General features: G+C 57.4%; 39 protein-coding genes and 1 tRNA gene (1 of these 40 only partly in view). 20 read left to right on the top strand and 20 right to left on the bottom strand.

Going from position 1 to position 57,671, the window contains the following annotated elements; translation table 11 throughout:
• Nucleotides 1–1,154, top strand: the 3' portion of a protein-coding gene (locus Mal65_RS12195) for a 2-oxo acid dehydrogenase subunit E2 (RefSeq protein ID WP_145297815.1). It extends 313 nt beyond the left edge of the window; the window shows 1,154 of its 1,467 coding nt (coding positions 314–1,467); the start codon falls outside the window, past its left edge; its stop codon occupies nucleotides 1,152–1,154.
• Between the two features lie 76 nt (nucleotides 1,155–1,230).
• Here the strand turns inward: Mal65_RS12195 and Mal65_RS12190 are convergent, their stop codons facing one another.
• Both Mal65_RS12190 and Mal65_RS26465 read right to left on the bottom strand, forming a co-directional pair.
• Nucleotides 1,231–2,001, bottom strand: a complete 771-nt coding sequence (locus tag Mal65_RS12190) for a metallophosphoesterase (RefSeq protein ID WP_145297812.1) — start codon at nucleotides 1,999–2,001, stop codon at nucleotides 1,231–1,233.
• Entirely contained in the window at nucleotides 1,994–2,185 is a 192-nt protein-coding gene (locus tag Mal65_RS26465) for a hypothetical protein (protein ID WP_165701224.1), read from the bottom strand. Before Mal65_RS26465 ends, Mal65_RS12190 begins: the two co-directional genes overlap by 8 nt.
• 62 nt (nucleotides 2,186–2,247) lie before the next feature.
• Between Mal65_RS26465 and Mal65_RS12185 the strand changes: the two genes are divergently transcribed.
• The 3 genes from Mal65_RS12185 (at nucleotide 2,248) to Mal65_RS12175 (ending at nucleotide 6,603) form a co-directional block, all read left to right on the top strand.
• Nucleotides 2,248–4,095, top strand: coding sequence for a hypothetical protein (locus Mal65_RS12185; protein WP_145297809.1), 1,848 nt, complete (start codon nucleotides 2,248–2,250; stop codon nucleotides 4,093–4,095).
• A gap of 45 nt (nucleotides 4,096–4,140) precedes the next feature.
• Entirely contained in the window at nucleotides 4,141–5,877 is a 1,737-nt protein-coding gene (locus tag Mal65_RS12180; RefSeq protein ID WP_196784786.1) for a BamB-related PQQ repeat family beta-propellar protein, read from the top strand.
• 87 nt (nucleotides 5,878–5,964) lie between these two features.
• Entirely contained in the window at nucleotides 5,965–6,603 is a 639-nt protein-coding gene (locus Mal65_RS12175; RefSeq protein ID WP_390621837.1) for a PIG-L family deacetylase, read from the top strand.
• A gap of 186 nt (nucleotides 6,604–6,789) precedes the next feature.
• Here the strand turns inward: Mal65_RS12175 and Mal65_RS12170 are convergent, their stop codons facing one another.
• Together Mal65_RS12170 and Mal65_RS12165 are read right to left on the bottom strand one after the other, a co-directional pair.
• Entirely contained in the window at nucleotides 6,790–7,779 is a 990-nt protein-coding gene (locus Mal65_RS12170; protein WP_145297803.1) for a DUF1573 domain-containing protein, read from the bottom strand.
• A gap of 365 nt (nucleotides 7,780–8,144) precedes the next feature.
• Nucleotides 8,145–9,935 carry a hypothetical protein gene (locus Mal65_RS12165; protein ID WP_145297800.1) on the bottom strand — a complete coding sequence of 597 codons (1,791 nt, stop codon included), beginning with the start codon at nucleotides 9,933–9,935 and terminating at the stop codon, nucleotides 8,145–8,147.
• Between the two features lie 490 nt (nucleotides 9,936–10,425).
• Between Mal65_RS12165 and Mal65_RS12160 the strand changes: the two genes are divergently transcribed.
• Together Mal65_RS12160 and Mal65_RS12155 are read left to right on the top strand one after the other, a co-directional pair.
• Nucleotides 10,426–11,112, top strand: coding sequence for a redox-sensing transcriptional repressor Rex (locus tag Mal65_RS12160; RefSeq protein WP_145297797.1), 687 nt, complete (start codon nucleotides 10,426–10,428; stop codon nucleotides 11,110–11,112).
• Nucleotides 11,113–11,221: 109 nt separating this feature from the next.
• Nucleotides 11,222–11,293: transfer RNA gene (locus Mal65_RS12155), tRNA-Gln, on the top strand.
• A 391-nt stretch (nucleotides 11,294–11,684) separates the two neighbouring features.
• On the opposite strand, the gene Mal65_RS12145 is transcribed toward Mal65_RS12155, so the two are convergent.
• The 6 genes from Mal65_RS12145 to Mal65_RS12120 form a co-directional block, all read right to left on the bottom strand.
• Complete coding sequence (locus Mal65_RS12145; protein WP_145297794.1) at nucleotides 11,685–13,655, bottom strand: restriction endonuclease subunit S; 1,971 nt, start codon at nucleotides 13,653–13,655, stop codon at nucleotides 11,685–11,687.
• A complete protein-coding gene (locus tag Mal65_RS12140; protein WP_145297791.1) occupies nucleotides 13,652–14,815 on the bottom strand; it encodes a PDDEXK nuclease domain-containing protein in 1,164 nt (387 codons plus the stop codon). Before Mal65_RS12140 ends, Mal65_RS12145 begins: the two co-directional genes overlap by 4 nt.
• A gap of 2 nt (nucleotides 14,816–14,817) precedes the next feature.
• Complete coding sequence (locus Mal65_RS12135) at nucleotides 14,818–16,305, bottom strand: type I restriction-modification system subunit M (protein ID WP_145297788.1); 1,488 nt, start codon at nucleotides 16,303–16,305, stop codon at nucleotides 14,818–14,820.
• Between the two features lie 37 nt (nucleotides 16,306–16,342).
• Entirely contained in the window at nucleotides 16,343–18,685 is a 2,343-nt protein-coding gene (gene hsdR, locus Mal65_RS12130) for an EcoAI/FtnUII family type I restriction enzme subunit R (protein WP_196784785.1), read from the bottom strand.
• Nucleotides 18,686–19,094: 409 nt separating this feature from the next.
• A complete protein-coding gene (locus Mal65_RS12125) occupies nucleotides 19,095–19,337 on the bottom strand; it encodes a hypothetical protein (protein WP_165700968.1) in 243 nt (80 codons plus the stop codon).
• Between the two features lie 99 nt (nucleotides 19,338–19,436).
• A complete protein-coding gene (locus Mal65_RS12120) occupies nucleotides 19,437–21,260 on the bottom strand; it encodes a DUF7619 domain-containing protein (protein ID WP_145297782.1) in 1,824 nt (607 codons plus the stop codon).
• Between the two features lie 444 nt (nucleotides 21,261–21,704).
• Here Mal65_RS12120 and Mal65_RS26460 point away from each other — a divergent pair, with 444 nt between their 5' ends.
• The gene (locus Mal65_RS26460; RefSeq protein WP_165701223.1) at nucleotides 21,705–22,574 is read left to right on the top strand and encodes an NHL repeat-containing protein; all 870 of its coding nucleotides are present in this window, start codon (nucleotides 21,705–21,707) and stop codon (nucleotides 22,572–22,574) included.
• On the opposite strand, the gene Mal65_RS12105 is transcribed toward Mal65_RS26460, so the two are convergent.
• A complete protein-coding gene (locus Mal65_RS12105; protein ID WP_145297774.1) occupies nucleotides 22,571–24,142 on the bottom strand; it encodes a hypothetical protein in 1,572 nt (523 codons plus the stop codon). The two genes, Mal65_RS26460 and Mal65_RS12105, sit on opposite strands and share 4 nt — an antisense overlap.
• A gap of 624 nt (nucleotides 24,143–24,766) precedes the next feature.
• Here Mal65_RS12105 and Mal65_RS12100 point away from each other — a divergent pair.
• Entirely contained in the window at nucleotides 24,767–27,817 is a 3,051-nt protein-coding gene (locus Mal65_RS12100) for a carbohydrate-binding domain-containing protein (protein ID WP_165701222.1), read from the top strand.
• A gap of 26 nt (nucleotides 27,818–27,843) precedes the next feature.
• Here Mal65_RS12100 and Mal65_RS12095 read toward each other — a convergent pair whose 3' ends face one another.
• The 8 genes from Mal65_RS12095 to Mal65_RS12060 form a co-directional block, all read right to left on the bottom strand.
• On the bottom strand, nucleotides 27,844–28,764 hold the full coding sequence (locus Mal65_RS12095; RefSeq protein ID WP_145297769.1) for an SMP-30/gluconolactonase/LRE family protein: 921 nt from the start codon (nucleotides 28,762–28,764) through the stop codon (nucleotides 27,844–27,846).
• 237 nt (nucleotides 28,765–29,001) lie between these two features.
• Nucleotides 29,002–30,081, bottom strand: a complete 1,080-nt coding sequence (locus tag Mal65_RS12090; RefSeq protein ID WP_145304862.1) for a Gfo/Idh/MocA family protein — start codon at nucleotides 30,079–30,081, stop codon at nucleotides 29,002–29,004.
• A gap of 2 nt (nucleotides 30,082–30,083) precedes the next feature.
• Nucleotides 30,084–31,331: an extracellular solute-binding protein gene (locus Mal65_RS12085; protein WP_145297766.1), complete on the bottom strand. Its 1,248-nt coding sequence runs from the start codon at nucleotides 31,329–31,331 to the stop codon at nucleotides 30,084–30,086.
• 52 nt (nucleotides 31,332–31,383) lie between these two features.
• Nucleotides 31,384–32,532, bottom strand: coding sequence for a CaiB/BaiF CoA transferase family protein (locus Mal65_RS12080; RefSeq protein WP_145297763.1), 1,149 nt, complete (start codon nucleotides 32,530–32,532; stop codon nucleotides 31,384–31,386).
• Nucleotides 32,529–34,064, bottom strand: a complete 1,536-nt coding sequence (locus Mal65_RS12075) for an alpha-L-fucosidase (protein WP_145297761.1) — start codon at nucleotides 34,062–34,064, stop codon at nucleotides 32,529–32,531. The genes Mal65_RS12080 and Mal65_RS12075 overlap by 4 nt, the downstream gene beginning before the upstream one ends.
• 4 nt (nucleotides 34,065–34,068) lie before the next feature.
• Nucleotides 34,069–34,599 carry a MaoC family dehydratase gene (locus Mal65_RS12070; RefSeq protein WP_145297757.1) on the bottom strand — a complete coding sequence of 177 codons (531 nt, stop codon included), beginning with the start codon at nucleotides 34,597–34,599 and terminating at the stop codon, nucleotides 34,069–34,071.
• On the bottom strand, nucleotides 34,592–35,737 hold the full coding sequence (locus Mal65_RS12065) for a CaiB/BaiF CoA transferase family protein (protein WP_145297754.1): 1,146 nt from the start codon (nucleotides 35,735–35,737) through the stop codon (nucleotides 34,592–34,594). The genes Mal65_RS12070 and Mal65_RS12065 overlap by 8 nt, the downstream gene beginning before the upstream one ends.
• Entirely contained in the window at nucleotides 35,734–36,900 is a 1,167-nt protein-coding gene (locus Mal65_RS12060; RefSeq protein ID WP_145297751.1) for an ABC transporter substrate-binding protein, read from the bottom strand. Before Mal65_RS12060 ends, Mal65_RS12065 begins: the two co-directional genes overlap by 4 nt.
• Nucleotides 36,901–37,073: 173 nt before the next feature.
• Between Mal65_RS12060 and Mal65_RS12055 the strand changes: the two genes are divergently transcribed.
• The 4 genes from Mal65_RS12055 to Mal65_RS12040 all read left to right on the top strand — a co-directional run bounded on the left by Mal65_RS12055 (nucleotide 37,074) and on the right by Mal65_RS12040 (nucleotide 40,485).
• Complete coding sequence (locus Mal65_RS12055) at nucleotides 37,074–37,868, top strand: IclR family transcriptional regulator (RefSeq protein ID WP_145297748.1); 795 nt, start codon at nucleotides 37,074–37,076, stop codon at nucleotides 37,866–37,868.
• 1 nt (nucleotide 37,869) lies between these two features.
• Complete coding sequence (locus tag Mal65_RS12050; RefSeq protein ID WP_145297745.1) at nucleotides 37,870–38,325, top strand: MaoC family dehydratase; 456 nt, start codon at nucleotides 37,870–37,872, stop codon at nucleotides 38,323–38,325.
• Nucleotides 38,318–39,391 carry an L-rhamnose/proton symporter RhaT gene (locus Mal65_RS12045; protein WP_145297742.1) on the top strand — a complete coding sequence of 358 codons (1,074 nt, stop codon included), beginning with the start codon at nucleotides 38,318–38,320 and terminating at the stop codon, nucleotides 39,389–39,391. Before Mal65_RS12050 ends, Mal65_RS12045 begins: the two co-directional genes overlap by 8 nt.
• Before the next feature lie 200 nt (nucleotides 39,392–39,591).
• On the top strand, nucleotides 39,592–40,485 hold the full coding sequence (locus Mal65_RS12040) for a family 43 glycosylhydrolase (protein WP_196784783.1): 894 nt from the start codon (nucleotides 39,592–39,594) through the stop codon (nucleotides 40,483–40,485).
• Nucleotides 40,486–40,781: 296 nt separating this feature from the next.
• Here Mal65_RS12040 and Mal65_RS12035 read toward each other — a convergent pair whose 3' ends face one another.
• Nucleotides 40,782–41,942, bottom strand: a complete 1,161-nt coding sequence (locus Mal65_RS12035; RefSeq protein ID WP_165701221.1) for an AraC family transcriptional regulator — start codon at nucleotides 41,940–41,942, stop codon at nucleotides 40,782–40,784.
• A gap of 261 nt (nucleotides 41,943–42,203) precedes the next feature.
• On the opposite strand from Mal65_RS12035, the gene Mal65_RS12030 reads away from it, so the two are divergent.
• The 8 genes from Mal65_RS12030 to Mal65_RS11995 are packed head-to-tail and all read left to right on the top strand — an operon-like array spanning nucleotide 42,204 to nucleotide 57,452.
• Nucleotides 42,204–43,919, top strand: a complete 1,716-nt coding sequence (locus Mal65_RS12030; protein ID WP_145297733.1) for a sodium:solute symporter family protein — start codon at nucleotides 42,204–42,206, stop codon at nucleotides 43,917–43,919.
• Nucleotides 43,916–46,195 carry an FAD-dependent oxidoreductase gene (locus tag Mal65_RS12025; protein ID WP_145297730.1) on the top strand — a complete coding sequence of 760 codons (2,280 nt, stop codon included), beginning with the start codon at nucleotides 43,916–43,918 and terminating at the stop codon, nucleotides 46,193–46,195. Before Mal65_RS12030 ends, Mal65_RS12025 begins: the two co-directional genes overlap by 4 nt.
• Nucleotides 46,196–46,254: 59 nt before the next feature.
• Nucleotides 46,255–49,335 carry a glycoside hydrolase family 2 TIM barrel-domain containing protein gene (locus Mal65_RS12020; RefSeq protein WP_165701220.1) on the top strand — a complete coding sequence of 1,027 codons (3,081 nt, stop codon included), beginning with the start codon at nucleotides 46,255–46,257 and terminating at the stop codon, nucleotides 49,333–49,335.
• Between the two features lie 52 nt (nucleotides 49,336–49,387).
• Complete coding sequence (locus Mal65_RS12015) at nucleotides 49,388–50,506, top strand: glycoside hydrolase family protein (RefSeq protein ID WP_145297725.1); 1,119 nt, start codon at nucleotides 49,388–49,390, stop codon at nucleotides 50,504–50,506.
• 55 nt (nucleotides 50,507–50,561) lie between these two features.
• A complete protein-coding gene (locus tag Mal65_RS12010; protein WP_145297722.1) occupies nucleotides 50,562–51,863 on the top strand; it encodes a family 16 glycosylhydrolase in 1,302 nt (433 codons plus the stop codon).
• Nucleotides 51,860–53,116, top strand: a complete 1,257-nt coding sequence (locus tag Mal65_RS12005) for a glycoside hydrolase family 117 protein (RefSeq protein WP_145297719.1) — start codon at nucleotides 51,860–51,862, stop codon at nucleotides 53,114–53,116. Before Mal65_RS12010 ends, Mal65_RS12005 begins: the two co-directional genes overlap by 4 nt.
• A 43-nt stretch (nucleotides 53,117–53,159) precedes the next feature.
• Nucleotides 53,160–55,946, top strand: coding sequence for a glycoside hydrolase (locus Mal65_RS12000; protein ID WP_145297716.1), 2,787 nt, complete (start codon nucleotides 53,160–53,162; stop codon nucleotides 55,944–55,946).
• Between the two features lie 18 nt (nucleotides 55,947–55,964).
• Entirely contained in the window at nucleotides 55,965–57,452 is a 1,488-nt protein-coding gene (locus Mal65_RS11995) for a sulfatase family protein (RefSeq protein ID WP_145297712.1), read from the top strand.
• Nucleotides 57,453–57,671: the final 219 nt, after the last annotated feature.

Genomic DNA, 57,671 nt, shown 5'->3' with positions numbered 1-57,671 from the left:
CCGCGCCGGCGACGCCGGAACCCGCGGCAACGCCCGAACCGGAACCCGCACCACAGCCGCCGGCCGCGGCGACGCCGCCTGCTGCGGCACAACCCGCTGCTCCAGCCCAACAACCCCCGGCTCAACAGCCGCCAGCGGCCGCTCCCGCACCAGCGGCTCCGGTGCAACCACCTGTCGCTGCACCGGTCGCACCGCCCTCGGGTGCCGTGATTGCTGCGGGCCCGGCGATCCGACGCTTCGCACGCGAAGTCGGCGTGGATCTGTCGCGTGTCCAAGGATCCGGCGAAAGCGGACGCATCACCCGCGAAGACGTCTTGGCCGTCGTGCGTGCGACCAGCGGTGCGGCACGCCAACAAGCCGCCGCTCCCAATGCTGCGGCGGCCCCCGCGGCAGCGTCGGCAACCCCCGCATCGCCCACCTCGGCAGGCACCGCCGACGTGGACGACTTTGGGCCGATCCGTGTGGAACGGATGAGCAAGATCCGTAAAACGATCGCGGCTCAGATGCACAACTCTTGGACCACCGCGCCTCGCGTGACCAACTTCGACGACGCCGACGTCACCGATTTGGAACGGTTGCGATCCAGCAGCAAAGAAGATTACGCGGCCCAGGGTCTGAAGCTGACCACGATGCCGTTCTTGATCAAGGCCGTCGCGACCGCACTGCGTCACCACCCGATCATCAACGCCGTGGTCGATGAAGAAAACGGCCAAGTCATCTACAAGGATTACGTCAACGTCGGCATCGCGGTGGACACCGATCGCGGATTGGTCGTGCCGGTGATGCACAACGCCGATCAAATGGGCGTGCCAGAAATCACACGCAGTCTGGCTGAAATGGCCGGCCAGGTCCGCAGCGGCCAATTCGCCGTCAACGATTTGCGTGGCGGCACGTTCACGATCAGCAACTTGGGCGCGATCGGCGGTCAATTCAGCACGCCGATCATCAATGTTCCCGAAGTCGCGATTCTGCTGGTCGGCCGCAGCCGCAAGCTGCCCGTCGTCATGCCCGATGAAACGATCCAGCCGCGTTTGATGATGCCGCTTAGCCTGTCGTACGACCACCGCCTGGTCGACGGTGCCGCGGCGGCACGATTCTTGAACGACGTGATCGCGTATTTGGAAGCCCCCAGCCGTTTGCTGTTGGCTCTGTAACCACGAATCACTGGCCACAGATCGCTCGTCGGTCAGGGCTTGGCGGCCCGGACCGACGTTGGTCCCCGGACAGGTTTCATTTCGGTTGCGGATCCATCACGATCCGCACCGGCAAGAATCCGACGTGTCGAATGGCGGCACCGCCGTTGTAAAAACGCACGCCGCCGACCTCGCGACCATCGATCCGTTGGTGCGTGTGGCCGAATACGATTCGGTCGACTCCGCGTCCGTCGGTCGGATGTTGGTGCCGCATCCAATGCAGCAATCGCCGGCACGTTCGGTCGATCGGATGCACCATCTTGGCGGTCGCCCAGTGCAATCGAAACGCGATCGCCGCATCATAGGCTCGATTGTGCAAATTCCCGGCCGGCCGCTTGCGGCTCCACTTGTGCCGGTACTTTTCAAACGATTCTTGGGTGCCCTGTTTTTCGATCACGTCACCGTGAACAAACAGGGTGTCGGCGATCCGCATCGCGTCCAGCCCGTTGGCCAAATTCGAACGTGAATCGGACCACGTGGCGATGCGATCTTCAAACGGTTGGTGGGCGTCGTGGTTTCCCCGCAGATACACAAACATGTGATCGGGAAATTCAACGCACCACTGGTCCAGCCACTCGATGGCCGCATCAATGGTTTGGTGCGTCGAACCGACGCGGCTCCAGCGAAAATCAAACAAGTCTCCGCCCCACACACACACCTGGCTCCACCGGACCGCTTGTCGGATGGCATGGGCATGTTGATCGGCGACGCAGCGGGAACTGAACAAATGCAGATCCGAAATAAAGCTGACGCGTGCCGGCAACGGCCGATTCTGGGTCAGCGGATGCTGTGTCCAGTGGCTAATCATGGTCAAACTTCAATGCGTCAAACTTCAAGACGACGAACCAGGGGACGTCAAAGTGGCGGCAACCGGAATCTTCCGCGTCGGGATACCGCGACTTCCGTGCCAATGGCGTGCCGGTCACCCGGCGTCGCCCCATCACAAGGATCGAATCATTAGAATCGTTCCAGCCGGCCACCACATCCGCCATCACAGATGATGACCGATCGGCCTTTGGCGGCTCCACCCCCAGTGACCGTATAGTACGACACGATGCGATCGAAACAGCAGCTTTCTCCGGCGGAAGAAGCCCAGCTTCGGCGACAGAAACGCGACAAGAAACATCATCGCAAACGCTGGATCAAAGAAAATCTGTACTGGCTGGTCTTTGCCGGCGTTTCCGGTGTCGCCGCAATCGGATGGCTCAGCTACATCGCGGTCGAACACTTTGCCGGCACGCGGATCGCCGAGGCTCCCGACACGTCATTGCAATCGATGGATGCTGCCCTAGCCGTCTATCGCAGCGGTGACGTGGAAAAATCAATCCAAGACGTCTATCAGCTGACGCGTTGGGAAGAAGGCGAACCGATCACCAAAGCGATGGACTACGCCAACCACTGGCTGGCGGAGTTTCTGGTCGACAAGGGATACCACATCCAAAGCCGCGAAGGCATGTCTCGGCTGCGTCATCATTTGCGTAACGCAGCCGCCGGCGATCCCGAAAACAACCAGCGTGACATCGATGCCATAGTTGCCATGTCTGTATTGGAATCGTCGACCGGCAAGTTGGAAGGGGCGGTGTACCTGCAGGAAACCATCATCGACGACCGCGGTGACGTGCGATTGCCGATGATTTGGTCGCTGATCGAACTGGGCCGCATCGACGATGCCGACCAAGCACTTCAAAAGGCCGAAGAAGCGTTCGCCGCCTCATGGCTGCAATCCAAAGAATCGTTCGCCGCCGGCATGCGGATGGCCGAGTGCCTGATGCTGCAAAGCCGATTCGACGAAGCGATCGATGCCGTCGATGATGTGGTCGCCATAAACGAAACCCAACGTCGCTGTCTGGATCAGATGCGGCAACGCGTTTTCCTGGCCGACTTTGCCGAACGCCACGCGAATCAACGTCCGGAATCCTCGCAGGTCGAACCACTGACCAGCCTGCTGGATCGTTATCCGGACTGTTTGCTGGCTTGGCGTCTGTTACTGCGTCTGGGAACCGGGCTGACGGCGGATGAAGCCGCCAATTTGCAACGCGACATCATGCGGATGGTGCAAGAACCGGTCGCCGCTGCATCACTGTCGATCGCCCGCGCACAAGTTGCCGTTGAAAACGAATCACTGGAGAAGGCGGAATTGTTGGCGCGGCGGGGACTGGAACAGGCCCAAGCCGTCGCGGCCGGCCAGATCGATGCGGTCGTACGGGACGAAATGACCACGGATACAGACACGGCTGATTCAAGCGACGTTTCCGATCGCACCATCCAGCCGCTGCCCGATCTCTCGCTGCGTGATGCCGCTAATTTGGTGCTGGCCCAAACCCTGCTGCTGCGTTATCGCAAAGAATCGCTGGCCGTTGATTCGGATGAAACCGACTGGTCGACATGGTTGGACGAAGCGTCACAAGTCATTGCACCGGTGGCCCAGCGAAACCCCGACCACCTGATCGTTAAATCCACCGAGATCGCGATTGACTGGCCCAAGTTGTCCCAAGAAAAACGCAACGGTGCCGTCGCGACGTTGTATGCCGCCTGCAGCGACTATCCCCGCGACCGCTGGTTACGCAGCGAATTGTCCATCGCGCTGTTGGCACAGAATCGGATTAAGGAATCGTCCCGCGCCAGTATCGAGGCAACGGAGATATCGCTTTCCGGAAGTGATGCCGACCTGGACCGTTTGCCGCGAACGATCAACACCGCCGTCATCGCGGTCGAAGGCGGAAACGATCAAGATTCGGTCATGGAAGTTTCATCCATGCAGCGATGGTCGCAAATTGCCGTGCGTCACTGGAATGTTCGACTTGCCACCACGATGGACGAATTGACCGACGTTGACCGGCAAGGGCGTTTGGGCAATGCTCCGCTGGATGAAACGATCTGGGGCCTTCGCATCGGTCGCTGACCGACGTGCCCGACGACGCGGTCGAACAACGGAATTTCCAGCTTGATGAACGATGTATCCAATGCCCCCAGGGCGACGTCCGACCCGGACGCGACGGCCGGTCGCCTGATCGTGATCGGTCTGGCCGTCTTGGCGGTCACGGCGGGGTTGATCTACTGGTTCTACACGCGTGCCCACGAAACCGATTTTCAACAATCGTTGATCCATTCTCTGATCGCCGGCGGCATCGGTGGATTGGCCGGATTGGTGATGATCCAGATTGGCCTGCGACGCCGTGGATACCGACCGGTGTTGCCCGCGGCTCTGGGGGTCGGCCTGTTGCTGGCGATCGCCTGTCTGCGTTTCGAGGGCTTCAGCGGCGAAATGGTCCCCACCTTTGCCTGGCGATGGTCGGGAACCGGCCGCATCCAGCCAATGCAATCCGATCCCAAAGGCACCTCGGCCGTGGATGCGTCGATCCAGCCGACGGCGGAAGACGAAGCGATCGATTCGTTGCCCGACCATTTGACCGCTCGATTCCCACAATTTCTTGGCCCCAACCGAAACGGCGTTCTGCCCCAACGTCAATTCGCGATCCCCACCTCGGTCGACGAAGTGGAACAGCTTTGGAAGATCGGTGTGGGCAGCGGCTGGGCCTCCTTTGCCGTTGCCGACGGGCTCGCCGTGACGCTGGAACAACGCGACCGGAATGAATGGGTCACCGCGTACGAATTGATTTCCGGTGATCTGATTTGGAAAGTCACCACCGACGCGTATCACTTCAACGCACTGGGCGGCGAAGGCCCACGCAGCACCCCAACGATCGTCGGCGACAAAGTTTACACCCAAGGTGCAAGCGGACGTGTCCACTGCATCCACCTGCGCAGTGGTGATGTCCTGTGGTCGGTCGACTTGTTGGAAATGGCCGGCTGGGATCAATCCGCATCAGAATCTGAAATCGAATGGGGACGATCCGGTTCGCCTTTGATCGTCGACAACCTTTGCGTGCTGCCCTACGGTGCCGATGAATCGTCCGACGATGCAAACCAGCGCAGCCTGATCGCACTGAATGCCGACACCGGCGACGTCGTTTGGAAATCGGGCGACGCCCAAATCAGCTACGCGTCCGCCCAACTGATCCAGTTTGACGGCGATGGTGCCCCTAATTCGCGACAGATTGTGATCGTCAACGAAGTCTCCATCACCGGTCATGCGGTCGACGACGGCACGGTCCTGTGGTCATTCCCGTGGGACGGCGATTCATCGGGCGGTGCCAACTGTGCCTCCGTCATTCCCGTCGGTCAGGATCGCTTCTTGATCGGCAAAGGCTACGGCGGCGGCAGCGCGCTGGTGCAGATGTCGTACACCGGCGATGCATGGGCGGCGGATGAAATCTGGGCCAGCTCTCGGCTGGTGAAAACCAAGTTCAATCATGCGGCGGTCGATGGCAACATCGCCTATGGCATCAGCAATGGCATGTTGGAATGTGTCGACTTGACCGAGCCTGATCGACGCTGGGTCCAACCGCGTCGCGATCGATGCGGCCAGGGTCAACTGTTGCTGTGCCAGGATGTCCTGGTCGTGCAAACCGAACCCGGTGCCATCAGTCTGTGCGAGGCCAACCCACGAGAATTTGTCGAACTCTTGCGTTTGCCAGCCCTGGAATCCAAGACATGGAACATCCCCACCGTCGCCGGACGATACGTGCTCGTTCGCAACGACCGTCACGCCATCTGTTTTCGGTTCCCAGAACTTGCACCCGAGTCCATCGACGACGCCACCACCGATCCAAGGGATCCATGACCCGTGATCACTGACCCACGCAGCATTGACATTGAACCGCTGGACTTTCTGGTCATCGCGCCGCATCCCGACGATGCCGAACTTGGCATGGGCGGGACCATCGCCAAAATGATCGATGTCGGCATGCGTGTCGGTGTGCTGGATTTGACCTCCGGCGAACCCACCCCGCACGGCAGCGAATCGATCCGCCAGGCGGAAACCGCGTCGGCCACCGAAGCCCTTCGTTTGACCTGGCGCGGCAATGCCGGCCTGACCAATCGCAAGCTACAAGCCACCTTGGAAGCCCGCGAATTACTGGCCAGTTTCTTTCGGATGCTGCGGCCGCGATGGCTATTCGCTCCGTACTGGATGGACGCGCACCCCGACCATGTGGCGGCAACGGAACTGGTCGAAGCGGCTCGGTTTTGGGCCAAGCTTAGCAAGACGGACATGCCCGGCGATCGATTCCATCCCGAACGAATCTATTACTACTTTTGTATCCACCTGCGATTGGCTGTTCAGCCCGGCTGGATCGTTGATATCAGCGACCACTGGGACCAAAAAATCGCTTCGGTGATGGCGTACGAGAGTCAATTCATCACCGGGCGGCCGACCGAACCACCGACGATGATCGATCGTGTCCGTGACGATGCGGCGTACTGGGGAAAGCTGATCAATCGTCGCTTTGGCGAACCGTTCGCGACCAAGGAACCACTGGCGATCGATTCGCTGCGCGATTTGATTTGAAATTTGGCGTCGGCTTGATACATGGTGGCAGTGTCAGCGCATGAAAAAAGCCAAGTCGATCCCGTGGGACCGACTTGGCCGTTGATCGATAATCGTCAGACGCTTCCTTGGCGGTTGGATCGTCGGGCGACGTTTGGCTGACCGAACGTCTTGATCACTGTGTGCGTCTTTCCCGCTGACGAGTCTTTATTGAACGTCGGCGGTCAACATCGCCTTGGCGGTCACCGGTTTGTCACCACCCGTTTTGATCACCACCGTCTGTTTTTGAGACGTCGCGGATTCGGTGGGGGTGAACTTGACCGTGAAGATGTGCATCTTTTTGGCTTGCGTGATGGGTTCGAAAGCGATGTCCCATCCTTCACATTCGATCGCGTCGATCGTGAACGGTTCCTGGCCGCGGATCACCAAGCGTTCCTCAACGGCTTGGCCGATCTTCAGTTGCCCAAGCGCCAGCGATTGCGGGGCGATCGTCAACGCGGCGTCGACACGTCCGCTGACGATCAGCGGGACTCGCGGCATGGATCGGTCGTTCGTCGTCACGACGACTTCGTTTTGAAAGAACCCGATCGGTGCGTCTTCGCGAATCGCGACGTTGATTTTGTATTCGACCGATCCGCCGCTGCGTTTGACTTCTTCTTTGCTGGCTTGTATCCACGGCTGGCTGCTGCGGACATCGACAATTTGCCAGTCGCCGCGGCCGGCGTACAGAACGCGAGTCGACTGGTCCACCGAATCACCACGGTTGATCATGCCGAAATCGATTTCGCCCGGATGAAAGACCATGTCGCTGCGGATGTAACCGTCCACACGCAAACGGACTTCGGTGTAATACGGCTTGTCAATCACGACCGTCAGCGTGGCACCTTTCTTTCCACGGAAGGTCGGCGTATTGAACCGAGCCAAGATGGATCCCGATTGACCGGGTTCGATGTACGGCGTTTCGACGATCGGCGTGGTGCAACCACAGCTGGCGCGAACCGTTTGAATATGGATCGGCTGGTTCAGCGGGTTGTAGATCGGAAACCGAAATTCGGTCTTCGCCCCGACGGCGACGGTCCCAAAGTTGTGCGATTTCACCTGAAATGCTTGGTCCGTCCAATTGGCGGCGGCTTGGCTGGTGAAAACGACGGCCGCCGCGGCGACGGAAAGTAGACAGGTGAAAGGCCCGCAATTCATGGTGATTCCCCGAGCGAATGGATCTTGTTGACACCCAACTGTAGGGCGGCGGAAGTGTGAAATTGGGAAAGCGAGCAAAAAAAGGGCCGAAAGTGGCAAAATGAAACCACCACCAGCATCACAGACCGCACCAACAGGGGCCCCTCCTTGCACCACTCCAAGGGTAAGGTTAACGCTCTGGCCGGGTGGGTCAAGTTTTTTGCTGCTTCACGCATCGCCACCGCGTGTCACGGCTGGGCTGGATCGCCGGGTGAACCAACGAAAAAAGGCGGATCGAATCTTCTCTCGAAGACTCGACCCGCCGTCGTAGCTAACGTCCTAATTTTGGTTGCTTCGCCGCGAAGGCGAGGCTTCCAACTTCCGGATTAGCATCCGCAAGCCGGAGCGACGTCGCAGCAGCTGTTGCAGCTACGGCCACCGAACAGCTTGTTCAGCAGGCCTTCGATGCAGCTCTTCTTGGCCGGGCAGCAAGCCGGAGCCGGAGCGGCACAACCGCAACCGGCGTCGCAGCCGCAGTCGGCAGCGGCGCCACAGCCGCCACCGCAGCTGCTGTCGCCACATCCGCATGCACCCATGTCGCTGGCGCTGCTGACGGACGAACCGCAGCAGGTCGGAGCGGGGCAGCAAACGGTGACCGGAACTTGCTTGCACACGACTCGCGGCACGCACTTGGTGACGGTGTAAGGTTCGCAAACCTTACGGCACTTGGCGACCTTGACGATCTTCGTGTAGCACTCAGGACGGCAAACGGTGTAGCAAACTTGCTTGGTGCGGCACTCGGGGACCATCTTGCAAACCTTGTAGGTGCAGGTCTTGGTGCGGCACTCGGGGACCATCTTGCAGGTCGTGTAGTTGCAAACCTTTTGACGTTGTTCGCAAACGTAGTTGCAAACGGTGTAGTTGCAGGTCTTGGTTCGGCACTCGGGGACCATCTTGCAGGTCGTGTAGTTGCAAACCTTTTGACGTTGCTCGCAAACGTAGCTGCAAACGGTGTAGTTGCAGGTCTTCGTGCGGCACTCGGGGACCATCTTGCAAACGGTGTAGTTGCAGGTCTTGGTGCGGCACTCGGGAACCATCTTGCAAACTTTGTATTCGCAAACCTTGGTACGGCATTCCGGAACCTTACGGCACACGGTGTAAGGAATTTCGCGGGTGCGGCATTCCTTGACGTACTTCGTGCAGGTCACTTCACGCTGCTCGCAGCTCGGGACCCAGACCTTCTTGCAGATCGTCTTCGGCGGGCATTGCACGCACTCGACGCGGCATTCACCGGGGGTGTAGACGCACTTGCAGCTGCAAGGATCGTACGACCAAGTGCCGGCTTCGCGAACGACGCGGCGTTGGACCGGACCCGGGATGGTTTCGGTTTGGGTTTCCCACGATCCCGTGTTCACGGTGATCGTCTTGGTGTAGGTTTGCGGAACCATGACGCTGTACGTCTCGGTGCGAACCTTGTTTTCCTTCACGGTGTTGTAAACCGTGTAGTTGATCGTACGAGTTTTGGTTTCGTACGTCGGGACCATCACGGTGTAGTTGATGGTCTTCGTGCGAGTCTCGTGCACGGGCTTCATGACCGTGTAGTTGATCGTACGAGTCTTGGTTTCGTACACGGGCTTTTTGACCGTGTAGTTGATCACCTTTTGATGTTGCTCGTAAACGGGCTTCATCACGGTGTAATTGATCGTGCGAGTCTTGGTCTCGTACACGGGCTTTTTGACCGTGTAGTTGATGACGCGCTGGTGTTGTTCGTACACCGGCTTGTTGACCGTGTAGTTGATCGTACGAGTTTTGGTTTCGTACGTCGGCACCATCACGGTGTAATTGACGTCTTTGGTCCGTTGTTCTTGGACCATCCGAGTCGCTTGAACTTCCTTGTCTTCGTAGTACGTTTCGGTCCGCGTGCGATAGCGAGTCTCTTGGACTTGCTCGTAAACGGTTTCTTGAACCGATCGCATCACGGTGTACGAACCACCGGCAGCCGCGCCGCCGTCAGCAACCACGGCGCCATCGGCAACCGCACCACCTTCGACAACCGATCCACCACATCCGCTACAGCCTTCATAGCTGATCGCACCACAATATGCGGCGCTTGCGGAATTTGCGCCCGAGACGATGCTGATCATCGTCAAGGCAGGCAACAACCACAGCCTTTTCATCTTTAACTTCTCCACAGGAAACAACGCGAGTGTCGCTAGGACGTAGCGTGAGCGCCGCCGAGCAACTCGCTCGGATCGCGGCGTCTGAATCGGAATTTCGCGGCGCCGACGCTCGATTGACTCGAGTCGCCTCGCCGGCTCCCCCGTGCTTTGGTCCGCTGGTACGAAGTGCGGCCTGGGAGAACTTTTGGGCTGAGGGAAAATCCATGCCCTAACGAAACTGGTTCCGATGCAGTGACTACATCGACCACGTTGAAAACGTTGCCCACGCAAACCGCACCACCGAGGCAATTTGGGACGTTTGGGTTGGCCTTTGCTGACAAACCTTCGGGTTGTACCGGTTGTGCCGGTGAGCGGATAAGCCAAGGGGTTTCCCGAGGGGATTTATCCCACCTGCCCAGGATATTTGGACATTGGCGTCCCCCAAAAGGGCGGCGGATTTGCCGACTTGACTCGTGCGGAATCGCCCCATTCGTGACACAATGGCGGCATGAACGACGCGGCCAACGATTCATGCGACGACGATCCGTCACCCGAAGACCTCCGTCAGATCGCCGCCGATCTGCCCCGTGCCGCCGTCGGCCGACTGTCCCTGTACCACCGTGAATTGCATCGCGTCCTGGCCGGTGGAACGACGTCGATCAACAGCCGCGAAATGGGCAAACTGGTCGACGTTTCCCCCGCCGTCGTCCGCCGTGACCTCAGTTCACTGGGCAGCGTGGGCCGCCGCGGGGTGGGTTACGACGTTGCCGATTTGGCCGATCGCATCGGCATGTTGCTGGGCAGCGGCGTCCGGTGGAAAGTCATCCTGGTGGGCGTCGGATCGCTGGGCGACGCCCTGCTGCGATACCGCGGCTTTGACCAATTGGGGTTTCACCTGGCGGTCGCCTTCGACATCGATCCGGCAAAAATCGGCCGCAAGCTGGGCGGGATCCGGGTCGCCGACTTCAACATGCTCGAAGGCGTGTGCGCGTCGATCCAGCCCGATCTGGGAATCCTGGCCGTCCCCGTCGATGCCGCCCCGGAGGTCGCGTCGAAACTGGTGGGCGTCGGCGTCACCGGCATCTTGAATTTCACGCCGATGACGATCAAATTGCCGTCATCGGTGGCGGTGATCAACGTCGATCTGGCTCGCGAACTGCAACGACTGGCCTTCGCCGTTCACGCCAACCGATGACCCAGAATCTCAGACGCAAAGCGACGGCCGGCGAGGGCAAAAATCTGGGTCGCAATGCCGCAGGTGCTCTTTAGCAAATCCACATCGACTGCTACACTCTGCTCCGTCCTACCCCGTGGTGTAATCGGCAACACTACTGATTTTGGTTCAGTCATTCTAGGTTCGAGTCCTAGCGGGGTAGCTTAGCGATAAGTCAGCTAAAGCCGATGCGAGACATCTCCAGTCATTCACGGGATTTTTCGCATCGGCTTTTTTCGTGTCTTCATTTACAGGCGGCTTTTCTTGCATGGCCTGGGGGACTTTTCTAGGCACCTCGCAAGTCACCCCCTGTGATGCCAGCGCCTGCTGCCACGGCACGGTCAAACGATGCTTGCATCGTCATGGCGTCGTGCTTGTTTGCCACATCTGGGCTGTTGCCCAGCCAACTGCAAACGTCTTTCGCTGGGTAGTGGGCCAGCAGTTCGGCTTCCCGGGTTGCCCGCAGGTTCCGCATCAGCTTCGGCTCCCTTGGCGTTGGTAACAGGCGTAGTACATGCCGACGTTGCCTGTGATTTGGTTGTTTCGCTTTGTCGTCACTTGCTGCCCTCCAGGATTTGATGGATGAGGGCGGTGAGGAGGACGTCGGTGGTGGACTGGCGGGAACGCAATCGCGCGGACAACTCGTCGAGCTGCGACAAAAGGACCGACACCTTCGACACGATCCGCTTTTGTTCGGCTAACGGGGGCAACGGCACTTGGAAGAATGCTTGCTTCTGAATACTTACTTGGTTCCGCGTTGTCTGTGCCATGATCGCACCCATCTGCCCTTGCCAAACCGGCGCTTGAAAGACGAGGTACAAGAACTCAGGGATGATCGCATCAGCGTTCAGTCGATAGAAAGTGACCGATGTTCCGAGTAAGAATCGACTAGCCTCAGGTTCCACTAACGCCACGCGACCGACGGTGGCATTGTGCGTTAGTAGAACGTCACCGCCCTCTGCCCATCCTTTGGTTAATTGCGAGGCCTTTTCCTTGTTGAGTTTGCTGCATGAATCCCAAACTACTCGCCCACCAGCGAGGTCTTTTGCCGAGACAAAAGTTTCGCCTGTCTTACCGAATTCATGTTTGCGAGGGTAGAGCGCCCCGTGATTCCCGTCAGCGTAGTCAACGATGATATTCTTGTCGTACAAGTCTTGAATGACTACGTATTCCCAAGACTGGGGCAACTCAATCAGTAGGTCTTCTGGTGTGTTGACTGGCGTTTTCTTAACGATCTTCCGTTTCCGTTTGTATTCCGCTGGTAGTTCGTAGTCTTTCGCAAGCAGTGAACTCGCCGGTTCGTCGTTTGGGTCTTGGGGGACGAGTTTGCCTTGGACGGCGAGCTGGAGGATGGACTGGCGGAGGTGGGCGAGGGTTTCGGGCCGGTCGAGCAGGACCTCGAAGTGATCGCTCAGACGCTGCCACGCACTGGCGAGCGTTTCCACTCCACTGGCTCGACGCTGCGCCTTCGGGGCAGCTTCTGTGAGCGACAAGGCGCTAGCCGTCGGTGAATCAGGGGAAACGTCACCATCGGAAAACCGGCGGCTAGCGCCTTGCCGCTCACCATTCGGTTCCGCGGCTTTGGGCCGCTGAGGCGTGCAGGCTGTGCGGGGCGCGCTGGTCAGGCTCGCAAGCACGCTGCGGCTGGCTCGCTCTCGCACACTCTCGCGCGCCAGCCGATGCGATTCCAACGTATCGCACAACGACATCATCCCCTCCACCTTCGACACGATCCGACGCTGTTCGGCGAGAGGTGGAAAAGGGATCAACAATTGTGGCATGTCACCAAGATTTAGTTTGTCCGTGTGCGAACCACCAGCCTTAACTTCTTGGTATTGTCGATGCAGCGGTGGTGAGTTCATCAGATAACTGAGAAACCGCGAATCAATTTCATGCTGCGGATACTTGATGAGTCCCACGCTTACGAAAATGCTGAACTCGACATCGCAATCAACAACTACGTTAGTGCCCAGCGTTCCAATTCGGGTGAATAGTAGATCACCGCGCTTTGGGTGGCATCGCTCAATCATCTTCTCATGGGCTTCTCGCGTTACGTATCGCGTCGATGAGAAATCGAGCTTGCCACTGCTAATGTCCTTAATTGATAGGAATGGAACGCCTTCGCTGACATAGGTGGGAGTCTTGTGAACACCATCTGTGATGACAAAACATACGTCGCCGAGTCGCGTCCACGCCCAACCGTTTGGGACTGCAAATGGCACTTCATCAATCGGAAGGGTTTTCTTGGGTTTTCGGATGTCTTTCGATTCAACGAGCGCAGTCTGTTCAGACTTAATTCGTTCAAGCGCGCTGTTCGCTGGTTCATCGTCGTGATTTTGAGCTACTGTCTTTCCGCGAACAGCCAGTTCCAAAACCAAATCGCGCAGCTTTTCAACTCCCTCCGGCAACTCCACAAACGACTCAAGGTTGTCGAAGAACGGCTTTAAGCCGGTATTCTGGCGGACCGCTTCCTGCCACTCCGGCGACTCCCACACAGATGATTCCATCGGTTCGGCCAAACTCATGGCTCACCTCCTTCGCTGGCCGACTCCAACCGCCTGCGTTCCGCTTCGATCTGTGCTCGCAGCGTTTCTTTGCTGGGCAGTTGCAGTTGATACCGCGAGACAAATAGCGAGTTGTCCATTCCGGCCAGTGCGTATTCAACCAGCGACTTGTCGCGTTCGGTACACAGGAGGATGCCAACGGGCGGATTGTCGCCTTCGCCGCGCACGTTGCGGTCGAACCAACTGACGTAGGTGTTCAGTTGCCCGATGTTTTCGTAACTGAACTGCTCTAACTTCAATTCGACCAGCACGTGGCACTTGAGAATGCGGTGGTAGAAGACCAGATCGATGAAGTTGTGCGTTTCCCCGATGAGGATGCGTTTCTGCCGTGCCTCAAAGCAAAAACCCTCGCCCAGCTCCAATAGAAACTCCTGCAGCTTGTCGAGGAGCTGGTCTTCCAGGTGCGATTCGCTCATCACCTCAGTGGGCTTCAGCCCCAGAAATTCGAAGATGTACGGGTCGCGAATGGTCAGTGAGGAGGGCTGGATTTCAGCGTCAGCGTTGGTGAGTTCGTTGAGCTTCGCCTTGTCGGTGGAAAGTTCGCTGCGTTCGAAAAGCTGGCTAGCGATCTGGCGTTTGAGTTCGCGAACGGACCAGCCGCCAGAGATGCACTGGGCAGCATAAAAGTCGCGTTTTTCCGCCGTGTCGGTGCGCAGAATCTCTACGATGTGAGTGAACGAGAGTCTTGTCAGGAGATCGGCGGTTGAAACGGGACTCGCTGAGTCCCGAATTGGTTCAGAAATGGGGGCCAGCGCCTCCCATTTTTCTAAATCACCGGCTGGCAGCAACTTATGGAATTCGGGGGTCAGTGACCCCCGAATCTCCGGATACGTCATGTAGAAGGTGCGATAACGCCGGAGTTCGCGTTGGCTGACCCCACGCAGACCGCGCCCCTTCAGCTCGGCACCCAGTTTCGAAATCAGCTTGTCGCCGTATTCGGCTCGATCTTCACCATGCTGCTCAAATTCGACGATGTAGAATCCGATCAGCCAATTCCGCACGGTCAGGCTGGTGTTGACAGCTCGGGAGGCGTGGCTGGCAAGTCGCTGGTCCACGAACTGGATGGTGCCAAGCAGTTCGGTGAACTGCGATGGTGTATTTGGCTGGGTGATGTCAGGCATAACTACGTCTTTGACTCCGACGAAGCCAAAGCGGCGGCGAGTTCACTCTTGAGCTGGTCGAGCGTCTGGCGGCTGGCGGCGCGGATCGACTCCAGTTCGGCCAGCAGTTCATCGGGATCGCCGCGGCCGGTGTCGACAGTGTGCGGGTTCTTGATGTCGAGGTTATAGCCGTTCTCTTTGATCTCGGCGGCGCTGACTTTCCATGCCAGCTCGCTCGCTTTGCGGCCATTGAATCCGCCCCGCGTATCCGGCTTGCCCCACCACTTCTTCTCCGCGTCAAACTCGCTGATAGCGATGGGCTTGGTTTTGTTGTAGCTCTTTGCGCCGGGTGGGTACGGATGCTCGTAAAACCAGATGTCTTTCGTCGGTTTCCCTTTGGTGAAGAACAGTAGGTTGGTCTTGATGCCGGTGTAGGGATTGAAGACTCCGTTGGGCAGGCGGACGATGGTGTGCAGGTTGCACTCGTCGAGTAGCCGCTCCTTGATCCGCGTTTTCACGCCTTCGCCGAACAGCGTGCCGTCGGGCAAGACGATCGCGCCGCGACCGCCGTCCTTGAGCAGGTGCATGATGAGGACGAGGAACAGATCGGCCGTTTCGCGGGTTTGAAACGCTTTGGGGAAGTTCAGCTCGATGCCGTCTTCTTCCATGCCGCCGAACGGTGGGTTGGTGACGATCACGTCCACACGATCTTTCGGGCCGTAGTCTCGCAGCGGACGGCTGAGCGTGTTGTCGTGGCGGATTTGCGAGGGGACGTCGATGCCGTGCAGCAGCAGGTTGGTGGTGCAGAGGATGTGCGGCAGGTGCTTTTTCTCGACGCCGTGGATACTGGCTTGCAGGGTCTCTTCGTGGGCGGGCTTTTTGACTTGACCGGTTTCATCGCGGATGTAGTCGATGACGGCGGTCAAGAAGCCGCCGGTGCCGCATGCGGGGTCGAGGATTTGCTCGCCAAGTTGCGGGGCGACTTGCTGGACCATGAATTGGGTGACGGCTCGCGGGGTATAGAACTCGCCCGCATTGCCCGCCGATTGCAAGTCTTTGAGAATTTGCTCGTAAACGTCGCCGAAGAGGTGCCGGTCTTTGCTGTTGTTGAAGTCGATCTCGTTGATCTTGTTGATGACTTGGCGCATCAACGTGCCGTTCTTCATGTATTGGTTGGCGTCGTCGAAGGCGGATCGGATCACAGCGGCCCGCGGATTGGCCGCTGAGACCGTCAAAGTTTTCAGTGCGGGAAGCAGCCCATTGTCGACGAAGTCGAGCAACGTGTCCCCCGTCATGCCTTCATCATCGGTTGCCCAGTTCCGCCATCGATACTTGTCGGGAATCGGCGATTTGAAGTCGTCTTCGAGCAGTTCTTCTTCGGTCTCGCGATCATCGAGGATTTTCAGGAAGAACATCCATGCGATCTGCTCGATCCGCTGGGCGTCCCCGTAGGTGCCCGCGTCCCTGCGCATGATGTCTTGGATGGACTTGATCGTGGTGCTGATTGACATGCTGAATCACGTCCGTGTGGTTAAATGGTCATCGTTTCTAGGTAGCACTTGCGTAGAGTTGGGTCTCTAGGTCTTTGAGCGCTGCGAGGTAGGCATCTTTTCCACCGAAAAGTTTGATGATTTCGACGGGCGTCCCCATGTCATCGAGTGGGTCGACCTTGAGCACGTCCATGCTCTCGATGGCGAGGATGCCCTGATTGGCGTACTTTTCCAACAACGCTTCTAGGACGGCTCGTGCTTGAGTTCCGTACTTGGTGAAGTAGTCACGCTTCCTGACGTTCTCGGCTCTCTCTTGCCTTGTCAGAGGTGGTTGCCCGTACACGACGTGGCACAACATGTCGAAGGGGTCGAGATCTTTACCGATGTCGTCCGCGAGTGCCTCAAACAAGACGCCCTGTTCCTCGAACTCGGACATGATCGCGGCTTTCTTATCGGCAGCATTCCAGGTTTGAAGGAATTCGTCCATGGAGGCGAATCGCGACATGACTTTCTTCTTGGTGTAGTCGCGAAGGGATTCGGTGATAAGCTTGCCGTCCGGGCCGTAGTACTGGATGCGCTCGGCGACAACGCTCACCTCGGTATCCAAGACATAGTATTTCTTGGCTCCCGGCTTTGGTAGTGACGGATCATCGCCGCCAGTGTCGCCCGCACCTGGATCGCCACCGGCGCCTTCACCACCGGACAGAGGATCGTAGTCTTCGTCCGGAATCGGATCGCCGTCGAAGTCGGGATCGGCAAACAACTCGGTGGCCTTTTTGAAGTCCATGATGGTAAAGAAGAGCTTGCCGAAGTCTTCGTCGATCCGAGTTCCACGCCCGATGATCTGCTTGAACTCGGTCATCGACTGAATGCGTTGGTCCAGGACGACGAGTTTGCAGGTCTTGGCGTCCACTCCCGTTGTCATCAGTTTGGATGTCGTCGCTATGACGGGATAACGTGACTCGGGGTCGATGAAGAAATCCAGTTGTTCTTTGCCTTCTTTGTTGTCCCCAGTAATGCGGACGACATACCGGTCGTCCTCGCCGACCAATTCCGGGTTGCAGTTGACCAAGGCTTGCCGCATTCGCTCGGCATGGTCGATGTCATCGCAGAACACGATCGTTTTGTCGTAGGGGTTGGTCGCTTGTAGGAACTCGGTGATCCGCTGGGCGACGAGTTGGGTGCGTGGCTCCAGAACGAGAGATTTGTCGAAATCTTTTTGGTTGTAGATTCGATCTTCGATGAGGTTGCCGTGTTTATCCAATTGACCTTTGGTGGGGCGCCACCCTTGGAGGTCTTTGTCGATGTCGACCCGGATGACTTTGTAGGGAGCGAGGAATCCGTCATCGATCCCCTGTCGCAGTGAGTAGGTGTAGATGGGGTCGCCAAAGTAATGAATGTTGGAGACGTACTGGGTCTCCTTGGGCGTGGCGGTCATCCCCAGATGCGTCGCGCTGCTGAAGTAATCGAGCACCTCCCGCCATGCGGAATCGTCCTTGGCGCTGCCGCGATGGCATTCGTCGATCACGATGAGATCAAAGAAGTCAGGGGAAAATTCTTTGTAAACCTTGTCGCTTTCCTCTGGACCGGTGATGGCCTGGTAGAGCGACAGAAAGATCTCGAATGACTTGTCCGCCTTCCGATTGCGGATTTTGGTCATCGCGCCGCCGAATGGCTTGAAATCATTTGTCTTGGTTTGGTCGACCAGAATGTTTCGGTCAGCTAGGAACAGGATGCGTTTCTTTGCCCCAGACTTCCACAATCGCCAGATGATTTGGAAAGCGGTGTAAGTTTTACCGGTACCGGTTGCCATGACCAGCAAAACACGATCTTTCCCGGACGCGATGGCTTCGACGCTGCGGTTGATTGCCTTAGTTTGGTAGTACCTGGGTGACTTGCCCGATCCATCGTCGTGGAAGTCCTGGTCGACGATTTGCTCGGCTTGGTCGTCGATGCCGCGCCATCGAAGGTAGCGTTGCCAAAGATCGTCAGGTGCTGGGAACCGATCGAGAGGGATTTGAAATTCAGTTTCCGGATAGGTCCCCGTACGGTCGTGAATGAGAAAGCCGTCCCCATTGCTGCTGATCGCGAACGGAACGTCGAGGCAATCTTCGTGGGAGTAGGACAGCGCCTGCTGCATCCCATCCCCGATGGTGTGCTTGTTGTCTTTGGCTTCGACAATGGCAAGCGGGATACCGGGTTTGTAATAGAGGACATAGTCGGCACGTTTCTTGGGTCCTCGCGCCGTGGATCGCCCTTTCACGATGACGCGACCATCGGTGAACGTGACCTCTTCACGCACCTGCGCATGCAGATCCCAACCCGCAGCCGTGATGCTGGGGGTGATGAATTGGGTGCAAATGTCGCGTTCACTCAGCGACTTCTTGTCGATTGAGTCCATGATTTCTACCCGATTTGACGGGTAAAACAGGGGCATGAAGCTCAGGTAGGCGTGCGACGATGCCCCGGTCTTCTGTTTCAAACTGTCCAGCGGCCAACTGAAGTGGCCTTCCGTGCGGGAGTATAGACAGAATTGCCCGCCGGATGGGGTGGGGCTGGGACGAAACTTACGTGCACGTTGACTCGACTCATTAGCTGGCCAAGTCACAGTCGCGACGATCCGGCTCCGTCATCGCAAGACCAAAGGCAATGGCAATGGCAAACGGCGTGCAAGCTTGGCGATGATATACAAGCTTGCCGTATCAGCCTCGAAGAGGCTGGATGTGCTGGATATGACAAACGGCGACAACAATTCGGCGGCGGTAGCTACTGGGGCACTGACCGGTGGAGTTCTACTTACGCTGGCGACATTACAAGCCAGTAGAAACTGCGATGCAAATTTTAAGACGCTTCAGGCCGCGAAGGAGCACCGCAGCGTTGATGATTTGACCAGCCTGGTTCGCACTGGCGATACACGTCGACAGGGTAGAGCTCGCAACGAGTAACCGGCAGTCTGGCGGAGCGGTATCGAGCAAATCGGAACAAGCGTACCTGACCTCGGCCTGCTTGAGCGCAAACGCGATCTGCTCGTTCGTAAAACGGGACTTCTTCATGGTCATCATCTCCTTCAAAATGACGGCCAAATTCGAACCCGGTTTTCTCACTTCCCGTGGCTCAGTTTTTCGGTTGCAGGTCACATTCAGCCAGACGTCTTATCTGCCGTTTTGGTCGATCGGCCATTCGCCCAGAAGATGCTCGTCTTTCAACAACGCCGCCGTCGACTGGTCAGACTCTGCATCGCTCGGGCCGGTATTCGCCAAGACACTCAACAGCCCCACGTCCCAGTCGTCATGGCTGGTCGACACTGTTTGGTCGGAGTCAGGACTGGAACTGTCCCCAGAACTGGTGCGCAAAAGATTGGTTGCCAGGTCACCATGAACGTCCAGTGCCAGTTCGTCCTTTGAATCAGGCTGATCCACGGACGTCGCCGTCGGAACAGGCATCGATGCAATCGACGTAGACGGCGATTCGGGTTCGCCCGTTTGCGATCGACGGATCAAAAAGTTGATCACTTGCAGGGCATCAAGTGCGGTCGCCTGACCGTCCTGGTTCACGTCCAGAAACGGACCCGAAAAACCGTCGGGCGTTGTCGACGGCAAAACCGATGTCTCAGGATCGCTGTACGACCGCCGCAACAATTCGTTAATGACGCCCAAAGCATCCGCCGCCGTCACGCCGTCGCGTGCATTGACGTCATAGCGATTTGTCTGGTTGGTCCACGGGCTAGCGACCACCCGAGTGGTCGCTTCCACCGCCGGTGATGATAATTCGCGGAGACCAACGTTGTCAGTGGCGGTCGCGTAGAACGCATACTCGCTACCGACTTCGCCGCGGAAGAAACGACTCGTTCCACTGACGCCGTCAAGCCATTGCTCGAAAGGACCGTCGTCGGTTGCAACAAAGACGTCGTAGTTTGCGATCCCCGAACCATCAACGTCGATGCCTTCCCAAGAAACCTTGAACAGGGCTAGCGATGTTTCGGGCAGCTGATCGACGGTCGCCTGTGGCGGGTCGATGTCGATCGTATTGAGTGTGCTGTTGGTGATCAGCGGATCGTTGACGTCAAAGACGATTTCCGCAATGCCGGTCAACTCAGTGCCGGTGGCCAGATCGGCTTTGGGGCGGATCGAATAGTTGACTTGTCCTTCACCGCGACCGGTTTCATCGTTGACCGGCAGGAACCCGGCGTCGAATTCGGCGGTCAACAGTCCGGTTTCGGCATCGATCGTTGCGAAGGTCCAGGTGACGGTTCGAGTCGGGAAGTCGAGCTCGGCCTCGATTGAAAGAATTAGATCAAACTCAGGGTCGTCCAGCGGAAGTTCGGTCGACCAAGCGGTTCGGTCCGACGGAACTTCGATCAGACGATCACCGACCATCATGTCACCGAGCTCGAAGGTGGTTAGGTCGAAATCTTCGTCCAGGACTTCGGTGATGAAGACTTCTTGGGCCGGCAAAGTCGCCTTCTCGGGATCGTTCTCGAAGAAGATCGTGTAGGGCAGTGACATGCCGTTACGGAGAAAACCTTGTTCGCCGAATCCAGCCGGTCCGACTTTTTCATTGGGGTCAAACGACCGACCACGCTCGCCTCGCACTTTTCCTTTTTCAGGCTTTGTCGTTTGATCATCGCCGACAGTTGTTGTCGCCCCACCGCTGCCTTTGGAATCGACTTGATCGATCGGGTCGCCATCCAGGCGACCGGAGATGACAGGGTCTTGTAGGGCGAAACGAGAGGAGGCTCGAAATCCTTTTTGTATATCTGAAAATTCTTGAAAGATCTTATATTGATCTCTCTGCGCAGGCGTTAGTGCTTCGATGTCGACGGAATTCCTATTGGTGAAGTCGGATTTTCTTAGTTCACCGTCGCCGTTGTAGTCAGGAATGATCGCTTCTGGTGTGCCGTCGGCGTTGAGATCGACGGCGAACGAATCGACGAGACCGTCTCCGCTGGTGTCGATGCCCTTCGCGTCGCCACGCAATTGCTTTTCCCTCGCCAGGACATCGGCGATAGGCTCATTCCGCGCGACTCCCTCACCTCGTAGCGCATCCCGAAATGCATCGCTTTTTCGGATTTGAGCGAGTGAACCGGCACTATAGCCGTCGATGTATTTGGCCCGCTGCGCGTCGGCAGCAGATGCAACAATCTGCTCGAGTCCCCTATGCCTTTCGCTGCTTAATCGCGGCACAAATTGACTACTAAAACTAGGTGTGTCCTGCGCCGCCTGATAGTAGTCTGTGGAGGCAATTGTCGTCAGGTTTTCGCCGGAAAGCTGCGATATGAGAGCACCGCTGTAGCACGAGTCGAACACAGCGACGGTCTGCGTGCTGCTTCTAAGCCTCTCCTGCAACTCAGTTCCCCGAATAGCTCGATCTTCAAATCTCAAACTTCCTGAGTCTGGGTTAAGGCTCTTGCCAACGGAAATGTGCTCGCGTCACTGTCGCTCGGCGCCCTTGATCGTGACCATTCTGGTATCGCGTATCATCCGGTTCGTGAAAGCCTGTTCTTGCTTGGCCGCGACGGTCAGATTCGCGAGATCGATCCTGACGATGGATCCGTGCTCGCTGAGTTTCCGGTCAGACCAACCGGTGGTCCGTTCTTCAGTGTCGACTTCGGCGGAATCGACGTGATCGAATCCACGGGCGAGTTGCTGATTGCGGCGGAAAACAATGCGCGGCTGCGGATGATGACGCCAACTGGGTCTTTCATTCAAGATGTCGATCTGCAACGGACCGGCGTTTCGCTTGGTCGAGTGTCGGACGTATCGGTCGATTCTGATACTGGCGAGGTTTTGATTGGTGACACCAGTGGGTCCATCTATCGAATGTCGCCGATCGTTGATCAAACCGTCGGAACGCTTCGGCTGGACGGTGATGTCGACGTTCGTGTTGCGGGCGAGTTTGAAACGATCGGAACGATTCAGCTTTTCGTTGGCGATCGGCCTGCCAGCGGCGACTTTGCGACGATTGTCGCCGATGGTGCCGTGACGATTGACGGCGACTTGCAGATTTACGCATCGACAACGTTGGCGTCGGAGATTGGCGATTCGTATCGCGTGATCTCCGGGGACACGCTTTCGGGTGAATTCGATAACTTGATCGCAACCGACTTTGAAACGATCGTCGACGATCAAGCCGTGTTCGCGTTCTTCCAGCGTGCTCCGCGAGTGGATTTGGTGCCTTCGTTCATCAGTGGCCCCGCCAACGTTATCTCGGGCGATGAGATTCAGGTGCAATGGACGATCGGAAACTTTGGTAGCGATCCCGCCGTCGGTCCGTGGTTCGATGAATTCTAGTTATTCAAAGAAGAAGTCACGACCGCTAGCGGTCCCGCATCAGGCGAGTCAGTCGCGACAACGGTGACTTCGCCCAAATTGCGGATGTTGCGTACAAACTCGCCACCAGACCACTGGAACAAACCGGGTTGGAAATCGATCGCCGCGTTATTCGATGTGGAATCGAATCGTCCTTTACGAAACTCGATTTTGCCATCGCCCGAACCTGAAATGACTGCCCCGTCGCGAAGAATCACGGGGTCATTAAACGCCGAAGCATTGAAGACCAGTTCCGCAGCATTCGCGACCACCAGTTCCGTCGACGCGAATGAACCGCCACCGGTCAGATTCAATGTGCCCGAGGTCACTTCGACGCGACTGCCCAACTCGGCAAACAGTTTCGAATCCAATTCGGTGGACTCGCCGTTCGATTCAACCACGCCTTCGTTGACAAGCGTTCCGCCGACAAGCGATCCGGTATCACGAAGCTGAATCACCGCGCCGGACGCATTGGTCATCAGCGTTCCCTGGCCACCGGCATCCAACAGACTTTCGCTGCTTCCTTCGTGAACGATCGTTTCTGTGTTGACGAACATCCGTCCGCGTAGACTGCGTGACCCGTCATCGCCCGACCAATGCATGAACCCCTGGTTTTCGATCGTGCCGTTGCCGGCTTGAACCAGGCCACCGGTCCAGTGCAGCATGTCCTCGGGAAAGTCCAAAACGGTCGGTGAGAATCCAGCCTGAAACGATGCACCGCTCGCGATCTCAACCCGCCCATCGCCGACTCCGGTGTAAGTACCTGTGTAGTGCCCGATTCCCTCCAGCAAATCCAACGTCGCACCCGCCGCGACATTGAACGTTGAACCGGTCGACGGTTCGCTTCCCGTGCCTGAGGTCGGCAGCGACAGAGTTCCGCCGGTGACGACGATCTGGCTGCCTTCAAAGTGCGTGAATTTACTGTTGGTATTGGGAAAGTAGGCGTTGGCGTCACCGGTCTTCTGAAAAACGCCGCGATTGTTGAAGGTCATCGCAAAGCCTGCGTCGCTGGCCAAACTGCTGGTCGTTGTCCAGGTTCCGCTGGCGGCGTTTTCGATCACGATGGACCGCGCCGTCCGTGCGAACGATACCGATTGATCCACGGTCCCTTCGTTGCGGATGCTCGACGACAGCGATCCAGGCGTCCCAGTGATTTCAAAGCGTCCTTCGGCATCGATCGACAATCCGTTGGTGAACAGGTCGCCGTTGGACCATCGCAGCGTACCGGCAACATCCAGCGTTCGATTGACGGTCAACTTGTCGGTCACGGCCAGCGTTTCCGCCGTAACGATTTCATCCACCGTGGTCACCGAATCGATCGTGATCACCGGGTCGGCCCCGGGACGATCAATGATCACCGTATCGCCCAATCCGGGAACACCCGTGACCGATGTGCCTTCGGTGACCTGCCAATTTCCGGCATCCGACCAAGCCCCGTCGACATCGCTGCTCCAAAGAAAAGCGGCCAGGACACGTCGCGCATCCAGCTTCTCCAAAGCCAGAGGACGCCGGCGGCTATTTCGCTGCTTGGACCGATCGATCAACATCATGAACCAGTTGTAAAAGCAAGCTGAACGAAACGTGGTAGCGAAGCAAAGAATTGTTGACCCAGCGGAAACACCCATCACAAGTCGACGGGGCGTTCTGTGAAACCGTTCGCCACTCAAGTCGCGACGCATTTCGCGTCCTCTTTCAGGCCAAAAGTTTACTTATGCACTTGGGACAACGAAAGCATTTCCTACGTCCAGCGACACGCAAAACCGATCCGATCGCGGTGCTCGCACGTCCACGAATCACCAAAGCAGCCGCCCCAGGCCGCGGTTCGTATCACATCGTCGATCCTGGTGGGTGTGGCATCGCAACCGCCTTTTGATGCTGCGTTTTCCATCTGCTGTGATTCATAGTCACCCGCTTGCTTGCGTCAGGGTCGGCCTTTTTTGTCCGGGAAGGGCGTCGCGATACACAGGCGAGTCCGATCATGTGCCGAATTGAAGCTTGTAAAATCTGCCCGCCGCAAAGAGACTCGGGGACTCAGATAGCCCGTCAGTGCCCCTTCTTGCTTCCGCGCCATGTTCGCCGTTCTCAAAAGACTCGTCCCAAACCGATTCCGCCAGCGCCGTCAATCATCGCACCAAGTCCAGCCATGGACGTGCGGTCCGCTGGAGGAAAGGCACATGCTGTCGGCGATCTCTGTGTTAGCCGCCGGCACGACGGGCGACGAAACCATCCGTCTGTACGCCGACGATGAACTGGTGGGCACCTACAGCGACTTGGGCAGCGGCGCCGATAGCGGTCAGTTCGTTCGGCTGGACGCCGACACCGGTGCGTCGACACCTTCGCAGATCCGGATCGAATTCATCAACGATGTTTATGAGCCGCAGCTAGGCATCGACCGAAACGTTCGAGTCGACCGTATCGAGGTTGACGGGGTTGGCTATGAAACAGAATCACCCGACGTCTTTTCAACGGGAACTTGGCTGGCCGAGGACGGAATCACGCCGGGTAACCGTCAAAGCGAATACCTGCACGCCGACGGCTTCTTTCAGTACGACCTGGCCGGCAATCCGACCGGATCGCTGATTGTCGTCACCGCCGACGGCAGCACGGGCAACGAGAACATGTCGCTTTTGATCGACGGGGAAACCGTCGCCAACTGGGACGTTAGCACGACAACACAGACCTATTCATTCGTGGCGGCACAGACCGTTTCGGCAGACCAAGTCCGCGTTGCTTTCACCAATGATCGCTACGAACCAGATGCAGGCATCGACTACAACCTGAACGTCGACAACATTCAAATCGACGGAGTGACGTACGAGACCGAGGATCCAACTGTGTACTCAACCGGCACTTGGTTGCCCTCTGACGGTATCGTCCCTGGCAACCGCCAAAGCGAAACGTTGCACACCGACGGGTACTTTCAGTACGCAAGCGACGAGGTGCAGGCTGGCTTTGTTGGTTTGGCTGTCACGCAGGTGACCGTCGATGAGTCCGACGGCACGGCACAGATTGGAATCGACCGCTTCGATGGAACCGATGGTCCGGCTTCGGTCTTCTATCAAACCTTTGGCGTCGAAGCCGAATCGGGCAGCGATTTTGTCGGCACCGATTCTGGAAGAGTCGATTTTGCTGATGGTCAATCGTCCGCATTCATCACCGTCGATCTGATCAACGACGAAGAATTCGAAAGCGTCGAAACGTTCAGTGTGTCGCTGTTCCGCAGCGAAGGCGCTGAACTGGCCGAACCGCGAACCGCAATCGTGACGATCGTCGACGATGAATCGGGACTCGGGCTGGTCGGACATTGGCGACTGGATGAATCGGCGATCGGTCAAAGCGTGGCCGACTCCTCAGGCAACGGCAACTCGGGAACTCATACGAACATCGCCGTCCCCGCCGGCCCCACTGCAAACGGCGTCGATTTTGATTCCGCCAATGCCGGTGCCTTGGTGTTTGACGGCGACAACGATTTCGTCAACATCGCGGGTGATCCGTCGCTGGATCTCAGCAATGGTCAGTTCACTCAGTCCGTTTGGGTTCGTCCCACCGAAACGGGACGCACGTATCAGGGCGTTCTTGGGTTCCAAGGCAGTGGCGGAGTCGCCGGACGTTATCCGGGGATCTGGGTTCAGAACGACACACAGGTGCATGCCGGCTTTGGCGACGGGACCAATTGGAACAGCTTGAGTACCGGCGAAGTCTTGACGCTGAATGAGTGGAACCATGTCGCCACGACTTTCGACGGCACGGACTATCGAGTCTACGTGAATTCGGCGGAGGTTTACTCGACCGATCAGTACGCCGGACGCACACCGACCGCGGAAACGAGAGTGAACATCGGCCGAGTGGACAATCACTTTGCCGGTGCCGTCGACGACGTGCGGATTTTCAACCGCGCCCTGACCGCTGCGGAGGTGGCCACGCTGATTGATGGTGCCGACGTGCCGTCCGTACCGCTGTCCAATGGACAGTACGTGACCAGCCAACTAGCCGCGGGATTCGATACACCGATCGAGGTGGAACAACTGGCCGATGGCCGCTTCTTGGTTGCCGAACAAGATGGCGTCGTTCGCTTGGTCAATGCAGATGGGTCGGTTCAGTCGACGCCCGTGCTAGACATCCGGTCGATCGTCAACTCTGGCACCAAGGATCGCGGCATGATTGGATTCGCCGTCCATCCGGATCTGGCCAACAATCCATACATCTATGCGTCCTACACTTATGATCCGCCTGAGATCACCGGTGGTGGTTTGGGCGGCGTCGACGGAAACGGATCGCGCGTCTCCCGCATCTCACGCTTCACCGTGACGGAAAACAATGGCGTCCTAACGGCTGACCCAGCAACCAACGTTGTGTTGGTCGGCAACAACAGCACCTTCGACAACATCGGTGATCCAGATTCCAGGGTGGGTCTGGAGGGACCACACAGTTGCGTCGACGCCGCGGGCAATCCGATCGAAGACTGCATCCCGGCGGATGAAACCAGTCACACGATTGGCGAGTTGGAGTTCGGTCCCGACGGCATGCTGTATGCCGCCAGCGGGGACGGCGGTTCCTTTGGTCGTGTCGACCCGATCAACCTGCGTGCATTGGATGTTGACTCATTGGCGGGCAAGATCCTTCGCATCGATCCGATCACCGGCCAGGCCCCCGGCGATAATCCACTTTTCAACGGCGACCCCGACGCCAACGAATCGAAGGTGTTCGCGTATGGCCTGCGGAATCCATTCCGATTCGCGGTGGGTGGCACAGCCAGTAACCCCGAGATCTTCGTCGGCGATGTCGGATGGACTCAGTGGGAAGAAGTCAATCGTGGCGTGGGCGGCGAGAACTTTGGTTGGCCGGCTTTCGAAGGCGGCGATGGCGACAGCCTGCAAACCGGACGATACCGCGACTTGGCAGAGGTCCAAGCCTACTACGCAACCAATCCCGACGTGACCGCACCGATGTGGGCCCGGCTGCACAGCCAGGGAGCCCGCGCGATCGTCATGGGCGACTTTGTCGGTCCCCAGAACGCTTCAGGTACCGGAACGCTGCTGTTCACCGACATCGGTGACCAGATCCTACGCGCCGCCACTTTCAGCGACAGCGGTGAATTCCTGGGCGTCGAAGTCGTCTCGGGTAACGTGGGATTCATCGTCGACATGCACACCGGCGTCGACGGATTCACGTACTACGTCGACATCACCGGAAGCATCGGACGTTTGAACTTTCAAACCGTCTGAGCAATAGGCGGATGGTCGCGACGTGTCTATCGAAGTCCCGTCGTCGCCATCTGAATCGTAAAGACGCTGTCACCGGCGGTGATGAACAACTGGTCAAACTTGGGTCCCGCGAAAGTCACGTTCGCGGTCCAGCCTTTGGGCACCGCAATGGTTTCGATTTGCTTCCCAGTCTTGTCAAAGACCGTAACACCCTCACGGCCGGTCAGATAAAGATTGCGATCGACGTCCAGCGTCACGCCATCGCTGCCCGATTCACAAAAGAGTTCTCGTTCGGTCAGCTTGCCGTCCGGATCGATCACATATCGATACATCTTCTTGTCACCAATATCCGCGACATAAAGATGACGCATTTCTGTATCACCGATAATGCCGTTGGGTTGGACTAAGTCACCGGCGACTTGCGTGATCGATCCATCCGGTGAAAGCCGATAGACACCACGCGGGTGATCGTCGGCAATGGTGTGCTTCCAGTACGGTCGTTTATACAGCGGGTCAGTGAAATAGATCGCGCCGTCTTGATCCACCCAGCAATCGTTGGGACCGGAGAAACGACGGTTTTCAAACTGGCCGACCAGCAACGCATGCTCTTTTGTTTCCAAGTCGATACGCCACAGTTCATTGTTCTCGTCCGCACACGCGATCAAGCTTTGCGGAGCGACAAAGTAGAGACCGTTGCTGCGTCCGCACGGTGAAAGCCAGTTGGAAAGTTCTCCGGTCTTGGCGTCCCACCGAACGATTCGGTCATTCGGTTGGTCGGTGAAGTAGACGTTTCCAGCATCGTCGGCGGTCGGTCCCTCGGTGAATTTGTAACCGTCACCGATCAGCTTCAGCGTCGCACCTTCAGCAACGACAGAATCGCTTTGCGTTTCTTGTGCTCGAACGTGCGAGAGCGACAAAAAGAGCGGTAAGAGGATCAGTATTCCCGTCAGTCGTTTGGTTGTTGGCATCAGTGTTCTCGAACTCATAGGGAAAGTGGCTCAGTCGTTGTGCGAGATGGATTTGGCTTTGCTTCGCTGTCTCGTGGGAGCACACGATCTTACTGAAAATCCGGGGGCGAGAGATGAGGCATGTCGAAAGTTGTGCTTCTTGAGTCGCTGAAGAGAGTCGCGTACCCAGATGAAATCTCAACACCTCCGCGGCCGTTTTGATCCAGCAATGAGCGTCAACCAACGCCAAAAAGTGGATCATCTTGCCGCGGCGTAGTCCACAACGCATCCGCCGGTGGCGTTCGATTCATAGGCGGCTTCGACACAGGCCATTGTGCGCATGACATCGTCGATCCCGGTGGGCATGACATCGCAACTGCCTTCGGCATGACGCTGGACCGACGCCATGGTTCCAATGAAGGCCTCCGGGAACCAAGAACCTTCCAAAGCAATGGTCTCCCATTTTGGCGGCTGGTCGTCATTCAACAAACAGATTTCGAACTGATCCGGTACGCCGTCGGGATAGTTCATCAGCAATCCCATCTTCGCTTTGACCGCACCGCGGGTTCCCTCCCATTTGATATAGCTTTGTTGATTGTGAAGTCCGAAATCGTAACCGTGATTGGTCAAGATCGTGGCTTGGACTTCGTCACCATAGTCCATCATGATCGTGCTGCGAGTGGACGCCAATTCACGCTGCTTGGGATGCTTTACCGTCCGCGCGTACACTTTTTCGGGGTCGCCAAAAAACGAACGAATCAAATCGACGTAGTGAATGCTGTGCTGCTGGATCTCCACCCGCGGCAATGGATGGATATGGGGGAACAGGTGCCAAGGCGTGAAGACCTCCACATGCACTTCCATGTGATGCAGTTCCCCCAGGAAACCCTGTTGCAACAACCAACGCGTCGCCAGCACGAACGGCGCGAACCGCAACTGGCAATTGATCGCCGCGTGATGCCCTTTGCGCTGACAGACATCGCGAATCGCTTGGGTCTGTTCCCACGAATCGCCCATCGGTTTCTGGATCAACACGTGTGAACCATCGGGCAACTGATCCAAAACGTCGACGAACTGTGGCGGCATCAAAGCCAAATCCCAGACGACCGATTCCGGCGCGTCGGCGACCGCTTGTTGCACTGATGCGTAAACGTTGGGAATCCCGTATTGATCCGCCAAGTCTTGTGCCTTCGCGATGGTTCGATTGTAGATGCCGTGTACTTGAAAACCGGCTTGCCGATACGCGGGCAAATGCGCATCTTTGACAATCCCGCCGGCGCCAAGAATGATGATCGGACGACCGCTTTCGGGCAGTTCAGGTTTGTATTGAATGTCCATCATCAGGATCCTTGAATTTCATCGATGCGAGACTGTGCTGCTGCAGTGATTTGTTCCACCGGCTTGTCCGAATCCATGGTTTCCAAGACCAAGTCATCAATGACGCCAGCCAATTGCGACCAGTTGGCCAGTCGCGGCAACGTGCGGGCGAATTCATGCAGCGATTTCAAGCGATGGTAATACGGGACTTCGCAATTCACGTCGGCATCCCACCAAGTGCTCTTGCGACAACCCGTTCCACCATTCAACGTCAAGCGTTTGTCGTTTTCACGGCTGGCCATGAACCGAATGAATTCATAGGCAACCGATGCATGCGGTGCCCCCGATCCGATCGTGTGCAGCCAGTAACAGTTCAATGACGCCGACGAACCATCGCGATCATGTGGGATCGGGGCCAAGTCGACCTTTCCTTTGACCACGCTTTCATCCACGACTTCGCTCATCGACGCGAACCCGAACCAATTCACCATCATCGCGACTTCGCCCCGTGCGAACGCCAGCCCCGATTTCACCGAATCAAGTTCCCGGCAATCGGGATGAATCGCGGTCGTATCCTGCAACAGTTCGCGATAGAAACGCATTCCACGATGGGCCGCCGGCGAATCCACGACCACTCGGTTGGTCGCGGGATCCACCAGTTCACCGCCGCGTGTCCAAACATGCAGTGCGAAATCAAACACCGTGTTGTGACCATCGGGAAATCCCGCCACCACGGTTCCGTATTGATTCCGCTTTGGATCGGTCAGAAAACGTGCGACTTGGTGAAAATCGTCCCACGTTGTCGGCACCACCAATTCGCGACCGGTCCGCTTGAAATAGCGATCACGGTTGCCGTCGTCTTCGAACAAATCCTTGCGATAGATCAAGCATTCCGGACCGTCGTGAAACGGCAAGCCGACAATGCAGCCGCCAAAGTCTTGAAAGCCCAACATCGACGGTGACCAGCCACCGGGAAAGTCTTCCGGCGGGTTCGCTTCGATCATCGGCCGCAGGTCCTCCAACGCGCCGGCCGCCTGCGCCTCGGCAATCCAGTCGGTCGTCATCTGGGCGATGTCCCAGTCGCCGCTTTTCAGCCCGCCACAGCCCAACGTGGCCTCGTACAGTGGATGCAAGTCCAACGGCACCGCTTCGATCCGCAGGGTGCATCCGGTCGACTCACAGAACGCGGACCACATTTGGTCGATCGACCGTTCAAAGGGTTCGAAACGTCGAACCGCAACCCGCAGCACGTTTTGTCGTTCAACAGTCACTTGCTTTGCCTGGAAAGTCCGGTGGGGATCGGAAGATTCGTTCAGCCGGCGATCATCCACCTGCAATCGCAAATTCGCGATCGATCGCCTCGTTGTGTTCGCCCAGATCACAGGACCCACGCGACGCCTTCAAACGCTGGCCGTCGATGCGAATCGGACAGCACGTGGTTTGATAACCGGTTCCGTTGCCGCGGGTGACTTGCTGGGTCATGTCCAAAACCTGGAATCCTTCGGAGTGCATCAGACGATCCCAGTTCAACACCTCGGCACACCAGATGTCTGCCGGTTCCAGAATCGCCAACCAATCCGCGGTCGGTCGAGTGACCAAGCGGTCGACCAAGATTTGTTTGATCTCGTCCCGCTGGTCGTACCAGCCTTTCGGATTGGTGTACCGTGTCAGTTCCTGACAATCCAACAGTTCGCCCAACTGAACGATGCTGGCCATCGCCAACGCCAGGTATCCGTCCGCGGTCTGGTAGACGCCGTACGGTGCCCCCAGCAACGCGTGTGCGTTGTTCGTGGCGGTCCGTTCGGGTTGCGAACCGTCTTGAAGATGCACGGTCAGCGGTTCGAATTGATAATCCAACATCGCTTCCAGCATGTTGACTTCCACTAAGCCGCCTTCGCCACGAATCGATCGCCGCACCAGACAAGCCAGAACACCCGTCACCAACAATGCACCAGCCCAGATGTCCGCTATCGCAACACCGACCGGAACCGGGCCGTCATCGGCATTACCGCTAAGCCACGTCATGCCGGATAAGGATTGGGCCAGCAAGTCCTGGCCCGGCTTGGATTTCCAAGGCCCTTCTTTGCCATAGCCGCTGATCTCGCCATAAACGATTCCGGGATTGATCGCTTTGACGCTGGCATAATCCAACCCAAGTCGATCGATCACGCCGGGCCGAAAGTTATGCAGTACCACATCGGCTTTCGCGATCAGTTGCCGAACCTTGGCAAGATCTCCCGCGTCTTTCAGATCGGCAACGTAGCCTTCTTTGTTGCGATTGATCGCATGGAAGATCGTCGATTCGCCGTCGATCTCACAGTCAGAAACGTACAAGTGCCGGCAGATGTCGCCCGTCGCCGGACGCTCGACTTTGATCACCCGAGCCCCCAAATCCGCCAACCGCAGACTGGCCGACGGACCGGACAAGAACTGACTGAGATCGATGACCAGGATGTCTTCCAACGGCTTCATGATTCACGTCCGATTTTGAAGACATACGCATACTTGCAATCGGTCTTCTCCGGTATCTGAATCATCAGCCCGTCCTTGGTGCGTTCCCACTGGATCTTTCCCTCGTGCCCCACCAATGTGACGTCGGTGATTTTCCCGCGATAGGTCGACGACCCCAGCCACACGATCTGCACATTTTCACCGTCGGCCGGTCGATCCAACGCGATGGCATAGAGATTGCCATGGTTGGTCGTGTAGCGAATGTCTTTGCTGCCGAAACCGTTGAATTTGACATCGGCCAGGTGCCCCACCGGCGTCGACGTCGGGCCTTCGCCGAACATCAACCACGGACGCGATCCATAAATGGCTTCGCCGTTGATTCGCAGCCAATCGCCGATGTCACGCAACACCTGTTGCTGATCCGCCGGGATCGTACCATCCGGCGCGGGCGCGATGTTCAGCAACATGCATCCGTTCTTGCTGACGATATCGACCAAGTCGTCGACGATCCGATCGGCCGAATACAGCTTCATGTCCGACGCGTAAGACCAAGTCGATGGAGAAATTGAAGTGTCGGTCAGCCAGGGATCAGGATAGACATCGGGCATCCGGCTGCGTTCCAAATCGACCGTGGCGGTTCCAATGGCCAAGTCGGGACGTTTATAGGTCAGCACGGGCTGCTGGCCCGTGGACGATGCGTGGTTGTAATAGCGGGCAACCATCTTTTGTCGTACCGATTCCGAAAGGATTTGCATGCGGTTGTCGAACCACAACATGTCAGGCGAATAACCCGTGACGACTTCGTTGACCTTTTCCAACCAGGTTCGTTCAAACTCGTCCGACGGCATCGGATAGGTCGACTTATTGGAATCCGATCCGTGTGGCAACGACCGCGCCTGGATCTCGATCGACGTCATCTTGGGGCCATACAACGACGCAAACTTCGGATCCGATGCGTCGGTGTTTTGATCCCACGTCGGGAACCAACCCCAGTGCCATGAATGGTGCATGCTGACCAAGAATTTCAGGCCGCGTTTTTCCACCGCCGCTTTCATTTCCCCCACCACGTCGCGGTGCGGTCCCATCTGTGCCGCGTTCCACGGATTCACTTTAGAATCCCACATCGAAAACCCGTCGGCATGCTCGCCCACCGGACCGGCGAACCGCGCACCGGCCTGGACGTATAGGTCCACCCACTGGTCGGCGTCGAATTTTTCCGCCGTCAGCATCGGAACAAAATCCTTGTACCCGAATTCGTTCAAGTCGCCGAAACGTTCCAAATGTTCGACGTTGTTCGGGTGTCCGGTCTTGTACATGTTGCGGCCATACCAATCAGTGTTGGTCTTGCCGCTGGGTGCGGAATAGACGCCCCAGTGTGCATAGATGCCGAACTTTGCGTCACGGAACCACTCCGGACACTCATAAGCCTCCAGTGATTCCCAAGTGGGCTTGAACGGTCCGTCGACCGGGTCGTCCGCATCGGCCGACGGCATCAACAAGAATGCCAGGGCGGCCATCACGGAGATGGACAAAGTCGTTTTTGACGTCTTCATATCACTACTTTTCGATTTGGTCCGTCCACTGGGAAGGGTCACGATACTTCACGGTCTGCAAATGCTCGGCATACAAAACCAAGTCGCCCGACACACCATCGCCCGACGTCTTGAAAATCTCATAGCTGACCACCACCAATCCCATCGATTCGTACTTGGGACGCTTCGATAGATGCGTGCGGATGGTATATATTGTGTCGCCAATGAACACAGGCTTGATGAACCGCAGTTTGTCATAGCCGTAGCTGAACGTGTGGACGTTATTGTTGGCCATCAGTCCCAGGCCATAGCTGAAGACTTGCGCTCCGGCCACCAACCGTTTTCCAAAGTTGCCTTCCGATTCGGCAAAGGGTTGGTCGGCAACATAGGGATGCATGTCCAACACCATCGCGTTGAACATCATCGCTTCGCCTTCGGAGATCGTTCGCGCGATCGAGCGACGTTTGTCGCCGATCTGGAAATCTTCATACATCCAGTCCTCCACGTTGTGCATGGGGATCTGGTGATGGACGGCGACAGGCGTTGATTCAGGCATTTAGCAATTCTCGCGTCAACGTGTCGGTGTCGGCGCCCACCACAGGCGCCGCCGAATCACAAAACAATCGTTGGCCGTCGATTCGGATCGGACATCGCAGCGTCCGCACGGATGCGTTTTCCCGCTGAACTTGCTGTTCCATCTGCAAAACGCGGTACCCGTCGCGCTGCCGCAGTTGTTCGTACGTCAGAACTTCGGCGCACCAAACGTCCGCGGCCTCCAACTGTTCCAACCAATCGGCGGTACGGTGCCGGGCAAGCCGATCGGCGATCAAGTCACGGATCTGGTCGGCATGCTGAAAACCCGACCTGCTGTCGACGTACTGCCGCAACTGTGGCAATTGCAACTGAACGGCCAACTTTGGCAGTGATCCCATCGCCAATGCCAAATAACCATTGGCGGTCGGGTACACACCATAGGGCGCACCCTGGTACGGATGCGCGGCAAAGCCGTGACTGCGGTTGGGCAAACGCTGGCCGTCGTTCAGGTAGGTGGTCAATGCTTCGAACTGCATGTCGATGGTCGATTCGACCAAACTGACTTCGACCAAAGCACCCTGCCCCGTTTTCCCCCGCCGCACCAACGCGGCCAGCAAGCCTTGCGCGAAGTGCACGCCACAGATCGCGTCGGCGGCGGCAACACCGATCGGAACCGGCGGACTGTCACGACGCCCGTTCAAATACATCAGCCCCGTCATCGATTGGGCCAACAGATCCTGCCCCGGCTTGTCTCGCCACGGCCCTTCTTTGCCGTACCCGGAGACCTCGCCATAGACGATCCGCGGATTCAATTGCCGGACCACGCCATAATCCAACCCCAACTTTTCCATCACGCCGGGTCGGAAGTTGTGCGTCATCACATCGGCACGCTTGACCAACCGCTTCACCTGCTGCAGATCATCAGGGTCTTTCAAGTTGGCCGCAAAGGACTGCTTGCCACGATTGATCGTGTGAAAGACCAGGCTGTCGCCGCCGACCATCAAGTTCTTGGTTGCCAAACTGCGGCACGCTTCGCCGGTTCCTGGTCGTTCAACCTTGATCACCTGGGCCCCCATGTCGGCCAGCCTTAGCCCGGCCCACGGCCCCGCCAAGTACTGGCAAAACTCCAGGACAACCAGCCCTTCCAATGGACGCATCATGACGGCACAACCTTTCTGCTGTCGCGATACATTTCGTTCAACGTCTGCAACACTGCCTTGGGGTCACCACCGTCGATCAAGTAGCGTCGGATCGGCGCCCCGCCTCCATCGCGGTCTTGAAAACGAAGGCTGCCGGAGAATCGAGGACGCAAATACGCGCGGTCCAAGCACGGCAACGTGTTGGCAAAGTAGTCGCATGTGCGTCGATTGTTTTCCGGATCGGTCCAGGCACTGCGATGTCCGGGTTGCCCGCCGTTTTCGACATACTGCGTCCGCTGGTATTCCGGTCCGGCGACCATCTGTGCAAACAACGCCGCGATGTCCATGTGTCGGCATTGGCTGGAAATCGCCAACCCCGTACCGCCCAGCGTTGTCCGCAACGGATCACCATCCATCGAAACAACGTCGCCGAAATGCAACAAGCGGCGGGCGTAACCGGCACGGCTGTAGTTGCTGTACCCGTACGCGAATGGACAATACGCGATGTCATCGCTTTGCGTCATCGCTTCGTAGACTTGGATGGGATTCCAATCGAAGATCGCCGCAGGCACTAACGACGCCAGTTCACGAAGCTGTTCCAGCGCTCGCACGCCCAAGTCTTCGTTGACCACCACATCCGGTGATTCGCACAAGTCGGATCCCTGAACACAACACAGCATGTAAAAGTTCATCAGTGTGTCTTGCGGGATGGCCGGCATGGCGACCAAGCCACGTTTGGCCAAGGCAACCAGGTCGTCCCATGTCCGCGGCACCGACACGCCGTGACGCTGAAGCAGATCCGGTCGCCACGAAGCCACCGGCGTGGCCGCGTCGATTGCCAAAGCCCACTGGCGATCGGCGTAGCGATAACTGCCGTGCGAGACTCCGACCGAATTGACGGCTTGATCCATCAAGAAATCCGCCGGCAGGACATCGTCCAAGGGCACAAGAATTCCATGCTGTGCGGCGAAGCCCGCCCAAGGGTGATCGATCACCAACAGATCAAACCGTGCCGCCAAATCTTCCAGTGGCTGGTCGGCAAACTCTTGCAACGAGCGTTTTTCCCAATCGATCGTCACCCCCGGATTCCGTTCAGCAAACCGCTGCGCCGCCGCGACCATCGGCACGAAACCACGAGTGTGGTTCCAGGTGATCCCTTTCAACAGAATCGGCGAATCGGACATGACCGTGACAGCCTCAGGTATTGGTTTGGCGGGCTTGAATTTCCTTCTCGCAGGCCCACGCTCATTTTCCGCATATGGAATTTTCTTTCCCTATATTGAACTCGCTCCGTTGACGGCGGTCAAGCCGCGTTTCTACACTGTGAATTACTTTTTCACCTAGGGAACACCAAGACGTGCAGGATTCCGCCCCTCCCGCCGCCGCCAAGTCGGAAACGGCCAAGTACAGCGTCCCGGCATTCGAACAGGGTTTGGACCTGTTGGAACTGCTGATGGATTCCCCTCTGCCGCTGTCGCAGAAGACGATCGCGAGCCGCATGCAGCGTCCGGTCAGTTCGGTCTTTCGTCTGTTGAATTGCCTGGAACAACGCGGATACGTCCAACGTGATCCCGAAACCAGCGGCTACAGCCCGACCATGCGACTGTACCGCTTGGCCCACACTTGCCCGGCTCATGTGCGGTTTCGCGAACTGGCCATGGCTCCGATGCAAGCGTTGGCTCGACAGGTCGGTGAATCCTGCCACTTGTCGATTCGCGAAGGCGATCGCGTGCGTGTCATTTACAACCAACCCAGCCCGCACATGCATTCGCTGAACGTCAGCGAAGACACGACGTACAGCCTGATCGACACGACCGCCGGCAAAATGCTGTTGGCGCATCTTCCCGCCTCGATACGTGACGGCTGGCTGGCAGGGCTGAGCGATTTCCAAGCGTTGAACAAGACACAACAAACCGAACTCAAGCAGCAATTGCTGTCGCTCCAGCGAAAGAAGGTCATGACCGTCCCCAGCCGTCTGACACCCGGCGTCTTGGACGTCGACGTTTTGCTGGAAGACGCTTGGCTGGGTGAAAACGCGGTCCTGGCCGTTCCCTGCATTCAGAAACGAAGCAAGACCGAAATCAAAACCGATTTGCTGCCCACCATCCAAGATGCGGCATCCCAAATCACCACCCTTTTGAAAGGCATGTGACGTGTTCCAGGAGATCTTTTACGAAGACTACCAGGTGGGTGATTCCCGGACGACGCTGGGACGCACCATCACCGAAGCCGACATTGTCTTGCACGCGGGCCAGACCGGCGACTTCTTTCCCCATCACATGGACGCCCAGTGGTGCGAGACCCAGGACTTTGGGCAACGTATTGTGCACGGCACGCTGACGTTTTCCGTCGGCGTCGGGCTGACCGCCGTGGTCGTCAACCCGCAGGGCATGAGCTATGGCTATGACCGACTGCGGTTCATCAAACCGGTCTTCATCGGTGACACGCTGCATACGGTGGTCACGATCTCCGAAAAGAAGGACCACAAGAAACGCGACAACGTTGGAATCGTGACCGAACACCTGGACGTACAGAACCAGCAGGGCGAAACCGTTCTGGTGTGCGACCATCTGTTGATCGTGAACAAGAAGGCGACTGACAATGGCTGACCCGGTCATCGGCGCCGCCCTGCACAGCATCGGCGCCCTTTCGTCGTCCAGTTGCTACACCCCGCAAAAGAAGACCAAGCTTTGGGCCTGGGAAAGCTATTGGATCTCGCAAGCCACCTTTGCCTGGCTGATCTTGCCCATCGTCGGCGCATTCCTCACGATCCCAAATTATATGGACGTGCTGGCGGCCAGCCCCACCGACGCGATGCTGCGGTCCTTCGCCTTGGGCGCGATATACGGTGTCGGCGGTCTGACGTTCGGGCTGGGCATTCGTTACATCGGGTTTTCGCTGAATTACGCGATCGCGATCGGCATCTCCGCCGGTCTGGGCACGATCTTTCCGTTGATCTGGACACCCAACGAAGGATTCGTGTGGTTGATCTTTGACAAGTTTTCGACCCTGCCCGGGCAAATTGTCCTGGCGGGCATCCTCTTGTCATTGGTCGGAATTTTCTTCTGTGGTTGGGCCGGTGCGCTTCGTGAAAAATCGCAAGGCGACGTGCCATCACAGTTCTCATTCAAGACCGGCGTTCCGTTGGCAATCATCGCAGGAACGCTGTCAGCGGTGTTCAACTTCGCGTTGCTCGCCGGCCAGCCCATTGAACAAGCCGCGTTGGACGCCGGAGCCAACGACTTGATGAAGATGAACGCGATCTATCCGTTCTCCAACGGCGGCGCATTCTTGACCAACTTCATTTGGTGTGTGTTTTTGTTTCGCCGCAACCGCACCGGGTCCCAGCTGTTCCGCTTGCCCGGCCAAGGTGGCGGCAAGCTGGCGTTCTATTACTTGATGGCACTACTAAGTGGGACGTTCTGGTACTTCCAGTTCTTCTTCTATGGCATGGGGCATGCCAATATGGGCGATACATACGGGTTCACCAGCTGGGGACTGCACATGTCGATGCTGATCCTGTTCAGCAACATTTTCGGCACGGTGTTCCGTGAATGGGAGAACGCCGGAAAGCTATCCAAACGGATCCTGCACATCGGGATGCTGATCATCGTCGCATCGACGCTCGTGATCACCTACGGCAACTATCTGGGGCAACAAACACCGGTACACTGATCGATCAACAGCAAGCCAGCGCTTTGTCATCCGTCCCCCATCGTCGCCTTTCCCCGCGGAAGTAGCGCCCGCCATGGACAAGAATGCAACTTTTTGAATCGCTCAGATCTGCAGGAAACAAAGTGACCCCCATCACTCTCATCTCGCTTTTGTTGTGCGCCTTTTGCACCTCGATCGCAAGTGCTCAAGTTTTCCCGACAGTGACCGTCAAACGAATCCCAATTTCGGGTATCGGCATCGAGGAAGGCGTTTGCCGCCGCGACCCCAGCGATATCATCCAAGTGGATGACCGCTACTACATCTGGTACTCCAGAGGGCCGATCAAATCGGGTTATAACGCAACGGTTTGGTACGCCACCTCACCCGATGGAATCGAGTGGACGGAACAAGGACAGGCGATCGGCAAAGGAGAAGCGGGAGCCTGGGACTTTGGCAGTGTGTTCACTCCTGGAATCCTAATCGCCGAAGATCGCTATTGGCTGTTCTACACGGGCACCTCGCATCCGTTTCAGCAAGGAATGCCCGATTCGAAAATTGGCTTGGCCGTTGCCGATTCGCCCGACGGACCTTGGCAGAAACTCAGCAACAATCCGATCCTACGCAACAGCGACAATATTGACGACTTTGACAGCCTGTTGATTGACGATTCCTGCGCGATGATCCGAGACGGAAAGATCTTCCTCTATTACAAAGGTCGCCAATTCGGAAGATCACCTCACGAGACAAAAATGGGCCTGGCAGTCGCTCGGTCGGCACAAGGTCCCTACCAGAAGCATAAATCGAATCCGGTCATTCAAGGTAATCACGCAATTCTCAACTGGCCGCAAGGCAAGGGTGTCGCGGCGATGATTGGTGTGACGGGGCCCGAAGATCTGAAGAACTCGGTTCAGCATTCCGAAGACGGAGTCCATTTCGCCAAAACTCACAACGTCATCGACGGTCCTCGAGCCGCAGGTTCGTATCGTCCCGATGCATTCACTGGCAGCCTGAAGGCCGAGCCAATCAGCTGGGGAATCGAGATTGGAAAACACCAAGGCAATCAATTGCCCTATTTGGAACGTGTCGAATTCCAATGGCCGGGCAACCAACATTGAGAGGTAGCATAGGCGTTTTCGAAACGAGTCATATGAAGTTGCCGGACATTGTTGCATCCATTCTTGACGTGCTTGCAAGGCTGAAGCCCCATCTGTCATTGCCAATCGCCTCGCCGCAACCTCAAACGCGTCTCCACAAAGTCGCCTTTCGCTCCGCGAAAGTAGCGTCCCGCCCCAACACCCCCCGAAATTTCCCCCGTCCCCTTAATCCGAACACAGTCGCCTTTCGCTCCGCGAAAGTAGCGCCCCGCCCCAACAACCCCCGAAATCCCCCCCGTCCCCTTATTTGCGAATTACTAGCCGCCGCGGATCTGGATTCGGTATTTGAGTGGCGTGATGCCGAATTCACGCCGGAAAACTTGGGACAGGTATTCGGGTGAACCGAAGCCGGCACGATCGGCGACCTCGGGGATGGTTCGGTCTGTATCGACCAACAACGCTTTGGCCCGCTCCAGATGCACGCGACGAATCTCTGCAGCCGGCGAGCGTGAAAGCACGCGTTGAAATTCGCGTTCCAATTCACGTCGCGACATCGGAACGGCTTGCAAAATATCCGCGACGGTGATCGGTTCGGAAGCGTGATCGCGGATGAAGCGAACGGCCAACGCCAAGTCGGGTTGATCGATCGCCAGCACTTCCGTCGATCGCCGTGCGTGGATGCCCAGCGGCGGTATGCGTAACGCTCCCTTGGGCGGTTTCCGGCCATCGATCATCCGATCCAAAACCTCAGCGGCCCGATAACCGATCTGTTCCGAATCCACCTGGATCCCCGACAGCGGCGGGCTGCATGTTTCGCAAAGCAAGTCATCGTCGTCGCCGGCCAGAACGGCAACTTGCTCGGGCACCAAGATCCCACATTCTCGGCACACCTCGATCAATTCGCGTCCGATGCGGTTGGCCCACGTCAGTATCCCGATAGGTTTTGGCAATGCTTGAACCCACCGCGCCATGTCGGCTCGCCTGGCTTCCCAACCGGTGCCCGTCCCACGCTTGGGTCGATAAACCAAGCAATCGCTGCCCGAACGCTGCACGCTGTCGACGAACGTGTCGCAGTGCAGACCGACCCACGCAATCCGGTGTGGCCCACAGTAACCGAAGTGCTTGAGGCCACGATCGACAAAATGGGTCACCGCCAATTCGGCGGATCCGACCACGTCGTTGGTCACCCGCGGCAAGTCGACGCTGCCCAGTTGGATGGATGAAACGTTGACGATCGGCACCCTGGCGGATTGCAGTTCTCTGGCCAGTTTTGTCGTTGCGACACGTGCCAGAATGCCGTCGCCGGACCAGCCGGGCGGCAGGTGCAGCGATTCATCTTGGCCACGGGCCTCGATCCACAAATGCCAGTGTGAACGCTGGTGAGCGTACCGGATGATGCCCCGAACCATGCGTCGGCCCCAACCCGTCGCGGTATCGACCAGCACGGCAATCTGTTTCTCTTGTTTCGTCTTGGGCATCGTGTCGGCCGGCGAAGCGACGCGGAACATTTTCCCGCACAGACTACCACATCACCTGACGCAAATTCTAAGTTTTCTTGCGCTTTCTTTTTCTGGACATTGGCGTCGCGTCGGGAACAATATCCTTCACGATTTCTATTCTTCCCGCCTCCACCACCCCGCCCCGTTGCCGCCCCCGTTTGGCCCGAGCCGTTCAGACGCGGCGTCACCAACGTGCTGCGACACGCCGATCGGGGCCACGCCAGTGGATCCATCCCCGCCATGACACTGACCGATTATCTGGTGCTGCTGACCTACCTGCTTGGCATCTTTGCCGTGGGTGTTGGGTTGAGCGCGAAGGTGAAGAACACCGGTGACCTGTTTTCCGCGGGCGGTCAATCGCCGTGGTGGGCGTCGGGGCTTAGCGCGTTCATGACGATGTTCTCCGCCGGGACGTTTGTTGTCTGGGGTGGCATCGCGTATCGGCTTGGGATCGTCGCGGTGATGATCAACCTTTGCTACGGCGTCGCCGCGGTGTTGGTCGGATACTTCGTCGCCGGTCACTGGCAGCGGATCGGGATTCGCACGCCGGCGGAGTTTATCGAAAAGCGTTACGGCGTCGGTCCGCTGCACTTTTACACTTGGTCGATGATGATCTATCGCATGGTCGGCGTGGCGGTGGCGTTGTATTCGTTGTCGGTGTTGTTGGTCGCATTGATGCCGTTGGCCGAAGGCAACCCGCTGCGAGATCCGGCAACCGGCAACCTGTCGATCACTTGGGCGATCCTGGTGTTCGGCGGCATCGTCGTGCTGTACACGATGGTCGGCGGGCTGTGGGCGGTGCTGATGACTGACGTGTTGCAGTTCATCGTTTTGAACTTGGCCGTGCTGTTCATGATCCCGCTGATCGTGGCGGACGCGGGCGGGATCAGCTCGCTGATCGATCGTGCACCGCCGGGATTTTTCAATCCCGTGTCAGGCGATTACACGTGGTTCTTCTTGGCCGGTTGGGTCGCGATCCACTTCTTCATGGTCGGCGCGGAATGGGCGTTCGTCCAGCGGTTCTTATGCGTGCCCAGTGCGCGTGATGCAAAGAAGAGTGCCTACCTGTTCGGCATCCTGTACCTGGTCAGCCCGATGTTGTGGTTGTTACCGCCGCTGGCCTATCGCGTGATCAATCCCGATGCGGATCCGGAACAAGCGTACGTTTTGTCGTGCCAACATGTTTTGCCGATCGGCATGTTGGGCTTGATGATCGCGGCCATGTTTTCGGCGACGGCCAGCATGGTCAGTTCGCAGTTGAACGTCTTCGCCGGCGTGTTGACCGAAGACATCTACAAACGCGTGCGTCCGCAATCCGATCAACGGCACTTGTTGCGTGTCGGCCGCGGGATGAGCTTCGTTCTGGGAGCGATCCTGATTGCGTTGGCGATTGCCGTTCCCGCAATGGGCGGTGCCGAAGACGTGATTGTGACGATCACCAGTTTGATGGTCGGACCGCTGTTAGCGCCGACGATTTGGGGGCTGTTCAGTCGACGCATTTCACAGACGGCCGTTTGGTGCACCGCGGGCGTTTGTTTCTTAGCCGGTGCGGCGGTGAAGTTCGGCTGGCCCGACTTTTTTGCCGCCTATGGCAAGTACCCCGACGTTGTCGTCGGCGTGGTCTTGCCCGTCGCGGTTTTGACCGTCGTGCAATTGCTATCCAAGGGCACGTCGCCCGGTTGGTCACGTCTTCACCACACGGCAAAGGCTGGCCAAGTCGCGAACAACGCATCGAGCCCCGTTCCAACGACCTTTGATCCCACGCCCGGCTTCATCGTGTCGGGCGCGTTGATGGTCTGTGGCTTGATGATGTTCGCGTTGTTGTTTGTCAACACGCAGAGCCTGGCAACGATCGGCTACTTTGCCAGCGCACTGATCCTGCTGTCTGCCGGAATCGGTTACGCCGCCCATCGCAAATCTCGCACAAACCTTTCACAAATTTCGACACCATCATGATCAACGACGGACCCGTCGCCGAAACCAGATCGCCTCTGGTCAAACAAATTCAAACTGACCTTGTCGTCGTCGGCGGCGGATTGGCCGGTGTGTGCGCCGCCATCACTGCGGCTCGTGCCGGCATCCGCGTGGTCTTGATCCAAGACCGACCGGTGCTGGGCGGCAACGCATCAAGCGAAGTCCGCTTGTGGGCGTTGGGCGCGACGTCGCACATGGGCAACAACAACCGCTGGGCCCGCGAAGGCGGCGTGATCGACGAGATCTTTGTCGAAAACACGTATCGCAACAGCGACGGAAACCCGCTGATCTTGGACACGATCCTGTTGGAAAAGGTCGTCGAAGAACCCAACATCACGTTGCTGTTGAACACGGCCGCATTCGAAGTCACCAAGAGCGACCCGGACACGATTCAGTCAGTGCGAGCGTTCTGTAGCCAGAACAGCACGATGTACGAAGTGTCTTCGCGGTTGTTCTGTGACGCGTCGGGCGACGGCATCATCGGTTTCATGTCGGGTGCCGCGTTTCGCATGGGCGCGGAAACCAAAGAAGAGTTCGGTGAACAGTTCGCACCCGATGAAAGTTACGGCCAACTGTTGGGCCATTCGATTTACTTCTACACCAAAGACACAGGGCGACCGGTTCGATTCGTGCCGCCCAGCTTTGCGATCAAAGACATCAAAGCCATTCCGCGTTGGCGAAACTTTGCGGTCGGCCAAGACGGTTGCCGACTGTGGTGGATCGAATACGGCGGTCGTCTGGATACCGTCCACGAAACCGAAACGATCAAGTGGGAATTGTGGAAAATCGTTTACGGCGTCTGGGACTACATGAAAAACTCGGGGAAATTTCCCGAGGCTGAAACGTTGACGTTGGAATGGGTCGGCCAGATCCCCGGCAAACGCGAAAGTCGTCGTTTCGAAGGTGACACGATGATGATCCAGCAAGACGTCATCGAACAACGACGATGCAACGACGCGGTCAGCTTTGGCGGATGGGCCGTCGACCTGCACCCGTCCGATGGCGTTTACAGCGATCTGCCCGGTTGCAATCAGTGGCACAGTAAAGGCGTCTATCCGATCCCCTTCCGTGCGATGTACAGCCGTAACATTCGCAACCTGTTCTTGGCCGGTCGGATCATCAGTGCCAGCCACCTGGCATTCGGATCGACTCGCGTCATGGCCACGTGTGCCCACAACGCTCAAGCCGTCGGCATGGCGGCGGCGATCTGTCATCGAGACAACTTGGTCCCCAAGGATTTGTTGGATGAAGTTCGGATGCGGGGGCTGCAGAAAGAACTGCTGCGGACCGGTCAACACATCCCACACGTCTTGATCGATGACGAAGCCGACTTGGCGACCAAGGCGACGGTGTCGGCCAGCAGTGAACTGCAATTGCAAAGCCTTCCGGCGGGCGACGACTCGATCCCATTGGAAAGTCCCGTGGGGATGCTGTTGCCAATCGTTCCGGGCAAGCTTCCGCGATTCCAGTTTCAATTGGATGCCAAGTCGGCCACCGAGATCCAGTTTGAACTGCGCGGCTGCACTCGCGAAGACTCCTTCACGCCCGACGAAGTCCTGGCAAGTCGCAACGTGGCGGTGGACGCTGGACGCCAATCGGTGGAAGTCGATTTTGACGTCACGATCGATTCACCGCGTTATCTGTTTGTCTGCTTGATGGCTAACCCTGACCTCACGGTATCACTCAGCGACCAGCGCATGACCGGTGTCTTGTCGGTGCACCACACGCTGGAACGCAAAGTCAGCAATTCGGCGGTTCAAGATCCGCCGGACGGTATCGGCGTCGAACGCTTTGAATTTTGGCTGCCTCAACGAAGGCCCGCCGGCAAGAACTTGGCGATGCAGATCACACCGCCGCTGTCCGGGTTCGGTCCAGCCAATGTCATCACCGGGCCCGAACGTCCGACGTCGGGCATCAACGCTTGGGTCGCGTCGCCCGATGATGCGTCACCGACGTTGGATCTGAATTGGGAACAACCGGTCACGATTCGGCGCGTCGTCGTCGCGTTGGACACGGACCTGGATCACCCGATGGAAACCGTGCTGATGGGGCATCCCGAATCACGCATGCCGTTTTGTGCGGCGAACATTCGCGTGACGGATGATACGGGGCTTTGCTTGGCCGAGGTTTCCGACAACCACCAAACACGTTGCGATCTGTCGTTCCCCGCGACGCAAACCAGCGGGCTGAAGATCGAAGTCAGCGGCACGGACAACAGCATCCCCGTCAGTGTGTTCCGCGTCCGCGTCTTCGAATGACCGTGAACGAGCCCTCAGCCAACCGAATCCAGCAATCCCACCCCCATCAATTCCCTCCGATGTCCCACCTATTCGATTCGCCGCATTTCCCCCTGGTTCGAATCTGTTTCGTTCTCGGGTGCATGCTTTCGTCACCGTCAGCGTATACACAACAGCCATCTGGCGAGGACGAACAAGTCGTCTCGCTTGGCAGCGAGTGGAAATTCAATACGTTCTTCGGCGAAGGTTCTGATCCGCACCGCATTCAGGCCGGTCCGGATGACATCGTGATTGACAATGCTAACGACGATCTTGTCGAGGTCGTTGGAAATTGGGGACGCAAAACCGAAGGCGATCGCGACACGAAACTTTGGGGCGACGACTATCGGACCCGGTTCTACACTGACGCAGACTTCGTTCCCGGAGAATCATTGCCGGCCGTCCGATTCGACACCACGCCACCGCGTGCCGGCCTGTTCGAACACTTCGTCTATTATCCCTTTGGTCATCACCTGACCACGCGAGTGCGGATTGCTCACGCCGACGGAACCGACACACACCATATCAGCCAGCGTGTGCGATGCGGGCAATGGGTCAGCCTGGGCGTCTATCGATTGGGTCCCGGCGGCGATCATTTCCTTGAAATGTCCGCCATCACGCCCGGTGGTGTTGCCGCTGACGCAGTGATGTTACGTCCGGTTTCCGATGCACAGTGGTTGGCATCACGTGCCGACATCCGCAACGCACCATCGCCCGAATTGGATGATTCCGATTGGGATGCGATCCCAGTGCCGGGTCACTGGGGCATGCGGAACGAGTACAGCAATTACAACGGAAAGGGTTGGTATCGACGATCTTTCACCTTGCCCCAAACCTGGCAACGCGATGAAAGTCGACGCATCCGCTTGCGTTTCGAAGCCGTCTATCACTTGGCTCGCGTCTTTCTGAACGGTCGGTACGTCGGACGTCATCAAGGCGGGCTGACACCGTTCGAATTCGATGTCACGGACCAGGTGAATTTCGACGGAACAAATGTGTTGGCGGTCGAAGCCGACAATGACTTCTTGGTCGGCGCGACGTGGAATTGGGGCGGCATCATCCGTGACGTGTCGTTGATTCAAACCAGCGATGTCCGTGTGTCTTATCAGTACGCTCACGCGGAGCCTGATTTGGACGCCGGCACTGCGGCGATCCAAACAAAAGTCCGCGCGACCAACGACAGCACGCGACAACGCACGGTCGATCTGCAAACTGAACTTTACGACGGTGATCGGTTGTTGGGCTCCGGCACGGCCACCATCACGGTGCCGGCGAAGAATGACCGCGAAGCCACCATCAACATCGACTTGAAGCCCGCCGACGTGCACCTTTGGCACTTCGACCGACCGCATATGTATCACGCCAAAACAACGCTTCGTGAAAACGGTTCGTCACAGCATTCACGCAGCGATCGATTCGGCATTCGCAAGGTTCAGATCAAACCCGAAGGCTTATGGCTGAACGGCGAAAAGGTCCGCTTGGCGGGATACAACCGCGTCAGCGACCATCGTTACTGGGGCAGTTCGGAACCCGAGCATGTGCTGCGGCACGATGTCCGACTGATGAAGAATGCCAACGCGAACTTCATGCGGATCATGCACGGCACGCAAAACAAACGGCTGATCGAACTGTGCGATGAAAACGGCATCCTGTTGTTCGAAGAGGTCAACGTTCGCGAACTGACCAACCCAGAACTCACACCGCCCGACTATCCACTGACGCGTCAATGGTTGCGGGAGATGATCGAGCGTGATGTGAATCATCCGTCGATCATCGGATGGAGCGTTGGTAATGAACTGAGCAACCATTACACGTATGTCGCCAAGATGATCGATTACGTGCATCGTGAACTGGACCCGCATCGCTTGGTCAGTTGTGTCAGCAACACGGGCTATCGCGATCACGAGACCCCGGTGAACGATCCGCTGGGCGAATCCGATGTGATGCTGCAGAACTGCTACATGCAGCGGCCGACGACGATGATCGAAGCCCTGCATCGGAAGTGGCCGAACAAGCCGATCTTCTTTTCCGAGTTTGGCATGGGCAAATTCACCGAAGCCAGTTTGGACGGATCGCTGCCCGAACTGGATCAGTGGAACGCGTGCATCCGCGGCCATTTTCCGTTTGTCATCGGCGCGTCACTGTGGACCTACAACGATTACCGCAGCGGGTACGCACAAACGTTGGAAGACGAAAACCGTGCATGGGGCTTGGTCAATGTTTGGCGACAGAAACGACGATTGTTCGCGCAGTGCCGATCGGAAAACAGCCCCGTTTTGGACATCCAAATCGACGCGGTCAATCCCAATCAAAACAATGCGTCGGTGAAGATCCCGATCCGCGGTCGCGATGACTATCCTTGCTTCACCATGCAAGATTACGACCTGGTATGGCAGTTTCGCGATTCCGATGGCAACACGCTGCTGACCGAGTCGATCGATTTGCCGACGCTTCAGCCCGGGGATTCGCCTTGGACCGGAACGATCCACTGGCAAACGTTCCCCACCGACGCGTTTGACTTAGTTGCACGCTTGGTGACACCCAACGGATTCACACGCTACGAAACGGTCCAGCGGTTTGCGGTTCCGCAAAAGCCGACCGGCGCAACGGCGATCGCAAGCCACGATTCGATTCGCGTCTTCTTTGATCGGCCCGCGTCAGCCGACGAGTGGTTCGTTCGCTGCAGCGGTCCCGACGGAACGACCACCGAAAGCAAGCGGACGATCGATCCCTACGTGGATCTGAGTGAACTGACCGCCGGCGGCGGTTATCAAGTCCGCGTCATCACGTCCAACGCGAAAGGCGACAGTGTTCCGTCGCAACCGATCGATGTGACCACCGACGGCACGATCTTGCCGCCAGTCATCTGGCACGCTTTCGTTCACGATGGCCGACTGGTCGTTGGGTACTCCGCCCAGCCGGATGATGCGACCTACGTCGTTCAGTACGGCGAGGACGAATCAGATCTTTCCAGTGAACTGCAAACCGATCTGCGAGGCATGCTGTCAGTCGATGTGAACGATGCCAAATCAGTATCGCTTCGGATGAAACGAATCGCATCGGGTAAAGAAAGCGGGTGGTCGAACATCGTGAACGCCACCGAAGACGTCTTTGCCGAATGATTTCCCGCCAACCTGCCCTGTTTTTCCAAACCCCACCCCACGAGCCCACCCCATGAAAGTCATCAAGTCCATTGCCTGTTCGCTGGTCCTGTGCTGCATCGCTTCGATCGGCCTCACGAGTCCCGCTCGCGCCGAAAGCCCACATACCGATGATCCGGCCCAGTTGAACCTTCACGCGATGCTGTCGCCCGTTCCCGCATCGGCGAAGTTCATCGACGAAGGCTATTACATTTGGGGCGGCAGCATGGTACGTGACGCCGACGGCAAATGTCATCTGCTGTACAGTCGCTGGCCGCGTGACTTGAAACACGGTGCCTGGGTGACTCATTCGGAAATCGCACATGCCGTCGCCGATCATCCGTTGGGGCCGTACAAGCACGTCGATATCGCGTTGCCCGAACGTGGAGGCGAATACTGGGACGGGCTTTGCACTCACAACCCGACGGTGCACGAGTTTGATGGAAAGTATTACCTGTACTACATGGGCAATACGGGCGATCGGAAGCCCACCGAGCGGCTGAATTGGACGCACCGAAACAACCAGCGGATCGGCGTCGCCGTTGCCGATCATCCGGCCGGTCCGTGGAAGCGTTTTGATCAACCGCTGATCGACATCACACCGGATGAATCAGCCCACGATGCGTTGATGACCAGCAACCCGTCGATCCTGCGGCGTTCCGATGGAACGTTCGTGTTGATTTACAAAGCCGTGGGATTGAAACGCGAACGTCCCTTCGGAGGTCCCGTCGTTCACTTGGCCGCCACCAGCGATTCGCCGACCGGTCCGTTTGAAAAGCACATGAAGCCGCTGTTCACCGTCCCAGGCGAGAACTTCTCCGCCGAAGATCCCTTCATTTGGTCGCAGGGCGACACTTGCTTGGCGATCGTTAACGACCATCACGGCGCGTTCAACGGTTTGAATACCGATTCACTGTCGCTGTTCACTTCCAAGAACGGACTGGATTGGGAAATCGCCGCCAACCCGCTGGTCACCGCCCGCGAACTGACGTGGGCCGACGGGACTTATCAAAAGTTGAACCGTTTGGAACGTCCTCAATTGTGGATGGAAAACGGCAAGCCTGCGGTGCTGTTCTGCGCCGCCGAAGAAACCGCCCAGCAAGTGCATTCCTTTAACGTCCACATCCCGCTGACGCCGCCCGACGCAAAGTGATCGGCATGGCAATCCCAACCACTTTCCCTTTCTCCTTCACTCCCACCATCCCACAATGTCACGCCTTCACGTCTATCTTCGCCCTTTAACGATCGGCATTTTGGCCGTCTTTTTGGGCGTCGTCGCACCACCGTCTTTTGCGGAAACTCCCGCCGATCCGTCGCCGACTGTCTCACAACCGCAGATGGATCTGTCTGGTTGGAAACTCGTGTGGCAGGACGAGTTTGACTATCCGAACGAAGATTTGGACAAACACTGGGAATCCCAAAATGCCCCCAGCCATCACATCTTGTGCAGCCGATGGCGTGAAAACGTGGTGGTCAAAGATGGCATCCTGCACTTGGTCAATCGGAAACAGCAACGCGGTGGCCAAGACTGGACGTCGGGCAGCATCTGGACGCGAAAGAAATTCAAGTACGGCTATTTCGAATGTCGCTATCGCTATGCCGAAGCCACCGGAACGAACAATTCATTCTGGCTAATGACACGAGGCGACGACCCGACCGAAGGCAAGCGATTTGAAATCGATATCAACGAAGGTCACTATCCCAATGAAGTGAACACAAACATTCACAATTGGTCCGACGTCGTGGTCGGCGATGATGGAAAGAAGTCTCATCCGTCGGCCCACAAAGGTTTCGCCTTTGGCATGCGTCCGGACTATTCGTTGCCGCTGGAAATTCCCATCACAACCACACGTCTGCGTTTAGCCTCCAACACCAGCCCGCATTTTCATATTCGCGAACTCCGCGTCTTTGGTGTCGGCGACCGGTACCCAGATCCACTTTCGGAATCCGCCGACCAAGACATCGACGGTCTGGTCAATCATGCCGCCGACGCATCCGCCCGAGTCACCGCCAGTGGCGTGTTCAACCCAAACACTCGTCCCGAGCATGCGGTCGACGGAACGATAAGCACCAGTTGGACATCGCCCGACGATGGCGAAAAATGGATCGAACTGCAATGGCCTGATCCGATCACCATCGGCTGCGTCCAATTCATCAATGGCTGGCAAAAGGATGGACACTGGACCGGATGGGGCCAAGTCAGCGACTACACGATCAAAGCCCACGATGGCAAAACTTGGCAGGATGTGGCCACCATGAATTCCAAGGACGAAGCTGACTTTGGTGCCAACTATCACACCTATGGTTTGCTGTGGACCGAAGACGAATTGGTCTTTTACCAGGACCGCAAAGAACTTCGTCGCACGCCCAACGAGTTTTGCAAAAGTGAATGCCCGATCTGGCTCAGTGAAGCCATCATCCATTGGGCCGGCACCGTTTCCGACCAAATCGACGGGACCAGCATGAAGGTCGATTGGGTTCGCTATTATCAAAAGGAAAATGAACGATGAATGCGATATCCCTTTCGATTCGGTCATTGATTGTGTTGACCCTGACCTTGCCAGCGGTCGGACGTTGCCACGCACAGGATTCCGTGTTCCCGCATAAAATGCCCGAGCAACGGCCCAAAATCCCGCTCAGTTCCGCAATGCACCGGATGTTCGACTATCCGGCACCTCGCGTCCTAGACAATGAATTGTTTTCACAGTTCAAATACACTCGCCTGCAAGGATTCGACTACCACAACGGGGACGGAACGATTTCACGGCGCGATCCGTCGCGTCCGATCCGCGTCGGTGATACTTATCACATCTGGTACACCCGCCGCCAATCACCGGTCCCGCCCATCGGATGGAATCGTGCTGATGAAGCCACCGATGCGATCCCGTCCACCGATTGGGATCTTTCTGACATCTGGCACGCGACCAGCAAAGACGGAATCACTTGGCAGGAACAGGGTATTGCCGTCGCGCGCCCGCCCAAACCCGCCCCCGGTTGGCGTTCGGTTTGCACGCCCGACATCTTGGTTTGGAAGGGCAAATATTACCTTTATTATCAAGCGTTCAACGAACCCAGTGGTCTTCGTGGGGACCTTTGCCCGGTTTCCGTTTCTTATGCGGATTCACCCGACGGCCCTTGGACTCACGGCGGCGACGCGATCATTCCGTTCGGCAAACCCGGCCAGTGGGACCAAAACGCCACGCACGATCCGCACCCGATTGTTTATCAAGGCAAGATCTATCTTTATTACAAAGCGGCGTACAACAAATGGCCCGACAAACGTGACGTGTACGCCGTTGCTCATGGCCTAGTCACCGCCGATGACCCGCTGGGGCCCTTTCACAAACATCCGTTGAATCCGGTTCTGAATTCCGGACACGAAACCACCTATTTTCCTTTCCGTGGTGGCGTGGCCGCGCTGGCGATCAAAGACGGCAATGAACGTGACACGATGCAGTATTCGCCCGATGGCGTGAACTTTGAAATCGCGTCGTGTTTGTCGCTGACACCCACGGCGGCCGCCCCTTTTGCGCCGGACATGTTTACCGACACCAAAGACGGACGCGGATTCACCTGGGGACTGTGCCACTTCGTCAACGCGGGCACGCCACAGAAGAGCTATTCGATCTTGGCACGTTTCGACTGTGACTTCAGCCTGGACGTCGACCAGCCAGGTTTTAAAAAGACCGGGGTCTGGCACAAACCCGACGTCTACTTTGAACAAGGCATGCACACCTTGGAAGAACACCCCGAAGGCCGATAAGCCGCCGCCGTCCGTCACCTAACCGTCGCCGGCAATGCCGGTCATGACCGATCGCACCATCCTGCCACAACCGATGCAAATCTTCGCGATGAACACACGTCGATTACTGCCGTTGCAGATCCTTTTACTGATTGGGTTAGTCTTGGGCTCTCCCCTGCGGGCCGACGGATGGACCTTTGCCGAATTGAAGACGCGGCAAATTGATTCGGACCCTCGGTTCGTTTGGAAACAAGTCGCGCCGGGAATGGCGGGCAGCAATCGCCGCATTCACACCGATTCGGTCGATTCCGACAAAGTCTGGGTAACGCCCGACATGGGCAACGATTATCTGACCATCGACGGTGGTTTGCACTGGGAATCAGTCATCCCGCCCGACGGAGTTTGGGGACGCCGCCAAGAGTTGAGCGACGTGTGTGTGGCCAGCGATCCGAAGGATCCGTCTGTTGTGGTCAGCTTGAGATACGTCGGCCAATGGGCTCGTCCGAGTCAACGGATCGAAGTCAGCACCGACGGCGGCCGACGTTTTCATCCGATCACCAAGTACGCATCAGGTCGCGAACCCGATTCGCCCTGGTACACCGCGGTCGCGCATCCCGCGGAACGTGGCACCTGGTACGTCGCCAACGGAATCGACGTCGCGGAAATTCGTACCGCCGCGAGCCCCAATCCGATCGAACGTATCGACGCGTCGGCGGCGAAGGTGTGGAAGATCACGCAGATCACCAGCGACGATCGAACCATCACGGCGATTCCGAACGATGGGATGGATGACGCGACGTCGGTGTTTGATCTGTTATGTCATCCCGATGTCGACCGCTATCCCGACATGTTGTTCGCAGCCACATCGACGGGCGTCTACCGGCGTGATGATGCCACATCGCCATGGACACGAATCTTGTCGGGCTGTTGCAAGATGGACGCCAATTGGGACGGTTCAACGTTTCGGCTGTGTGTGTTGCAGCAAGCCACCTATGCCGTCGCCGGACAAACGATCGCATCGTCCGGCGGCGTGTTTATCACCCCATCACCGCAAACCGCGACGACACAAACCGGATGGATCGACAAGACATCGGACTTGCGAGTGGACTTGAAAGCTTTGCAGATCCCGATCAACCGCTTTCGATCTTTCGTCAAGTTTTGGTTCGACTTCGAAAACGGAGAAGAAGCCAAGATTCAGCTGCCCAAATCTTATTTCCCCAACTTCAACGAGATCCTGTGCGACCCGACCAACCCGGATCGCTTGTTCTTGGCCAACGGGACACGTCCGAACTTTGTCAGCATCGTGACCGGAGCCATCTGGGCATCGAACAACGGCGGTGATTCTTGGTTCGCCGCGTCACGTTTGGGAACAGGATTCCAAAAGGACGCGTATTGGGCCCAGCGACAACCCGAACGTTTGAATCGCAACATCGACCCGCAAGTTCACGACAACAAGTATCCCGATTCCTACAAGTACGACATACGCGGATGCCGTACGGCGGCCATCGCCGCCGATGGGACCGTGTTCGCCAGCGTCGACAAGGGCTACTACACCGTGAAGTATGACTTTGATGCCGACCAATGGATCAGCGTGGACAACACCCAAGTCGGCGAAGTCTACTTTGGTCACGGCAATGGTGACTTGGGGGCCTATGCCGTGGTGCCCGACATTCATCGCCGCGGTCAAATGTTCTTGTTACAACAAGAAGAATCCGTTTGGAAAACCACCGACCAAACACATCCAGACTTCCCCGGCGTCCCCGGCGTTCGTGGACTGCCCGGCTTGGTCGATCACGGTCCGTCATGGGCCCCCGGCATGCCCTACATCGCCCCAACCACGCTGGCCCAGCACCCCAGCGATCCGGACGTCTTCTATTTCTTCTCGCCGCGTCGTGGCAACTTTTGCAAGTCGACCGATCACGGCCAGTCGTTCGCGATCAATGGCGAACCGATCGTCGTTCCGGACGAAACGGCGCTGCGAGACATGGTCTATTGGCGAAACCTGCGTGTCACCAAAGACGCGATCTATGCCGTGGCCGAGGTCGTCGATGCAGACAACTTTCCGATGGGACAGACACGCATCTACAGCCAAACGGCTCGCAAAGGCATCTACAAGTCAACCGACGACGGCGTTTCGTGGACTTGTGTGAATCGCGGTTTGCCCGTCACTGCCGCCGGTCGGATCAATGGCAAAGCGGTCGGCAACGACAGCGTGTGTGTCAAAGGCTTGGTGGTCGCACCGGACGACGACCGTGTTCTGTACGCCGCCGCCAAACGTTACCAAGCCCCGGGCAAGGGATTCACCGACGGTGGACTGTACCGCACGTCCGACGGTGCATCGTCGTGGACGGCCGAAGCCATCCCGCCGGGCATTCGTTCGCTGTGGGACGTCTATCTGCACGTCGAAGACGACCGGGCGACGAAGATCTTGATCGCCGGTGGTGGAGACGGCGACGTGGCGGACTGGGGCGAAGGCGGCGTTTGGATCGCTGACTATAAACCCAACGGTGGATACCGCCCTGACGACTGGACGATGATCTTTGACCATCCGTTCTGTGCGCAAGTCGCGACCAGCCTGCGGAGCGTCCAATGGGTCTTGGTGGCGACGCGAGAAACTAGCAGCATCAACAACTTGAACCAAGGCACCTACATCACGGCCACCGGCGGAGCAGCGGGGGACGGATCGGATTGGTTCAAAATCAATCTCGGTCGCGGTCCGATGCCGTTAAGCGATATCGCATTCGACAGCGGCAAACCCGATCGCATCTGGTGCTCTGCCGCCGCGTCAGGCAGTTATTGCCTGGACCTTCGTCGCGACCGATCCGAATCCTCCCCACAGAACCAGCGGTAACGTTCCGCGGAAAATACCATGCATGCGATTGAAATCATGTACCGTCGATGGATGATTCGTCGCCGGGCTTACTGTGCCGGCGTAATGTTTGTCAGCTTGATGTTTGTCGGCTTGATGTTTGTCGGCTTGTTGACGGGGACGGCCAGAGCGGACGATAGCGACCGGCCGAACATCTTGCTGTTCATCACGGACGACGAAAGCTGGTTGGAACGCAGCATCCATGGCTGGTCCGACTTGCCCACGCCGGCGTTTGATCGTGTTGCAAAAGAAGGGGCGTTGTTCACGCACGGATTCACGTCCGCGCCGTCCTGTGCCCCGTCGCGTGCGTCGATCTTGTCCGGTCGCAACTTCTGGGAACTGCGTCAAGGTGCTTTCATTCAAGCGTACGTGCCACAGCAAATCCCGTTGTTTACCCATGTGTTGGCTCGGCACGGTTACCACGTCGGCAATACCGGCAAAGGATGGGGCCCCGGGGTGACGATCGACGAAAGTCACGATCAGATGATCGGCGAGACGTACGACGCGATTGAATTACCTGAACCGATCCCGGGGATTAGCCCGATCGACTACGCGGAAAACTTCCGGCAATTCTTGGACGACCGAGATCAGGACCAACCCTTTTTCTTCTGGGCCGGCATTCACGAACCGCATGGCCCCTACGGCGATCAAAACCATCAACGCTTGGCCGACCAGTTCGGCATGTCGCCCGACACCGTACCGATGCCGCCGGTGATGGACGATTCCGAAGCCAATCGGATCGAACGCGGCAACACGTTGTATGAAATCGCCTACGCCGACCAGCAACTGTCGCGGATGTTGGATTTATTGGAACGAACCGGACAAGACGACAATACGCTGGTCGTGGTGACATCGGACAACGGCAGCGTGGTTCTGGACGGCGAATCCCTGCGGGCCAAGGCTTCACCCTATGACAACGGTGTCCATGTTCCGCTGGCGATCCGCTGGCCGGCAAAGATGCCTGGCGGCCGAACCGTGACCGACTTCGTTAGCCTGATCGATCTGGCACCCACGTTCCTACAGTTGGCCGGGATTCCCGTTCCCGATGGTATGTCGGGGAAAAGTCTGGTTCCGATTCTGCGGTCCGAACAGTCCGGCCGAATCGATCCGAGCCGAAGCACCGTGGTCACCGGATTGGAATGGCACGGCGAATTCGATCCCGATTCACGATCCAGCCGCAGTATCCGCAACGATCAATTTTCTTACATCGTTCGCTACGGCAACATCGGCGGATCTCAGTGGGCGACTCCGATTGCCAAAGAGTTTTATGACGTCGCGAATGATCCGTGGGAACAACACAACCTGATCGATGATCCGCAATACACCGACGACATCGCATCGCTTTCCAGCCAACTGGAACAATACCAACGTCAAACGGGGGACCCACGCATCACGGGCGATCAAGACATCTTCCGCAGAACTCGCGACTACGTGCAAAAACGCAAACGCGTTGGCTATGACCAAACACTGACCCTGCCGTTTGAATAGGTTTGGCACTGACCAACAGATCGAAAGGGCAGGCTCCTTTCGATGCAGTTGCGAGTCCCCCAAGAATATGGCAACTCATCCTGTCCGTTTTGAATTTACGTCTGTACCCTTGGCATTGGTTTTCTTGGTCACCCGAAGCGTGAGTGACACGATGTCAACATGTTTTTTCCTCGCTCACGCTTCGGGTTACCAGAGAACCGAAATTCAAACCTCACGCTT

Origin of the sequence: Crateriforma conspicua (assembly GCF_007752935.1) — a bacterium.
GTDB lineage: Bacteria > Planctomycetota > Planctomycetia > Pirellulales > Pirellulaceae > Crateriforma > Crateriforma conspicua.
Note: the sequence above shows the minus strand (reverse complement) of the source record. Positions and strands in the feature narration are given on the sequence as shown.

What these genes read in the sequence shown, in the direction of transcription:
- Mal65_RS12000 (WP_145297716.1), top strand. Translation starts at nt 53,160, where the DNA reads ATGACCGATCGCACCATCCTGCCACAACCGATGCAAATCTTCGCGATG.
- Mal65_RS12060 (WP_145297751.1), bottom strand. Translation starts at nt 36,900, where the DNA reads ATGTCCGATTCGCCGATTCTGTTGAAAGGGATCACCTGGAACCACACT.
- Mal65_RS12065 (WP_145297754.1), bottom strand. Translation starts at nt 35,737, where the DNA reads ATGATGCGTCCATTGGAAGGGCTGGTTGTCCTGGAGTTTTGCCAGTAC.
- hsdR (WP_196784785.1), bottom strand. Translation starts at nt 18,685, where the DNA reads ATGGACTCAATCGACAAGAAGTCGCTGAGTGAACGCGACATTTGCACC.
- Mal65_RS12010 (WP_145297722.1), top strand. Translation starts at nt 50,562, where the DNA reads ATGTCACGCCTTCACGTCTATCTTCGCCCTTTAACGATCGGCATTTTG.
- Mal65_RS12135 (WP_145297788.1), bottom strand. Translation starts at nt 16,305, where the DNA reads ATGTCAATCAGCACCACGATCAAGTCCATCCAAGACATCATGCGCAGG.
- Mal65_RS12105 (WP_145297774.1), bottom strand. Translation starts at nt 24,142, where the DNA reads ATGATGTTGATCGATCGGTCCAAGCAGCGAAATAGCCGCCGGCGTCCT.
- Mal65_RS12185 (WP_145297809.1), top strand. Translation starts at nt 2,248, where the DNA reads ATGCGATCGAAACAGCAGCTTTCTCCGGCGGAAGAAGCCCAGCTTCGG.
- Mal65_RS12100 (WP_165701222.1), top strand. Translation starts at nt 24,767, where the DNA reads ATGCTGTCGGCGATCTCTGTGTTAGCCGCCGGCACGACGGGCGACGAA.
- Mal65_RS12190 (WP_145297812.1), bottom strand. Translation starts at nt 2,001, where the DNA reads ATGATTAGCCACTGGACACAGCATCCGCTGACCCAGAATCGGCCGTTG.
- Mal65_RS12020 (WP_165701220.1), top strand. Translation starts at nt 46,255, where the DNA reads ATGTCCCACCTATTCGATTCGCCGCATTTCCCCCTGGTTCGAATCTGT.
- Mal65_RS11995 (WP_145297712.1), top strand. Translation starts at nt 55,965, where the DNA reads ATGCATGCGATTGAAATCATGTACCGTCGATGGATGATTCGTCGCCGG.
- Mal65_RS12145 (WP_145297794.1), bottom strand. Translation starts at nt 13,655, where the DNA reads ATGAGTTTGGCCGAACCGATGGAATCATCTGTGTGGGAGTCGCCGGAG.
- Mal65_RS12095 (WP_145297769.1), bottom strand. Translation starts at nt 28,764, where the DNA reads ATGCCAACAACCAAACGACTGACGGGAATACTGATCCTCTTACCGCTC.
- Mal65_RS26465 (WP_165701224.1), bottom strand. Translation starts at nt 2,185, where the DNA reads ATGGCGGATGTGGTGGCCGGCTGGAACGATTCTAATGATTCGATCCTT.
- Mal65_RS12125 (WP_165700968.1), bottom strand. Translation starts at nt 19,337, where the DNA reads ATGAAGAAGTCCCGTTTTACGAACGAGCAGATCGCGTTTGCGCTCAAG.
- Mal65_RS12180 (WP_196784786.1), top strand. Translation starts at nt 4,141, where the DNA reads ATGAACGATGTATCCAATGCCCCCAGGGCGACGTCCGACCCGGACGCG.
- Mal65_RS12165 (WP_145297800.1), bottom strand. Translation starts at nt 9,935, where the DNA reads ATGAAAAGGCTGTGGTTGTTGCCTGCCTTGACGATGATCAGCATCGTC.
- Mal65_RS12080 (WP_145297763.1), bottom strand. Translation starts at nt 32,532, where the DNA reads ATGAAGCCGTTGGAAGACATCCTGGTCATCGATCTCAGTCAGTTCTTG.
- Mal65_RS12035 (WP_165701221.1), bottom strand. Translation starts at nt 41,942, where the DNA reads ATGCCCAAGACGAAACAAGAGAAACAGATTGCCGTGCTGGTCGATACC.
- Mal65_RS12160 (WP_145297797.1), top strand. Translation starts at nt 10,426, where the DNA reads ATGAACGACGCGGCCAACGATTCATGCGACGACGATCCGTCACCCGAA.
- Mal65_RS12045 (WP_145297742.1), top strand. Translation starts at nt 38,318, where the DNA reads ATGGCTGACCCGGTCATCGGCGCCGCCCTGCACAGCATCGGCGCCCTT.
- Mal65_RS12070 (WP_145297757.1), bottom strand. Translation starts at nt 34,599, where the DNA reads ATGCCTGAATCAACGCCTGTCGCCGTCCATCACCAGATCCCCATGCAC.
- Mal65_RS12030 (WP_145297733.1), top strand. Translation starts at nt 42,204, where the DNA reads ATGACACTGACCGATTATCTGGTGCTGCTGACCTACCTGCTTGGCATC.
- Mal65_RS12025 (WP_145297730.1), top strand. Translation starts at nt 43,916, where the DNA reads ATGATCAACGACGGACCCGTCGCCGAAACCAGATCGCCTCTGGTCAAA.
- Mal65_RS12140 (WP_145297791.1), bottom strand. Translation starts at nt 14,815, where the DNA reads ATGCCTGACATCACCCAGCCAAATACACCATCGCAGTTCACCGAACTG.
- Mal65_RS12175 (WP_390621837.1), top strand. Translation starts at nt 5,965, where the DNA reads ATGGGCGGGACCATCGCCAAAATGATCGATGTCGGCATGCGTGTCGGT.
- Mal65_RS12090 (WP_145304862.1), bottom strand. Translation starts at nt 30,081, where the DNA reads ATGGACATTCAATACAAACCTGAACTGCCCGAAAGCGGTCGTCCGATC.
- Mal65_RS12015 (WP_145297725.1), top strand. Translation starts at nt 49,388, where the DNA reads ATGAAAGTCATCAAGTCCATTGCCTGTTCGCTGGTCCTGTGCTGCATC.
- Mal65_RS12170 (WP_145297803.1), bottom strand. Translation starts at nt 7,779, where the DNA reads ATGAATTGCGGGCCTTTCACCTGTCTACTTTCCGTCGCCGCGGCGGCC.
- Mal65_RS12005 (WP_145297719.1), top strand. Translation starts at nt 51,860, where the DNA reads ATGAATGCGATATCCCTTTCGATTCGGTCATTGATTGTGTTGACCCTG.
- Mal65_RS12075 (WP_145297761.1), bottom strand. Translation starts at nt 34,064, where the DNA reads ATGAAGACGTCAAAAACGACTTTGTCCATCTCCGTGATGGCCGCCCTG.